Here is a 57671-nt window from a genome sequence, read left to right on the forward strand (position 1 = left end):
GTCACCTCCCGCAGCACGGCCGCCTCGACGCCCTTACCGAGCACCGGGCAGGAGAGGGAGAAGACGTCGACGGTCCAGCGGTCGACGGTCCGGTCCAGCGCGACGAGGCCCGAGGTGCCGTAGTCGCCGAGCCGGTCGCGTACCCGGATCGCCAGCAGGTCGGCGGCCCGCTCGGCCAGCGCGGCGGCCGGTGGGGCGGGGGCGAGGGCGAAGTCGTGCGCCCGTGCGGCGACCTCGGCGACCTCGGCGACGCTGTCGGCGGCCACCGGCCGGTAGTCGACGTGGACGTCCAGGCCGGCCACGAAGTCGTCCAGGGACAGCTCGGTGGGCGCGACGGCAGGCCGGGACGTGCCGCCGGTCCACCGTCGGGCCGGGAGCCGGTCGGTCAGTCCCGCCGCCCGCAGCTCGTCCGACCAGAGCGCGGGATCGGACCCGAGCGGGACGTGTCGCGGCGGCGCCTGCGTCGGGCCGGTACCCGCCAGCACGAGCTGGGCCAGCGCGACGTCCAGCTCGTCGGCGATCTCGGCGAGCTGGTCGGCCAGCGGCCGCTCGTCGGTGACCCAGCCGTCCAGCACCGCCAACAGGTCCGTCGCGTCGGCGCTCGACCACCAGTCGGCGCCGGTGGCCCGCAGCGCCACGCGTACGCCGGCGGCGCGCAGCTCGCGCAGCGCCGGCAGCAGGTGCGCCGCCCCGGTCAGCCCGTCGCCGTCGAGCACCAGCGCTCGGCAGCCCGCGCCGAACCCGGCGGCCACCAGCGCGGCGGCGGTGGCGCCGAGCCGCGCGAAGACCTCCTCGGTGTACGGCACCTTCGCGAAGCGGAACAGCGCCGGGTGATACGCCCGCTCGTCACCGACGGCCCGGACCGCCTCGTCGGCGTCGACGAGCAGCACCCACGGGTCGCCGGCCAGCCGGTCGCGCAGCCGTTGCCGGACGGCGGTGGCGCTGGCGGTCACCCCGTCGGCGTGCATCGCGTCGGCCGGCCCGTACGGGCGGGAGGCGGGGACGGCCGGCAGGACGTACACCAGCAGGGCCCGGTGCCGGCGCGCGGCGGTGACTGCCGCCTCGGCCCCGGCCAGCAGCTCCGCCGCCCACGCGTCGCCGCTCGGACCGGGGTCGCCGGCCTCTTCCAGGCGCTGCGCCACCACCAGCACGTCGGGTCGCGCCTCGGCGAGGAAGCCGTCGGTGGCGAGACACTGCTGCACGACCTGCTGGAACGGGCCGACGGCGAGCGTGGCCGGCAGCCCGGTGTCGTGCAGGGCCAGCCCCAGGTACGGCACCAGCGGATCCACCGTGTAGCTGGCCAGCAGCGCGACGCGCAGCGCCGGTGCCGGCCGCTGGCGGGTGAGCGCCTGCCAGCGGGTGCGTCGGGAGAACAGGTCGGCGCTCATCGGGTCTCCGTGCCCTTGGCGCGCAGCACGGTGCGCAGCTCGCCGACGCTGCGCACGTCGCGGATCTCCTCGAAGGCGAAGGACAGCCCGTAGACCTCCTCCAGGGTCACCACCAGTTGCAGGTGCCGCAGGCTGGTCCAGGTGCCGATGGTCTGCGGCCCGGACTCGTCGGTCACCTCGGCCGGGTCGACCTCCAGGACCCCGGCCACCACCTCGGTCAGCGTCACTTCGCCACCACCGCGCGGTCGTCGGTCAGCTCGTCGGTGCCGCTCGGCGATGGCAGCGGGGCCGGCGGGTCGGTCGGCTCGTCGTAGTCGGGCAGGTCGACCTCCATCCGGCGGATGCTCGGCGAGGCGAACCCGGCCGCCGCGACGCCGATGCCGAACAGGCCGACGATCACGAAGATCAGGCCCATCCCCGCGCCGGGTCCGCTGCCGACCAGCCACCCGAAGTACGGGACCCCGGGCCCGCCGTCGCGCATCATCGGCTCGAACCAGCGGTCCGCGGCGATACCGGCCAGGGCGGTGCCGCCGGGGTACGCGAGGTCCTCGATGAACTGGCGGGCGGCGAAGACGCGGCCCTGGTGCGACGGCTCGACCTTCTCCTGCCACACCGACTGGGCGTACCCGTCGATGAACGGGATGGACAGGTGCAGGAAGAGCAGGGCGACCGACCAGACGATGATGCTGTCCCCGACGCCGTAGACGATCCGGCCGAGGACGCTGAAGACCAGGATGGCGATGAGCATCCGGCGGATCTTGTGGCGGGTGTTGGGCAGCAGCCCGAGCAGGAGCGCGCCGGCCACACCGCCCACCGCGCCGATGGTCTGCACCAGGCCGACCGCGTTGGTGCTGCTGTCGGTGCGGGCCAGGATCTGCGGCACCAGCAGGGCGAAGCCGACCGCGGCGAGCACGTTGATGGCGAACATGATCGCTTCCAGCCCGGTGAACGCCCGACTGGCCAGGATGTAGCGGAAGCCGTAGATCGTGTCGTACCAGAAGCCGCCCTCGTTCTGCTGCGTCGAGCGGGGCCTGGGTGGGAGCTGCACCAGCAGCACCGCGCCGATCGCCACCAGGTAGGACAGCGCGTCGATGAGCAGGATGACCTTGATGTCCATCAGGCCGAGCAGCGCGGCGGCGAAGCCGGGGGCGAAGATCACCGGGATGGTCCGGACCGCGAACATCATCGCGTTGGCCCTCGGGTACTGGCCCTTCTCCATCATCACGGTGATGGTCGCCTGGTACGCCGGCAGCTGGAACGCGAGGAACGCGCCGGTGACCAGGTTGACCAGGTACAGGTGCCACACCTCGACCGAGCCGCTGAGGAACAGCAGCAGCACGACGGCGGTGGTGATCGCCGAGCCGACGTCACTGAGCACGATGGTCAGTCGTCGTCCCCACCGGTCGACCAGCGCGCCGGCGATCGGGCTGAAGATCACTGTCGCGCCGAACGCGAACGCCATCAGCATGGTCAGGTCGAAGGCCCGGCCGGTGGCGTCCCACACCCAGATGCTCAGGGCGAAGTTCGTCATCCGGGTGCCGAGCGCCGACAGCAGCTGGCCGAACCAGATCGTGGTGAACCCGGCGAACCGGGACGGGCGTCGGAACGCCATGGGGTCTCCTCCTACTGCCGTGGCGGTTGCCCGTGGTTCCCGACCAGGCGCAGGAGGCTGGTCCGGATGCCGTCGAGCAGGTTCTCAGCGGTCTCCGGCCGGAAGGCCGGAGTGGCGTAGCTCAGATCGACGCGCAGTGCGGGGCCGGTGAGCGACCCCGTCACGTCGAAGGGGAAGGGCCAGTGCCCGTCGGGGTCCTCGGTCGGCCCGAACGGCGCCGTGCAGACATCGAGGAGCTGGTTGGCCGGGGCGACGTCGTCGAAGCCGAAGCCGCCCATGTAGTTGACCGCGACCGGCGGCGGTGGCGTCGCGGCCAACCGGTCCCGTACGTCGTCGTCGGGGCAGAGGTGGCGCAGCAGCGAGTACCCGATGCCGTTGTCCGGGACCCGGCCGAGCTGGCGGATCACGGAGCGGACCGAGCGCGCCGCGTCGGTGGTGGCGGGCAGTTCCAGCCGTAGGGGATAGAGCACCTGGAACCATCCCGTGGTGCGACTGACGTCGACGTCGTCGAAGAGCGGTTCCCGGCCGTGGCCGGTCGTGGCGACGGTGACCGCGCCCCCGGTACGCCCCGCGACGGTGGCCACCACGGCCCACACGAGCAGGTCCCGCACGCTGGCGCGCAGCCGGCGGGCGGCGGCGTGCAGTCCCCGGGTCGCCGCCTCGTCCAGCGTCACGGTGGCCAGGCCCAGGTCACCGAGGCGGAACGGCGCGGCCCTCGGCTCGTCGGCCAGCTGGGCCAGCACACCCTCGTCGGCCTGCGCCAGCCAGAACGGCAACTGCTCGCGCAGCTGCGGCGAGCCCGCGTACTCGGCCAGCCGCCGCGCCCAGGCCCGGTACGACGTGGTCTTCGCGGGCAACGCCGGCTCGACCCCGCGTTCGAGCTGGTCGCAGAGCGTCTCCAGGTCGGCCAGGAGCACGCCCCGGGAGACCGCGTCGACGACGAGGTGGTGGTTGACGAGCAGCAGCCGATCGGGCAGCTCCGGGCCGAGCCGGAAATGCGCCACCCGGGCCAGCGGGCCGGCCGTGAGGTCCAGACCGGTCTGCGCCTCGGCGCAGCGGGCCTCGACGGCCGCCTCCCGCTCGTCGACGCCGAGCCCGGTCAGGTCGTGGCTGACGAACGGGACCGCGTCGGCGGGGTCGGCGTGGTGCTGACGCCAGCTCCCGTCCGGCTGGCGGGTCAGGCGAAGCCGCAGGGCGTCGTGCTGGGCCACCAGCCGGCGGACCGCCTCGCGGAGCAGGTCGGCCGGGAGCGGGCGGGCCAGCTGGAGGTAGTAGGGGTGGTTGAACAGGGCGGGCCGGCCCATGGTGGGGGCGACCAGGTCGGTGAACCAGCGCTGCGCGCCGGTCAGCGGGGCGTCGCCGTGCACCGCGCCCTGTTCGGCGTCCAGCGCCACAGTCGTCTCCCCGAGGCTGGCGGCCAGCTCGGCGACGGTGGGGTGGCGGACGAGCTGTCGCGGGGTGATGTGGATGCCGGCCGCCGCGCAGCGGGCGACGAGCTGCATCGCGAGCAGCGAGTCACCGCCGACGGCGAAGAAGTCGTCGTTGATGCCGAGCTGGTTGGTGCGCAGCAGCTCCGACCAGATCGCCACGAGCTGACGTTCCCGGTCGGTGCGCGGCGCGGCGGCGGCCCGGTCGGCCGAGCGCCGGTACCCGTCGGTGACCGCGCCGCGCAGCGCCGCCGCGTCGCTCAGCTCGGTGGCCACCTCGGCGAGCAGGCCGGCGGGAATCCGGTCGACCGGCGCGTCGGCGGCCCGGGAGACGTCCGCGTCGAGCGACCAGAGGCCACGCAGCACGTCCACCGGCCCGTTCGCCGGGTCGAAGGGCAGCGCCGGGGCGTCCGGCGGCGCGGGTTCGGTGGCCGGGTGCAGGACCAGCGTGGCCGCGTCGGTGGGCGGGGTCGGGGCGTACCCGATGATCCCGGCGGTGACCAGCGCGGACAGCTCCGCGCCCTGCGGCGTGGTGGTGAGCAGCACCTCGCGCCCGGACCGGGCCTGGGCCGCGAGCAGCCGGGCCAGCTCCGCCTGCCGGTGCGCCGGCCCGGCCGGTACGACCAGCCGGCTCAGGGCCGGGTGCCGGACCGCCCGCCGCACCACCAGGGTCGCGGCGACCGCCGCCAGCTCCGGCGACCAGGCGTCGCCGGCGAACAGCTCCGGCACCCGGTAGCGTCGCGCCCACGCCTCGACCGCGACGACGTCGACGTCGGGCCGGGCCTCGGCCAGCCGCGCGGTCAGCTCCGCGAAGACCGCGCTCCACGGCGACGTCCGGTACGGCGGCGACGGCGGGCACACCACGAGCGTCAGCGCCGCCGCGCTGTGCCCCCGGTGGACGTCCAGTGCCGCCAGCAGCTCGGTGTGGAAGTCGCGCAGCCCGACGATGCCCGCCCCCAGCGGACCGGGTGTCCGCCGGTCCTCCCAGCGCAGCACCAGCACGTTGTGGTCCCGTTGCCCGGTCGCCAGGCCGGCGGCCGGATCGCGCAGCAGCCGCAGCAGCGCGCCGGACGGCAGGTGTTCGAGGGCGTGCGGCAGGCCGAGCAGCCCCGTCCAGAAGCGGACGGTCGCCGCCAGCCCCGGCACCTCGACGGTGCCGCCGACGACCAGCCGGGGCGCCGGCGGCGCGAGGCGGCGGGGCGCCGACACGCGCCGTCCCCCGCCGAGCGGGGCGTCCGGCCGACGAACCCCCTCGTCGAGCACCTTCGCGAGCCCGGTCAGCAGCCGGACCATCCGCTCCGGCCCGAACAGGTCGGCCCGGTACGCCAGGTCGGCGTGCAGGTCGTCGCCCTGCCAGGTGACGCTGAGGAAGAGGTCGAAGTCGACACCGACGCTCGGCACCTCGACCGGCGTGGCGGCCAGCCCGGCGAACTCCGGCAGCTCGTCGGCGCCGTCGAGGACGTTGAGCACGCACTGGAACAGCGGGTGGTACGCGGCCTGCCGGGGCAGCCGCAGCGCCTCCACGATGGTCGCGAACGGCAGCCCCTGGTGCCGGTACGCCTCCCGTGCCGTCCGGTACGCCCGGGTCACGAGCTGCCGGAAGGTGGGCCGGCCGCCCACGTCCACGCGCAGCGGCAGCAGGTCGGCGAAGCAGCCGATCAGCGGGGCGAGTTCGGCGCGTTCCCGGCCGGCGGTGGGTACGCCGAACACCAGGTCCGGTTGCCCGCTCTCGGTGTGCAGGAGGGCGGCGAAGCCGGCCAGCAGCACAGCGAACGGGGTGACCCCCTCCGCCCGGGCCAGCTCCCGCACCGCCGCACCGAGCCCGGTGCCCAACCGCTGTGCCTGATAGCCGGCGACGTCCGAGCGCTCCGCGGGGCGGGGGTGGTCGGTGGGCAGGTCCAGCAGCGGCGGCGCGTCGGCCAGCCGCTCCCGCCAGTACGCCAGGTGCGGCTCGACGGCGGTGGACGCCAACCAGTCGCGTTGGTGTCGGGCGTAGTCGGCGAACTGCACCGGCAGCGGGGGAAGCGGCCGGTCGACGCCGGTGGCGTGGTGGGCGTACCGGGCGGCGAGGTCGTCGAGCAGGATGCTCCACGAGGTGTTGTCGCAGACGATGTGGTGCATGCCGAGCAGCAGGTGCCAGCGCTGCTCGGGCAGCCGCAGCAGGCGGGCCCGCACCAGCGGGCCGGCGGCCAGGTCGTACCGGTGCGCGGCCAGCTCGGCGGCCGCCCGGCGCAGCGCCCGGGCCTGCTTCGCCGCCGGCAGCCCGGTCAGGTCCAGCGTCTCCAGCCACGGGTCGACGTGCGGGCGTACCACGGGTTCCGGTTCGCCGCCCCGGTCGGAGAAGGTCGTCCGCAGCACCTCGTGCCGGGCCAGCACGTCGTCGAACGCCCGGCGCAGCGACGTCTTGTCGAGGTCGCCGCGCAGCTCGACGGCGGCGGTGGTGTTGTGCCGGACGACGTCGTCGCCGAGCTGGTCGAGGGCCCACAGCCGTACCTGCGCCGAGGAGGCCACCGCGGGCGTACCCGGCGGGGCGGGGGTGAGCGGGGCGAGCGCGGTGGCGTCCGGGTCGGCGTCCAGCACGGCGGCGAGCCCGGCCACGGTCGGGTTGGTGAACAGGGTGTAGAGCGACACCTCGCGACCGAACTCGGCCTGCACCTGCGACAGCAGACCGGTGGCGAGCAGCGAGTGCCCACCGAGGTGGAAGAAGTCGCTTGTCACACCGACCTGCTCGACACCGAGCGCGGCGGCCCACAGGCCGGCGAGCCGCTCCTCGGTCGGGGTGCGCGGCGCGACGATCTCGCCGTCGGCCGCCGCGACAACCGCCGGGGCCGGGCGGCTCCGGTCGGCGACCGCCGCGGCCGTACTCAACTCCTCGACGACGTACGCGGCCCGCTCCGACCCGATCGCCGTGCGCAGCCCACTCGCCCCGGTGGCCGGCACCGGCGCGGGCGGGTCCAGCGGCCAGACGTGGGCGAGCAGCCGGCGCAGCTCGTCCCACCCGGCGGGCACGGCCAGCGCCAGCACGCCCGGGTGCGCCTCGCGCAGCGCCGCGACGGCCTGCGGGTCGGTGTCGAGCACCACAGTGGTCGCCGGGTCGGCGTCGGCGAGCGCGGCGGCCGTGTACGCCCGTACCTCGTGACCGGGCAGCGCGCCGACGAGCCGGTCGACCGGCAGCCGTTCGGCGTCGACGAGCACCAGCCGGCGCGGCTGGCCGACGAGCCGCCGCAGCTCCCGCAGCACGATCGTGCCCAGCGCCGCGAAGTACTCGCCCGTGTACGGCACGTGGCCCAACTCGTCCGCGCGCTCGTCGCTCACCTCGCTCACCGGGTACGCGCCGGCGTGGTCGGCTGCCCAGACCGCGTGCACCCCCGGCGTACGGGCGGCCAACGCGGCCAGCCGGTCGTCGAGGCGGCCGGACCGCTCGCCGAGCCGGTCGGCGACGCGCGGCGACGCGGGGCACACCACCAGCAGCAGCGGGGCGTCGGTCCGCCGTCGGTACGCGGCCACCGCCGCGTCGAGGTCGTCCAACGCCGCGTCGAGGGCCGCCTCCGCGCCGGTGTCGTCCTGCCGGCGCAACCAGTCCTCCCACCGCAGCAGGCAGACCGTGGCGTCGGCCGCCGGCCCGGCCAGCAGGTGGGCCACCAGTTGGCCGTACCCGGCCAGCTCCACCGACGCGGGTACGCGCAAAAAGCGCAGCCAGAACTCCACCGGATCGCGCAGCGGGTCCACGGTGAAGGTGGCCGCCAGGGCGATGCGGTGGCGGCGCAGCCCGGTCACCTCCGACAGCGGCCGGCCCGGCGCGTCCGCCATGACGCGCAGCAGCTCCGGCAGCCGACCCACAGTCGCGGCGATCGTCTCGTCGAGGTACAGGTCGGCGTTGAAGTCGACCGCGCCGTCGATCCGGTCACCGTGCGCGGTCAGGCTGACGAACAGGTCGAAGTCGGTGAGGCCACTCTCGGCGGGCACCGGCCGGAAGGTGACTCCGGCGGCCTGCCGCTGCTCCACGCCGCCGTCGGTCATGGTGGCCAGCACCTGGAACAGCGGGTTCACGCTGGGATCGCGGACCGGGCGGACCTCCTCCACCACCCGTGCGTACGGGGCCTCCTGATGGGCGTACGCCTCGCTGACCGTGCGGTGCACCCGGCGGACGAGGTCGCGCACGCTCGGGTCGCCGCCGGTGTCCACCCGCAGCACCAGCATGGTGGCGAAGCAGCCGATCAGCGGTTCCAGGTCGGTGCTCGCCCGGCCGGCGGTGGGCATGCCGAGCAGCAGGTCGTCCTGGCCGGTGGCCTGTCGCAGCAGGGCGGTCAGCCCGGCGAGGACCACGGCGTTGACGGTGGCGCCCGCGCTGCGGGCCAGTCCGGCGAGGGCGGCGGCCACCTCGGCGTCGACGGTGAACGGCAGGCTCCGGCCCCGGTGGGTCTGCACCGGCGGCCGGGGGCGGTCCGGTGGCAGCGTCGAGCGGGCCGGCGCCGAGGCGAGCCGCTCCCGCCAGTGCGCCAGGTGACCGGCCAGCTCCCGCTCCGCCTCCGGCCGGCGGCGGGCGGCGACGTGCGCGACGAACCGGGTGGGCAGCGCGGGCAGCCCGGCCGGTACGCCGGCGGCGAACTCGCCGTACCAGCTCACCAACTCCTCGACGAACACGCCGGCCGACCAGGCGTCGAAGACGATGTGGTGCGCGGTCACCAGCAGCAGGTGCTCGTCGGCGGCGAGGGCGAGCAGCCGTACCGCGAGCAGCGGCCCGCTGGTGAGGTCGAAGGTGACGGCCGCGTGCGCGGCCACCTCCCGGTCGACCGCCGCCTGCCGCTCCGACTCCGGCAGCGCCGTCAGGTCGAGGACCGGAAGCGGCACCTCCAGGGCCTCCGACACCCGCTGGGTGACGACGCCGTCGACGCTCGCGAACACGATCCGCAGCGCGTCGTGCCGGGCCACCACCGCGTCGACCGCCCGGTGCACCGCCGTGACGTCGAGAGGGCCGGTGATCCGCTCGGCGAAGGGCACGTTGTAGACCGGCGTGCCGGGCTCCAGCCGGTCCAGGAACCAGAGCTGCTCCTGGGTGAAGGAGAGCGGATAGCTGGCCGGTACGCCGCCCGATCGGGGCGTCGGCACGGCGGTGTCGGGTCGGCTGGCGCGGGCCTCGCTGGCGCGGGCCTGGCTGGCACGGCCCTGGCGCAGCCGCAGGGCCAGCAGCTCCCGCTGCTCGGGGGTGAGGTCGGCGAGGTCCGGGTGCAGGTCCTGGGTCATCGGGTGGCCCCTTCGACGTACGCGCGGTCGGCGGCCGGCCCGCCGCCGAGCAGGCGGGACAGCGGGGGAGGGGAGTCGTGCAGGTAGAGGTGACCCCCGGGCACGACGGTCAGCGAGAAACCGGAGTCGGTGCAGGCCGCCCAGCCGGCCACCTCGTCCGGGCTGACCAGGGGGTCGTCGGCCGCCGCCACCGCGTCCACGGGCAGCGGCAGCGGCGGCACGGTCGCCGGCCGGTACGACGCGACGACTGTCAGGTCGGCCCGCACGGTGGGCAGGATCAGCTCCAGCAGGCCGGGGTCGTCGAGCACCTCGTCCGGGATCCCGCCCAGGTCGTGCAGCCACCGGGTCAGCGCCGCGTCGTCGAGGCGGTGCGCCGCGCCCAGCGGTGCCGCGTTGCGCGGCGGACGGGCCGCCGAGACCACCAGACGCTGCGGTACGTGGTCTCGCGCGACCAGGCGGGCGGCCACCTCGTACCCGATCAGGCCGCCCATGCTGTGGCCGAAGATCGCGAACGGCGCCGGCACCCGCTCGACGATCGCCTCGACCAGCGGGGGCACCAGTTCGTCCATCGTGCTCAGTGGCGGGTCGGCCAGCCGGCGCTCACGGCCGGGCAGCTGCGCGGTCCACACCTCCACGTCGTCGCCGAGCAGGGTGGTCCATGGCCGGTACGCGGCAGCTCCGGCACCGGCGTACGGCAGGCACACCAGCCGCAGCCGGGCGGCCGGGCGCGGCGCGACGCAGCTCAACCAGGCTGCGGCGCCGGCCGCTCGGGTGGCGGTCGTCGGCATGGATACGGGTGGTGTCGCCATGCCCGCACACGCTAGGAACGGGCCGTGACAGCGGTCTTAGCGTCGGCTGAGGGTTCGTCGCGGTGTCCGCTGCGCGCGGCCCGAGCGAGCGGTCCGCGCTCTCGGCGAGGACGGCCTCATCCAGCTCGAGCCCGCCGAGGCGACGAGCGGTGGGGATCCTAGAGTGGCCGGCGTGCCGATGAAAACCGCTGCCCTGACGACGACGCTGACGTTTCTCTTCGTCGCTGCGGTCGCCTGTGCGCCCTCGGCCCCTTCGCCGCAGCCCACGAGCGCTGATCTGACGGGAATGTGGTGCGGCTCCTCGGGCGACCGGATTGATCTGCGCGAGGACGGGTCGGCGCGGCTGGACGCGATCTCGGACGCCTACCTCTTTCACGTCGTCAGGGATCTCCGGGTCACGTGGAGCGACGAGTACATCTGGCGCACCTACTTCGACGGCCGCCGGCCTGCTTCGGCTCAGGGCACGTGGACCTTCAGCGAATACGAGGACGAATACGACGAGGACCACGACGACGGCGACCAGTGGGTGCGACTTGACCTCGGGGAACGCAAGGCCGCGCCCACGCGTGACCAGCAATCCCCGGAGCGCTACACATTCGGCGACGGGCTGCTGGTCAGCCATGACGGCAAGGGGTTCGAGCTGTTGGCCCTCGATGGGATGCCGGACGAGGGATGGTCGAGCCGCTTCACCCCCTGCGCCGAGCGGCCGGTCGGACGATGAAGCCGCCCGGCAGTGGCTGTCGCGGTGGCTCGTCGCCCTACTGCTCGGTGGCGACCGCCGCGATGGCGTAGTGCGGCCGATGGACGCCACTGTCGGGCCGCTCCAGGCGCTCGACCTCGGTGAAGCCGGCGCGCGCCAGCCGCTCGGAGATCTCGTCGACGGGCCACCGGTAGGCGGTCATGACCTTGTGGTCGAAGGCGTCGATCTCGTCGCCGGCGAAGAGGCCCAGCACCAACCTCCCGGACGGGGCCAGGGCACGCCGGAACGTGGTGAGCACGCCGTCGAGGCGCTGCGGCGGCAGGTGGATCAGCGAGTACCAGGCCAGGATGCCGGCGACCGAGTGGTCGGCGACGTCGAGGTCGTCCAGCGACCCGAGGCGGTAGCTGCCGCCGGGGTGGGTCGCCCGCGCGTGGGCGATGAACTCGGGCACCACGTCCACGCCCGTGGCGTCGACGCCCAGCGAACGAAGGTGGTCGGTGAGGTGACCCGGGCCGCAGCCCAGGTCGAGCACCGGACCGGGTCGGCCCCCCAGGTGCCGGCCGATGAGGGCGAGGTCGTCGGGGTCCACCCGCTCACGCGTGCCGAACAGTTCGATGTAGAGATCCGCGACCGCGGCGTACGCCTGCCGTACCTGTTCCGTGCCCACCGCCCGACTATAGGAGCGCCGGACCGGGTCGGCCCACCGCACGCAACCCCCCGTCCAAAAGATCGTTAATGCCCGGGGGTGTGTCCGGGATGTCGCACGCGTGGACGGGACGGCTGCTGCGGGATCCGGTGGCGGGCGCCGCCGAGGCGCTGTTCTTCTTCCTGCTGCTCTGGTTGATCTGGATGTTGGCGGCCTGGGTCACCAGCCTCTACGATCCGGCGCTGCCGTTCGTCCAGGCGCTGGTCATCGTGGTCATGTTCGGCGCGCTGGTGCTGGCCATCGGGATGCCCCACGTGTTCGGCGGCCGAGCCGTGGTGTTCGCGGGCACCTACGTCACCATCCAGCTCGGCCGGCCGCTCGCGCTCACCCTGGCGTTGCGCCGCCAACCACGACGGTTGGTGACCACCCGCATCACGATCTGGACGGCCGTCGTCGCAGTGCCCTGGCTCGTCGGCGCCGCCGTGAGCGAGCACGCCCGGCCCGCGGTCTGGGCCGGCGCCCTGGCCATCGAGTACGTGGGGTTCGCCACCGGCTGGCCGATACCCCGGCTCGGCGCCTCCCGGGTGAACCAGTGGGTGATCAACGGGGTCCACCTGGTGGAGCGCTACCAGCAGGTGTTCCTGATCGCACTCGGCGAGGCGATCCTGGTGATCGGCCTGGCCTCCAGCGCGGACCCGTTGACCCCCGCGGCGGTCGCCGCCTTCGTCATCGCGTTCGCCGTCACCGTGCTGTTCTGGCGGATCTACTTCCACCGTGCCGGACACCTGCTCCCCCCGGCGATCCGCGACTCCCGGTCCCCGGCGCGACTCGGTGAGAGGGCGACCTACATCCACCTGGTGACGGTGGCCAGCGTGCTGATCACCGCAGTCGGATTCGAGCTGGTCATCGCCCACCCCGCCGACGAGGGCGCGTTGCCGCCGGCGGTCATCATGCTCGGTGGTCCGGCGCTGTTCCTCCTCGCGCAGGCCTGGGCGGAGTACGAGGTCTTCAGGCGGCGCCCCGTCCACCGGCTGGCCGGGGCGTTGGTGCTGGCCGCGGCAGTCCCGGTCGGCGCCCTGCTGCCGGGCCTGGCGGTCCTGGTCATGGCCGCCGTGGTGCTCGTCCTCGTCGGCGGGGCCGACACGCTGGTCAGCCACCTGAAAGATGCCGATGATCTGCCCTCACCCGCGTGACGGGAATCAGGGTCGCTCGGTAAAAGACCTGAGGGGAAACCGGGGCCGCACCCCCGGCGGCTGCCGTGGTGGAGCGTCGCCGTGCTGCTCGTCGGCATCGTCCTGCCCTCCGTCGACGTCGGCCATCAGCGGGTCAGGTCGGCATAGACCGCGATCTGCCAGGCGAGCACGGCCGTGGCGGCGACCTCAATGAGAGATACGGCGACGAAGGCGACGCTCAGGGGCCCGTTCGCCCAGAAGACGATCAGAGCGGCGAGCGGCGGGACGACGAAGGTGCCAAGGTCGACGGCGAGTTGCAGATACTTCCTGGAGACGCGGCGGGCGTCCGAGCGGTGAGCCGTCTCCCAGCCGAAGGCGGCCTCACCTCCAGCGGTCAGCGCGACCAGGCGGGGGCCAAGGTCGGTGCGGACGTAGCGACCGATCGCGGAAATCTTTTCGTCGTTGATCAAATAAGTCCATCCGAGAACGACGCTTGCCACGGGCAGCAGGAGCAACAGGTTGGCGTGGCCCTTCACGGAGAGAGCGGCCGCGACAACCGCCGCCATCGAGCCGAGGGTGGCATAGATCAGATTGTCGCGGAACCCGATCCGGGTGCGCTGCTCCTGTTTCAGCTGCTCATACTCGGTGAGCAGCAAACCGCCGGTAGTGATCTCGCCGACCATGCACGTCCTCCCGGATCGACAGGTGATGCGCCCCATGATGCCCGAGGCCACCAAGGACGGGCGATCGGTGAATAAGTCGACAACCTTGGCCCGTCGGGCGGCGCAGACGAGCAGGTATCCAGCGATTACCCGGCATTGTTGTCGCCCTGTCGGTCGTGCTCCTTGGCCGAGCGTAGGTCTTCCCGTCAGTCGTCTGTCCATTGTCGGGTTTCGACACCGATGGACGGCACTTTCGCATCTTCACAGGCCGTGTTGGCGCTGCTAGGTTTGCCCAGGATCCGCCCCCGGCGCGTGTGGGGGAGCCGGGGGTTACACCCAATCGGACAAGGGCGGCTGTGCCTCACACCGTCCGCAACATGACTCGGGGCATCGATGACTGGTCGACAGGCGTCGATATCGGCGACGGTGTACCAGCCGACGTGGAACGAGCACCTGGCGTTGCACGTGTCCAAGCTGGTCGTGGGTTTGGCGACCAACCCGCTGAGCCGCACTGTCCAGGATGGACTTGATCGCTGGTTGGCGGCGAAGAGGTCGGCCGCCGAAGACGGCTACCGGGTCTCCGTCCCGGGTGACGCCACGATCGACCGCCTGTGGCACCGGTGGGGCGAGGTCGCCACCGGCTGGCCGAGTGAGCAGAGAGCCTGCCTCGACCTCACCAACTGCGCATTCTCCGATGTGGCAGGTCCTGCCTTTCTCATCTCGAAAATGGTCGAGCGGCACCGCCTCGGGCTGGTTACCAGAGTCCGACTTCCCGAGCAGCCAGAGATGATCAATTTCCTCCGGGAAATCAACTTCCTGGAGGCGATGACCGTCGCCACCGAGACTCCGCTGCCTCAATTGCTGACCACGCAGAGCGTGTACCGATTGACCCGGGTCGACTCCTATCCTCACCGCCGGACGGCGGCCAGACGCCCGACCCTGCCCTTCAACATCTTTCCCTTCAAGGTCCTGCCACTCGGGTCGAGCACTCGGCACGCACCGGCAGTGCGGTACGCGGCGGACTGGCTGTCGAAGCATGTGGTCGCGGCGCTCGATCGGGATCTGGACGGCCATGGCGCGCAGGTGGCCCGCCGGGTCATCCTGGAGACCCTGATCCGCGCGTCGATCGGCCACGAGAAGCGGACCGCGGTTGTCGCCGCGCACTACGGGATGCGACGTTCCGGTCGCGCCCACCTGCAGATCGCCTTCTGGTGGGACGGTGCCGACGATCGATCGACCCAGGTGGCAACGGCCGATCTGCTTGACCTGGTGTTCGAGGAGGCGCAGGAAACGCTCGCCACTGTGGCGCCCACGTCCACCGCGCTCCGAGACGCCTGGCAGCCGCCGAACAATCCCACCGTGCTCGCCAGCGCGGTGATCGACATTTTCGGCGGCCAGCTCGACGCCTACGGTGCCGACGTGCACCTCGCCGTGGCCCGTGACCGCAGTGACGGCAGCGACGTCCCAGCTCTGCCACCGACGATCACCTGCGATCAGTCGCACCGTGGGACAGTGCGTGGCGACCTCGTAGTCGTGACCCTTCCGCTCAGCGACTAGTTCGGCGTCTGGCCCGATGCTGGAACGTGAACAACAGACACCACCGACCACGTTCGACCTCGTTCGCTTCGGGCTGGGTCCGGGCGAGGAACCGAACGAGCAGCAGCGAGCCTTCTACGCCTACGTGGCCCGGATCGTCGCCGGCCACACGATGCGCTACGTAGGATCCGCCGCCGCCTTTCACACCATCGACACGGCGACGGCGCTCGTCGAAACCGAGTCCATCTACGAGCCGCTCTACCGGGCGTTGATGGAGCTTCCTGACCGGGCGGATATCGGGATTCTCGACCTCTCGGTAAGCACCCGAACGGTCAACACCGAGCTGTTCCTCCGCCCGGAGGCTCTGCTGCATCTCGCCTCGGCGGTCAGCGCCGCCTGCGGCAGCGAGCAATGGGCCGCCCGCACCCTGGTCATCCTGCTCCCGACCGAGCAGGCAGAGGACATCAGGCTCCGTGAACAACTGGACGCGCGCCTGGCCTCTGGTCAGATTCACCTTCTCTCCGACGGTGGCACCGCCTCCTGGCCGGGCACCGACGAGGACGACTACCGCAGTGCCCTGGCCCGTCTACAGACCGCGTCGATCGACCTGTTCGAACGCAAACTCATCACCCGGCTCGGCTGGTTTCGTCCGCACGGCCGGCAGGGCGAGCGGAAGGTGCTACGCCACTACTTCGACGCCAGCCGGGCACAGGACGAGCTCGGCCACCTGCTGGACGAGGCGATCGGCGCGGACCGCCCGGACCTGATCGTCTACCACGAGTCCGTCTCGGACTGGCTCGCCAATCCCCTGAAGGGTTCCTGCATCTCCGCCGGCTCGCTGCCGATCCGATCCTTCTCCGAAGCGATGGACACGACGCCGACGGAGGGCCCTCAACCCCGGTCGGTGCTGCTGGTCGTGCCCGTCGTCAACACCGGCGTCTCGCTGACCGAGCGGGTCACCACCCTCCATGCCCGGTTGCGTCCCGAACGACTGCGGGTCCTGTCCGTCCTCTGCGTCGGAGGCCCACAGCCACGGTTCGGTCGCCGCCGGATCGAGGGAAATGACGGCACGGAGCACGAGGTTGCATACTTCCTGTCAGTTGAACAGCGCACCGAGTCGGAAGCCGAGTGCCGCCTGGCTGTGGTGGGAGAGACCAGGCGGTACGAGGAGCGGACCAACACGCTGACCACCGCCGAGTTCTGGGATCTGGTACGAACATGCGGCGTCAAGCCTGAAGATGACGTCCCGGCTCCCCGCCGTCGCGGCTACGCCGTGGTCCCTGACGTCCCACAGATCCTCGAGCAGTACGGAAACTGGCTGGCCGACAAGCTGTGGATGTTCGTGCGTCGGTCAACCAGCACCGTGGGACAGGACATCCTGTTGGTCTGCCCCGAACGCGAACAGGGTTCCCGAAAATTGTCCAACAGCCTGTCCCTGCGTTCCGGCGCTCAGGTGGTACGAATCCCGCGCGAGGATATCGAACGGGTGGTCAAGGGCACCGCACCGGAACAGGTCTTCGATGCCAGGGCCCCTTGGTGCCAGGAACTGGATTCCGTCGCGACGAAGGAGGTGGTCCTCATCGACGAGTTCGTCGGTAGCGGCGACACGATCAGAGCGATGGAGCGCATCGCCCGGGCGAAGGGCCTGAACGTGAAGGCCGTTTGCACACTGCTCGACTTCTCGCCCGACGCGGCCGGGCAACGGCACTCGCTCTACGGCTGGAAGCCACCCGCCTCCCAGACGGACCTCCCCGCGCAGCGCCCGGATGCGGACGGGGCAGCGGTGCGCCGGCCATGACCCGACAGCCGACCGAGAACGATGTCCTCACCCTGCTCGCCCTGCTGCGGGCGGAAACCTCGGACGACGTTGCGTCGATCATGTTCGACGACCTTGTCTGGTCTGTCAGTCGCCTCGACGAGAGATTCCGGTCGAAAGTTCTCGTCCACGCCGCGGCAATCATGGGCTCCCGCTGGCTCGAGGCGGACCGCGTGCGGGACATTTACGAACAGCTTGACAGGTGGCAGGTTGCGCGCAGCGTCGATTTTGCGCTCGTGACGGTGAAGGAGCGCGAGTTCGACGCCGCGAAGGCCGCGCTGGGCGTCGACCTTCGACGTGAGCCCGACTACTCGGTCCGCGGCGCATACTTCTTCGACGTCGAAGTGGCGCGCGACGGCCAGCCGCCGTTGAAGGGGATCATCACCAAGTGCGGGACCGCCGGCAACAGTCGGATGGCGGCCTTCCTGCACACCGTGTTCTCCGCGTACGACGTCCGGCTGTGCTGCCTGGTCGGCATGGCGGCCGGTCACAAGAAGCAGGTCCAGGTGGGCGACGTCGTGTTCGGTGACAAGGTGATCGATACCGGTGGTGGGATCTCGACGGCCCGTGGCTACGTGCCCGACCCGACCCCACTGAATCCGGATCTCCGGATCGCGCGGGAGATGACCTCGTTTCGGCCGGAGCGGCTGGATTGGCACGAACTGATTGCCAAGCAGATCGCCGCCGCGACCGCCGACCTGGACGATCTGCAGGTCCCCGAACTCTTCGACCCGGCGACCTACCGTCCACGGCTCATCCCGAAGACGATCCTCGCGAAGGACGAGTTGATAGAGGACGGGAAGGTAGGGCGGCGGGCACGGCGGTTCGGCCCGGAGCGCCGCACCGGCGCCTTGGAGATGGAGGGCGCCGGATTCGCGGTGGCCTGCGTCGAGGAAGGTGTGCCCTGGATGGTGATGCGCGGGATCGCCGACCTGGGTGAGCCCGATCGCGTGAAGGATTGGCAGTTCGTCAGCACCGTCGCGGCGGCCACCGCGGTGCGGCTCTGGTTGAAGTCCTGCCGGTTCATGCAGGACCGGGCCTAGTACGGCGGGGAAACCGTAATCTGATCTTGCCCCCGAGAGTCGCCTTGAGCTGCGGAGATAACGCTCTCACGGATGGTGCGAGAACCCTTGACGGACCGGGTATCGAGCGGCAACGATGCATGCACACCACCACCCGGCGTGATCGGCGCACGTCGTCCCGCACCCGCGAAAGGACCTACCCGTGCGCAGATCCCTGAGAGCGTGGTTCGGCGCTGCGCTGAGCGCGATCCTCGTCCTGGGCGGCGTCGTCGCCACGCCGCCCGCGGCCAGCGCCGCGCCGTTCACCGTGCTGGTCTTCAGCAAGACCGCCGGATTCCGACACGGATCCATCACCCCCGGCATCACCGCGATCCAGCAGCTCGGTGCCGCCAACGGGTTCACCGTCGAGGCCACCGAGGACGCGGCCCAGTTCACCGACGCCAACCTGGACCGGTTCGCGGCGGTGATCTGGCTGTCCACCACCGGCGACGTGCTCAACGCCGCACAGCAGGCGGCGTTCGAGCGCTACATCACCGGCGGCGGCGGGTACGTGGGCGTGCACTCCGCCTCCGACACCGAGTACGACTGGCCCTGGTACGGCGGGCTCGTCGGCGCGTACTTCGCCTCGCACCCGGCCGAGCAGACCGCCACCGTGAAGGTCGCCGACCAGGTGCACCCGTCGACCAGGGCGCTGCCGCAGCGGTGGAGCCGGTTCGACGAGCTCTACAACTACCGCGCCAACCCCCGGGGCAACGTGCACGTGCTGGCCACCCTGGACGAGAGCACCTACACCGGCGGCAGCATGGGGTACGACCACCCGATCTCCTGGTGCCAGAACTACTCCGGAGGGCGGGCCTGGTACACGGGCCTCGGCCACACCGACGCCTCGTACACCGACACGGCCTTCCGCCAGCACCTGCTCGGCGGCATCCAGACCGCGGCCGGGGCGGTCACCGCCGACTGCGGCCCGACCGTGACCACCAACTTCCAGCAGGTGGAGCTGGCCAAGGGCGCGGCCGAGACCGGCGAGCCGATGAGTCTCACCGTTCTGCCCGACCGGGGGGTGCTGCACACCTCCCGCGACGGCGTGATCCGGCACACCGACGCGGCCGGCAACACCAAGATCGCCGCCACCCTGGCCGTCTACAGCGGCGACGAGGAGGGCCTGCAGGGCATCAAGGCCGACCCCAACTTCGCCACCAACCGCTGGGTGTACGCCTACTACGCGCCCCCGTTGAACACACCCGGCGGTGGCGCCCCGGCCACCGGCACGCCTGCCGACTTCGCCGCCTGGGACGGCGTCAACCGGTTGTCCCGCTTCACCGTGAACGCGGACAACACCATCAACCTGGCCAGCGAGACGCTGATCCTCAACGTGCCCACCAGCCGGGGCATGTGCTGCCACGTCGGCGGCGACATGGACTTCGACGCAGCCGGCAACCTGTACCTGTCCACCGGCGACGACACCAACCCGTTCGACTCGGCCGGGTTCACCCCGATCGACGAGCGAGCCGGCCGTAACCCGGCCTTCGACGCCCAGCGCACCGCGGCGAACAGCAACGACCTGCGCGGCAAGGTGCTGCGCATCAAGCCGGGCGCGGCGGGCGGTTACACCATCCCGGCCGGCAACATGTTCGCGCCCGGCACCGCGCGGACGCGCCCGGAAATCTACGCGATGGGGTTCCGCAACCCGTTCCGGATGAGCGTGGACAAGGCCACCGGCATCGTCTACCTCGGCGACTACGGCCCCGACGCGGGCACCGCAGACCCGAACCGGGGGCCGGCGGGCAATGTGGAGTTCGCCCGGATCGACCGGCCCGGCTTCTACGGCTGGCCGTACTGCACCGCCCGCAACGACGCCTACAACGACTACACGTTCCCGTCCGGGCCGTCCGGGCCGAAGTTCGACTGCGCGGGCGGGCCGGTCAACAACTCGCCCAACAACACCGGCATCACCCAGCTGCCGCCGGCCGTCCCGGCCTGGCTGCCGTACGGCGGTTCCGGCTCCCCGCCGGAGTTCACCGGCGGTGGGCTGTCGCCGATGGCCGGCCCGGTCTACCGGTACGACCCGAACAACACCTCCGCCGTGGCGTTCCCGCAGTACTACGACGGCACCTTCTTCGCCGGTGAGTTCGGCCGCCGCTGGATCAAGAACGTCAAGCTCGACGCGGCCGGCCAGCCCTTGAAGATCAACCCGTTCCCGTGGACCGGGACGCAGGTCATGGACATGGAGTTCGGCCCGGACGGCGCGCTCTACGTCCTCGACTACGGCACCGGTTGGTTCAACGGCGACGCCAACTCGGCGCTCTACCGCATCGAGTACGCCCGCGAGGGCAGAGCGCCCGTCGCCAAGGTCACCGCCACTCCGACCAGCGGCACCGCGCCGCTGACCGTCGCCTTCTCCTCGGCCGGCACCCTCGACCCGGACGGCGACCCGTTCACCTACGCCTGGGACTTCGACAACAACGGCACCACCGACTCGACCGCGGCGAACCCGAGCTTCACGTACACGACCAACGGGACCCGCAGTCCGACCCTGACGGTCCGGGACACCACCGGCAAGACCGCCACCGCGAGCGTGGTCGTCACCGTCGGCAACAGCGCCCCGGTCGTCACCGTGAACACCCCGTTGAACGGGCAGAACTTCGCCTTCGGGGACGCGGTGCCGTTCAGCGTCACCGTCACCGACGCCCAGGACGGCGCGATCAACTGCGCCCGGGTCAAGGTGAACTACGTCCTCGGCCACGACTCGCACGGCCACCAGCTCGGCAGCGTGCAGGGCTGCACCGGGGTCATCCAGACCTCGGCCGACGGCGAGCACGACACGGCGGCGAACATCTTCGGCATCATCGACGCCGAGTACACCGATCTGGGCGGGGGCGGCCAACCCGCGCTGACCACGCACACCCAGGCCGTGCTGCAACCGCGCGTGCGCCAGGCCGAGCACTTCGGCGACTCCTCGGGTGTCCAGATCGTCGCCGGGGCGGCCGGGCACGGCGGCGCCGCGGTCGGCTACATCGACAACAACGACTGGATCTCGTTCCGCCCCTACAACCTGACCGGCATCCAGTCGTTCAGCGCACGGGTCGGCGCCCCGGCCGGCGGCGGCGGGACGCTGGAACTGCGCGTCGACTCGCCCACCGGGCCGCTGGTCGGCTCGGCCACGGTAACGCCCACCGGCGGGTACGCCACCTTCGCCACGGTCACCGGTGGGGTCACCGCCCCGACCGGCACCCGCACCCTGTTCCTGGTCTTCAAGGGCACCGGCCCGTGGTTCGACATCGACGAGTTCACCCTCTCCACCAGTCCCGGCGGTCCCGGACCGGACCCGGATCCCGAGCCGGGCACCAACCTGGCCAAGGGCAAGCCGGCGCGAGCATCCAGCTACGAGGGCGCGTTCGTCGCGGCCAACGCGTTCGACGGCGTGGCCGGAACCCGCTGGGGCAGCGCCTTCGGCGACCCACAGTGGATCGACGTGGACCTGGGCGCCACGTACGCCCTCAGCCGGGTCAAGCTCACCTGGGAGGCGGCGTACGGCAGCGGGTACCAGATCCAGACCTCGACGGACGGGGTCACCTTCACCACGGTCCGGACGGTGACCGGCGGCGACGGCGGGGTGGACGACCTGACCGGGCTCACCGGCTCCGGCAGGTACGTCCGGCTCCTCGGCACCGCCCGCGGCACGGCCTGGGGCTACTCGCTCTACGAGTTCGAGGTGTACGGCGCCACCGGCGGCCCGACCGGCGGCAACCTGCTGCTCAACAAGCCGACGACGACGTCCAGCACCGAGGGGGCCGACGTGACCGGCGCCCAGGCGGTCGACGGCAGCCTCACCACCCGCTGGTCGAGCACCTTCTCCGACCCGCAGTGGATCCGCGTCGACCTCGGCGCCCCGACCGCCATCGGTCGGGTCAAGCTGAGCTGGGAGGCGGCGTACAGCAGCGCGTACCAGATCCAGACCTCCAACGACGGCACCACCTGGACCACAGTGAAGACGGTGACCGGCGCGGACGGCGGCGTGGACGAGCACAGCGGCCTCGGCGCGAACGGCCGCTACCTGCGCATCTACGGCACCGCCCGGGGCACCGGCTACGGCCACTCGCTCTGGGAGGTGGAGGCGTACAGCAGCTGAACCACCACCGATGACGTGGCCGGCGCGGTCCTCCCCGTGCCGGCCACGTCGCCGCTCAGCTGCTGGGCGTCGGCGCGGGCGTCCGGGTGAACGGCCACGGGGGATCGCCAAAGAGGTTGGTGCAGGCCGCGAGGAGTCCCTGCTGGGCGTCGGCCAGGCGAAGGTATGCCGGCCCCTTGTCGATCGTCGGGTCGTTCTTCACCCAGAGGTCGCCGGCCTGCTTGGCGGCCGCCCCCAGCCGCTGACCGGCCTCGCGGATGCCGGGATCGGTCGCCTCGACCGCACGACTGGCAACGCCAATGTCGTCCGGAGGGAAGGGCTCCTTCCTCTCCATGGAGAGGGTCAGACGGGTACACGCGGCCTCCGCGTACTTGTCCGGGGGTGCGGTGGGGCTGGCAGCGGGGGAGGACGCCTCGGTGGGAGAGCATCCGGCCAGCAGCAGGGCGGCGAGCGCAAGCGTGCGGATCACGGCAGGAGGCTAGCAATCTTGCGAAACGACCACACCTCCAATGCGACGTACCCTTGAATATGCCGATTACCGGTATATGCTTCTCGGCATGACCGACAGTCCACTTCGGGAGCCGACGTTCTTGGTGCTGACCGCTCTGGCCGAGTCACCCAAGCATGGCTACGCCGTCATCGAGGACGTGCTACGCATCTCCGACGGCCGGGTGCGCCTGCGCGCGGGCACCCTCTACGCCGTACTCGACCGGCTCCGCGCCGACGGTCTCATCGAAGTCGAGCGCGAAGAGGTGGTGCAGTCGCGACTGCGTCGCTACTACCAACTCACAACCCTGGGCGCGCGCCGACTCGCCGAGGAAGCGGCCCGCCTGCGACACAACGCGGACGCCGCTCGCGTGCGACTGCGCCGCGCCGGCCTCCTGACCCACGGAGGTGCGGCGTGAGCAGCGACGATCTGGAGCGCCGCTACCGGCGGCTGTTGGCCGTCTACCCGTGGGAGCACCGCCGGGCGTACGAGGACGAGATGGTGGCCGTGCTCGTCGCCGGCGCTCGGCCGGGCCAGCGGCGGCCCGCCGCGGGAGACGTGCTGAATCTGGTCGGTGCCGGGCTCCGGGCTCGGCTGCGGGTGGGCGCACGGGGGTTCACCGAGCCGACCTGGACGGACGCGGCGGCCGTGACGGGCCTGCTGGGCGCGCTCGTCCTACTCGCCCTCGCCGGGACGTCGTTGCTCGACCAGCTCATCTCCAATCCGGGTTTGCCGCCGGGGTTCGGGCCGAGCGGCCCGGACGTCGTCGACTGGCTACGGGTTGCCGGCTGGGCGGGCGTCTGTGTGGCCGTGCTGGTCGGGTGGCGCCGGGTGGCTGTCGGTCTGGCCTGGGCCGGTGTGCTCGGCTGGGGCGTGCTGGTCGCACCGCAGGCCGGCGACAACCCGGGGTACGTGGTGGAAACTCTGCCCCAGCTCGCGCTCGCGGTCGTGGCAGCCGCCGCGCTGACCGTGCCGGTGCCGCGGCGCCGGTTGCCTGCGCTGCTGGGTGTGCGCCGACTGCTGGCGCTGCTGCTCGCGCCGGTCGCGGCGGTCGCGCTGTTGGAGGTCAACCGGGTGACCAGTCCCACGTTCGCCCACAGCGACGAGGTTACCTACCAGGTCTTCTACGGCATCGAGGCCAGCAGTTCGCTGGTCGTCTGGCTCTATGTGGCCGGCCTGGGGGCCGCCGCGTTGATCGTGCTTGTCGCGCTGGTCACGCTCGACCCCGGAGTACGCCGGCGGATCGTCGTTATGCTCCTGCCGGTGGCGGCACTCGCCCTGGTGATCGACAACGCCCTTGCCGGCTGGGCCACCTCCACCATGTACCTGGGGCACACCATTCCGCTGGTGCCCGCGCAGTGGGCGATGCTGGTTCTTGTCCCACCGGTGACCTTACTGGCCGGAGCCCTGCTTGTCCGTCGTCGAGAGGAAACCCTGCGCATGGTCGCCCTCGGTCGGGCTGCGGACCGCGAGCAGCCGGCGGGCTAGACGCTTAGTCGTCGGCGACGGCCACCGGCTCCGCGCCGACGCAGCGGACCTTCAGCTCGTACTTGCCGCCCGAGCCCTCGAACGTGACCTCGACGTCGTCGTCCGGGCCCCGGTCCACGTCGTGGACCCGGTAGCCCTGCGCTGGCGCCCAGGAGACGAGGCGTACGCCACCGGGAGCGCACTCGGCCACGGCCGTGCCGCCGTCGGTGGCGAAACTGCGGCGGATCCCGGAGTTGGGGCTCGCCGTGCCGGGGCCGGGCGGCGCGACGCTTGTGGTGCCGGTGGGGATCGGCTCCGGCGAGGCGAGCGCCCGTTCGATCTCGGCCTCGCTGCGCACCCCGCCCGGGGTGCCGGTGATGCTCTCGCCGACCAGCCGGATCGCACCCAACCCGATCAGGGTGGCCACGGCGATGGTCGCCACCCACCCGACGGCGACGAGGATCGAACGACGGCTCATGCCCCGACTATCCCCGATCCGGGGTCGTCGCCCACACATCCCAACGCTAAAGCAGAGTTAAGACCGCCCTCGCTGCCCTGTGCTGAGCGGCGTTCGGTCAACGCCCGGCGCGGTGCCGGGTGGTGTCGCCGAGGTCGGCAGACGTCGACGGGTCGGGAACCCCGGCCACGACAGCCAGGCGCATGCTGGTCTCGTCGCTGGTGCCCGGAGCCGCGGTGAGGATCACGATCTTCAACTCGGCGTCGCCGTCGGTCAGAACGTCGCAGTCGACCGTGACGGCACCGACCGACGGATGTTCGACGATCTTGCGGTCTTCGCGGTGCGCGGCGACCGTCCCGGCCGCCCACAGCTCGGCGAACCGCTCGTTGCCCTCGGCGAGGTCGCGGATGAGCTTGGCCAGGCGACGGTCACGGGGAAACCGGCCGGTGGCGCGCCTGAGGTCGGACACGACCGCGGCGCTCGTGACTTCGTCGTCCAGTGCGAGCACGGGCCACTGCGACAGCCGTGGCTTGTCGGAGGTCACCGGGAAGGTGTCGCGAGCGAAGTTACGCAGGCCCGGCGGTGACGCCGACGGATCGCCCAGCAGCGCCGCCCAATTCCGGTTCCACCAGATCAACTGCCAGTCCGCGGCGAAGACGGCGACGGCGGCGTCACCGAGGCGCCCCACCACCCGCTGCACCCCGGGCGGAATGTGGTCGGAGATCTGGTCGTCCGTCGGGGCGGCCAGGTGGGCCAGCCGGAACAGGTGGTCGCGCTCGGCGGAGGTCAGCTGGAGGGCACGGGCGAGCGCGGAGGTGACCTGCGCCGAGGGTGTGGTCGCCCGGCCCTGCTCCAGTCGCACGATGTAGTCGACAGACACGCCGGCCAGCTCGGCCAGTTCCTCCCGTCGCAGTCCGGCGGCCCGGCGCCCACGGCGGGCGGGCAGACCCGTGGTGGCCGGCGACAGGCGGTCACGCCACGCGCGGATCGTCGCCCCCAACCCTGCGGCCTGCGTCATCACGCCTCGATTGTCACGCACACCCTGGCCGTGAGGGTGGTATCGCTTGTCCTACCGTTGTGACGTCTCTGGCACGTGGATGCGCCACGGCAAACGATGGACCGTATGACGATTACCTTCATCACCGGAGCCAACAAGGGCCTCGGCCGCGAGACCGCCCGCCGTCTCATCGGCCTGGGTCACACCGTTCTCGTCGGGGCGCGTGACCCTGACGCCGGCGCCGTGACGGCCGACGCCCTCGGCGCGCGGTTCGTGCAGATCGACGTCACCGACGAGGAATCCGTCGCCGCTGCCGCCGCCGATGTCGAGAGGCACGAGGGCCACATCGACGTACTGGTCAACAACGCTGGCGTCCACGGGCCGTTCGGCGACCCGAGCGACCTGACCGGCGACGACCTGCTCGACGTCCTCAACGTCAACCTCGTCGGCGTGGTGCGGACGACCACCGCCTTCCTGCCGCTGCTGCGCCGCTCGACCGACCCCGTGATCATCAATGTGAGCAGCGCGATGGGCTCCCTGTCGGCCACGCACGACCCGTCGCGGGCCGAGTCGGGCGTCATCGCCCCCGTCTACACGTCGTCGAAGGCGGCGCTGACCATGCTGACCACCCAGTACGCCAAGGCGCTGACGGACGTCCGCGTCAACGCCGCTGACCCCGGATACACCGCCACGGACCTCAACGGTCACAGCGGGCCGCAGACCGTCACCGAGGGCACGGACGCCATCGTCGCCCTCGCCACCGAAGGGCCGGGACATCGTTCGGGCCGCTTCGTCGACCGCCACGGCGAGATCGCGTGGTCCTGATGGCGAACCGTTAGCCTGCCAGGGTGGCCCGCCTGCTGCTCATCGAGGACGACCTGACGATCCGTACGCCGCTGATCCGAGCATTGCGGGAACGCGGCCACGCGGTCGCCGCGGCCTCGACCGCGATGGCCGGGCTGCGCGACGTGCTGGAGGACCGACCGGACCTGGTCGTCCTCGACCTGGGTCTGCCCGACCTGGACGGACGCGAGCTGCTGCGGATGCTGCGCGCGGTCAGCTCGGTGCCGGTCATCGTCGCCACCGCCCGCGACGACGAGACCGAGATCGTCCGGGTCCTCGACGCGGGCGCCGACGACTACGTGGTCAAGCCGTTCACCGCCGCGCAGCTCGACGCCCGCGCCCGAGCGGTGCTGCGGCGGGGCCCGGCCAGCGCCGACGCGCGGGAGGTGTCCCTCGTGGTGGGCGGGCTGCGCGTCGACCCCCGGTCCCGGCAGGTCACTCTGGACGGCACGCTGGTGGAGCTGACGCCGCGCGAGTTCGACCTGCTGCACCACCTGGCCGGCCGGCCCGGACAGGTGGTCACCAAACGCGAGCTGCTCACCGAGGTCTGGCAGATCCCGTACGGCGGCGCGGACAAGACGGTCGACGTGCACCTGTCCTGGCTGCGCCGCAAGCTGGGGGAGAGCGCCCAGCAGCCCCGCTACCTGCACACCGTGCGCGGCGTCGGGGTACGACTGGAGGCGCCGTGAGGGCGCGGCTCGCGCTGCTGGTCGCTGCGGTCAGCGTGCTCACGCTCGTCGCCTTCCTGGTGCCGCTGGCGCTGCTGGTCCGCACCGTCGCCCAGGACCGGGCCACCGTGCGGGCCACCGCCGACGCGCAGAGCCTCGTGCCGGTGGTCGGCACCGCCGACGCGCCGACCATCCGGCTCACCGTCGAGCAGCTCGCCGCGGAGTCCGGTCGACCGGTGAGCGTCTTCCTGCCCGACGGCACGGTGCTCGGCGCCCAGGCGCCCCGTACGTCCGCGGTGGCCCTGGCGGCGCGCGGCCAGAGCCTCACCGGGGAGTCGGCGGCCGGCCGGGAGGTGGTCATCGCCGTGCAGGGCCGGGCGGACGGCACCGGCGTGATCCGGATCGTGGTGCCGCGGCAGGAGCTGACCGCCGGGGTGACCCGGGCCTGGCTGGTGCTGGCGCTGCTGGGTGTGGTGCTGGTGCTGATCGGGCTGGCGGTCGCCGACCGGCTGGCGCGCACGCTGGTGCGGCCGATCAGCGAACTCTCCGCCGTGTCGCACCGCCTGGCGAACGCCGAACTGGACGCCCGGGTCACGCCCGCAGGCCCGGCGGAGCTGCGCGAGGTGGCCGGTGCTCTCAACCACCTGGCCGGCCGGATCCAGGTTCTCCTGCTGCAGGAGCGCGAGCAGGTCGCCGACCTGTCCCACCGACTGCGGACACCGTTGACGGCGCTGCGACTGGAGGCGGAGTCGCTGCGCGACCCGGACGACGCGGCCCGGATCGCCACCGCCGCCGACGGGCTCGAACGAGCGGTCACCGGTCTGATCCAGCAGGCCCGCTGGCGTCGCGCGCCGACGCCGGGGACGGCCGCGTCGGATGCCGCCGCGGTCGTCGCGGACCGGGTGGCGTTCTGGTCGGTGCTGGCCGAGGACACCGGTCGGGCCGTGCACCTCGACCTGGATCCCGGCCCGCTCACCGTCGGGGTGCCCGCCGACGACCTGACGGCCGCCGTGGACGCCCTGCTCGGCAACGTCTTCGCGCACACCCCCGACGGCACACCGTTCACCGTCCGGCTCGCGCGCGACGACGGGGAGGTGCTGCTCACCGTCGCCGACGAGGGACCGGGCATGCCGTCGGGCGCGGTCCGACGGGGTGCCAGCGCCGCCGGGTCGACCGGACTCGGCCTGGACATCGCCCGCCGCGCCGCGCAGGCCGGCGGCGGTCGGCTGGAGCTGCGGTCCGGTCCGCAGGGCGGGGCGCAGGTGCTGCTCCGGCTCGGTCCGTCGACGTCGCGGCGAGAGGCATAGCCGCTGCGGTGCCGGGTAGCTGCCACCCATGGCGCGGTATACGAAACCCGAGCTCAGAGAGCAGATCAAGGAAGAGATCAAGGCGTCCGACAAGGGCGGTCGGCCGGGTCAGTGGTCGGCACGCAAGTCACAGCTGGTCACCCAGGAGTACAAGAAGCGCGGCGGCGGTTTCCTGGGCGAAAAGGACGAGCGGCAGAAAGCGCTCCAGCGCTGGGGCAACGAGAAGTGGCAGACCAAAGAGGGCGACACCCGTGCGCGCAAGGACGGCACGACGAGCCGCTACCTGCCCAAGAAGGCCTGGGACGAGATGTCGGAGAGCCAGAAGCGCGCGACCGACACCAAGAAGCGGGAAGCCTCCCGAACCGGCAGGCAGTACGTCGCCAACACCGGGCCGGCCAAGAAGGCGCGTCGAGACGCCACCACCGCCGGTCGGATCTCGGAGATGTCAGTCGCCGAGGCCAGCAAGCTGGTCCGTGGCCTCGACACGCGGCAGCTCAGAACGGCCCTGCGCAACGAGCACGCCGGCAAGGACCGCAAGACGCTCGTCCAGCGGCTCGAAGCGGAACTCAACCGACGCGGCTGACGGACTTAACCCGGCCTTAGCGTCCGGACAGCGCGCCGCTATCCCGATCCGACCGATCCTCGGAGTCGACAACCGAGGAGAGGTGGACACCACGATGAAGCGCACCAATCTGCTTCTGGCGACGGTCGGCGGCTCGGCGGTGCTGGCGGTGGCCGGGGTCGCGCTGGGCGTCGCCGCCGCGAACGACACGCGGCGCGGCGACACGGCGCTCGCCGCGGCGACCATCGCCCCGACGGGCACGGACGCGCCGGACGACAGCGCCACCACCGTCGCGCCGGGGGCCAGCGGCACGCCGTCGGCGGGGACCCCGTCGGGTACGCCGTCGAGCGGCACGCCGTCCGCCGGCACCGCGCCGGCGGGCAGCGCGGTCGACGAGCAGCGCGCCGGTGAGATCGCGCTCGCCAGGGCCGGTGGCGGCCAGATCGTCGAGGTCGAGGCCGAGCAGGAGCACGGCCGGCCGGTGTGGAGCGTCGAGATCATCGCCGGCGACATCGAGCACGAGGTGGACGTCGACCGGGACAACGGCGCGGTGGTCAAGGCCGAACAGGAGCCGGTCGACGATGACGACAGCTCCGGCGACGACGACTGACGAAAGACCGGCGACCAGCGACGCCCCGACCGGATCCGGCACAGCGGTCGGGGCGTCGCCACGCGCCGGGCCGGCACCACGCCTGCCGGCGGATCAGCTCTTCGGACGAGATCGCTCACCACGGGTCACCACGGGTGTTCCGGTACCGTTGCCAGACGGTGTGCGGGCCAGGTCGAGGTCCTGGTCGAGTGGCGGGGTGGGTGGTGGCGGTGGGTGCGGTAGGTAAGGTCATCCGGTTCGACGAGGCCCGTGGTTACGGCTTCATCGCGCCGTCGAAGGGCGGCGAGGACATCTTCGTCCACGCGAACGATTTCGGCGAGCAGCGGCATCTCGTGCATCCCGGCATGCGTGTCGAGTACGAGGTGGAGGCCGGTGAGCGTGGTCTGAAGGTGGCGTCCCTGCGGATCGTCGAGCCGGTCGCTGTCTCCCGGCCGGAACGGGCGCCGACCATCACGTCGAGCCGGACCGCGCTGGCCGGCGAGGACGACGGGATGTGCGACGTCCTGTCGCCGCGCGAGTTCACGTACGAGGTGACGGAGTTGCTGATCGAGCGGGTGCCGACGCTGACCGCGGCCCAGCTCTCCGCGATCCGGCAGTCTCTGGTCGACCACGCCAGATCACACGGCTGGGTCGAGAGCAGAGCCTGACCCTGCCCGCCGGTCAGAGGCCCGCGTGCAGGGTCAGGCTCTGCCGCAGGTGGAGTTTCGGCCGGGACCCGACGACCGAGCCGACGACCTCGCCTTGACGGAACACCAGCAGCGTCGGCAGGGACATGACTCCGTAGCGCCGCGTGGCCTGCGGGTTGTCGTCGGAGTTGAGCTTGGCGATGGTCATGCGGTCGCCGAACTCCTGGGCCAGCTCGACGAGGCTCTTCTCGATCATCTTGCAGGGCGGGCACCACTCTGCCCAGAAGTCGACCACGACGGGCCGGTCGCTGGCCAACACCAGCTCGGCGAACGTGGCGTCGGTGACGGTGATCAGGGGGCGGACGGTCGTTTCCTGGGGCATGTTTCCTCCCGGTGCGCGATGGCGTGGGTGAGCTGGGTGCGCAACTGCTGACGGACCGCGGTGAGCCGGTCGAGGTAGTCGTCGACCTCGGCGAGCTTGCGCCGCAGCACCAGCACCGAATCCGGGCAGACATCGCCGGACGCGTTGCCCGCTCGCAGGCAGGCGACGAACGGTCGGACGTCGTCGAGGCCGAAGCCGACGTCGAGCAGTGCCCGGATCTCCCGGACGACCCGCAGCTCCGCCTCGTCGTAGACGCGGTAGCCGTTGGCCGAGCGCTGCGGGCGTACCAACCCGTGGGCCTCGTAGTAGCGCAGCGTCCGGGTGCTCGTGCCGGCCCGTTCAGCCAGCTCGCCGATCAGCATCAGACCTCCTCGACCAGCCCGTCGTGACCAGGCTAAACCTTGTCGTCAGCGTCAAGGCAAGGTCGCTCCCGGGGACGGCTCAGGGCGCCGCGAGGCGGCGCCCTGAGCGTCGGTGCGTGCCGGAGAGGGTTCTAGCCGATGCGGAACTGCTCGCCGTAGACGGCGAACGTCAGCGGCGTGTTCAGGTTGACGTTGCCGTTGTTGAGGAACACCCGCTGGGCCGTGTCGACGCGGGACGTGTCCGAGTGGGCTTCTTCCTTGCGCATCTCGATGACCCGCTCGTCGAGGAACGCGTTGAGCCAGGTCCGCTCGTCGCCACCCTGGGCCGGCGGCTTGGCACGGGCGAGGGCGCGGCTGCGGGTCTGGCGCATTCCCTCGTACCCGTGCATGACCGCCGCGTCGTAGTAGGCGAACTGGCCGAGTGCCCGTACCCCGTCGTTCTTGCCGTCACGGACCGACGGGTTGAAGTAGACCCGGTCCCGCTCGGCCTCCTGCGCGGCCCGGAACACCGAGTCGTTGGCCGCGGTGCGCCAGTCGCGGGGGAAGTTGGGGTCGAGGCCGGCGTGCGACGCGGTGCCGTTGACGGCGCGCAGCGCCGGCAGGTATCCGGCCAGCACGTTGCCGGGCTTGGTGTTCGTGTACGCCTGGACCAGTTCGAGCATGTCGCTGGTGCCGGAGCAGAAGCCGATGATGCCAGCGGTGTAGCCGCGACCGTCGCCGATGTCCTCGATGTAGGAGAACTGCGCGCGCCAGTCGAGCGAGGAGTTCTCCGCCGCCGACACGAGCTGCATGGCGACGTCCTTCTTCGCCGGGTCGTCCAGGTTGGTGCCGGCCGGGACGGTGGCGGTCGGCGTGGGGGTGGGGTTGCCGCCGCCGGGAAGGGTCCACTGCTGGTTGGTGGTGCGGCCGCAGGTCCAGATCTGCAACCGGGCGCCGTTGGCGGTGCTCCGGTCGGTCACGTCGAGGCATTTGCCCGAGGTGGTGTTGACCAGGGCGCCACCGCTGGCGGCGGTCCACTTCTGGGCGCCGGTGTTGTTGCAGTCGTACAGCTGGATCTTGGCGCCGTTGGTGGTCGACGCGGCGGTGACGTCGAGGCACTTGCCGAGCGCGCGGATCGAGCTGTCGGTGTTGCCGACCGTCCACGTCTGGGCCGCGCTGCCGTTGCAGTCGTAGAGCTGCACCGCCGTGCCGTTGGCCGGATTGGCGCCGGCGACGTCGACGCACTTGCCACCGAGGCCGGTGATCGGGCCGGCGGTCGCGGCGCTGGCCGACGGGAGGCCGTAGCTGACCGCCGCGACGCCGATCAGCAGGGTGCCCACGACGTAGGCGGCTGTTCTCTTGCGGACCATGGGTGTTCCTCGGGGAAGGGGCGGCGTGCCGCCGGCCGGTCGGTGCCCGGCGCGGCGATCGGCCCCGGCGGGCACCGCGAGCTTCAGGAAACAGTATTAACAGATAGTGGTACGTCGATCAACTGCCACATCGGCGACGATCAGGATCAATCGAGGAAGGCGGTTGTGGCGCTGCGCAGCGCGGAGACGCACGCGACCACCGCGGGGTGGCCACCCGCGCCCCTGCGGTAGGCGACGCGCGTGCGGCGGCGCATGGCCAGCGGCAGGAGCTGGACCTGCGGGGAGGGCTGCGCGATGGCGAGCTGTGGAATGAGAGCGACGCCCTGACCGGCGGCGACGAGAGCGAGCATGGCGGTGAAATCGTCGGCGTGATGCCGCACCGCCGGAGTGAAGCCGGCCAGCTGGCAGGCGTGCAGGGCGACCGAGTGGCAGAGCGTGCCGGGACTGCCGAGGATCCACTGGGCGTCGCGTGCTGCGCTGATCGGCTCGGCGGCGGTGTTGTCGGCGGTGTTGCCGGGCACGGCGAGGAAGACGGTCTCCTCCAGCAGGGCGATCGAGTCCACCGTCGGGTCGGGTGGGGTCGGCGCGATGTCGTAGTCGTGCAGCAGGGCGACGTCGAGCCGTCGGCTCCGCAGGGCGGCCGGCATGTCGACCGGGTCCAGCTCGCTGATCATGAGGTCGAGCGCGGGATGGTCGCGGGCCAGGGTGGCCAGGGCTGCCGGCAGCAGGGTGCGTACGGCGCTGGGGAAGGCCCCGATGCGGACGCTCGCGCGCAGACCGGTTCGGGCGGCCGCCAGGGTGGCGTCGGCGGCTTCCAGCGCGGCGAGAACGACCTCGGTGTGCTGCACGAGCGCGGTGGCGGTCGACGTGAGGCTGACCCGGCGTCCGGTGCGCTCCAGCAACCGGGTGCCCGCCTCCCGTTGCAGGGCGGCCAGTTGCTGCGAGACGGCGGACGGCGTGTAGGCGTGCGCCTGGGCGACCGCGGCGATGGTGCCGAGGCGGGCCAGGTCCCGCAGCAGGACCAGGCGACGGACGTCAAGCATCAGCTCAGCTTACGGATAGGCGGAGCAATCGGAACTGGACCTTCCCGGTCGGTCAGCCGAGAGTGGAGGCATGACCCTGACCGGCCTGTACGTTCCGCTCATCACGCCGTTCGACCTCGCGGGGGACATCGCCGTCGACGCGCTGACGGCCCTCGCGAACGATGCCCTGGACGCCGGCGCGGCCGGTGTGGTCGCGCTCGGCACGACGGGGGAGCCGGCCGCCCTCAGCGACGACGAGCGCGGCACGGTGCTCGACGTCCTGTCCGCGGTCTGCCGTGCGCGCCGCTCGCACCTGCTCGTCGGCGCCAACAGCGTCGAGGCGTTGCGCGCCCTGGCCGACCGGCCCGAGGTGACAGCGGCGCTCTGCCTGGTGCCCCCGTTCCTGCGGCCGGGCGGCGCGGGAGTGCTCGCCCACTTCGCCCACCTCGCCCAGGCCAGCCCGGTGCCGCTGGTCGTCTACCACGTCCCGTACCGCACGGGGCAGCAGCTCGGCCCGGACGACCTTCGACAGCTCGCCGGCCTGCCCGGCGTCATCGGCATCAAGTACGCCACCGGGGGGATCGACGGGGACACCGTCGACTTCCTCGCCGACATCCGGCCCGGCTTCGCCGTACTCGGTGGGGAGGACCCGCTCATCTCGCCGCTGCTCGCCCTCGGCGCGCACGGCGCGATCGCGGCCTCGGCCCAGGTCGCCGCCGCGGACTTCGTCCAGCTGGTCGCGCACTGGCAGGCCGGGGACCTCGTGCGGGGGCGGGCGCTCGGCCATCGGCTCGCGGGCCTGTCCGCGGCGCTGTTCGCCGAGCCCAACCCGACAGTGATCAAGTCGGTGCTCCACGCGCGGGGTCGCATCCCGACGGCCGCCGTACGGCTGCCGCTGCTGCCCGCCGGTCCGGACGCCGCGCGGCGGGCGCTCCGGCGCCTGGACGAGCTGACGAGCGCGTCGAGGTGACCGGACGGCGCCCGCCGCGCCGCGTCCGCGTGGTCAGTGCTCCCGGTAGGTGGCCCGGTCGAAGTCGGCGTACACCCCGTCGCCGCCGAGATCCTGCACCCACAGGCCGACGAACGCCCCGGTGAAGCCCCACGCGGCCGGCTCCCCGTCGATGATCAGGGCGGCGTGCTCGTCGGACAGGATGGTCGCGTCCAAGTCGATGGGCAGCCGCTGCCAGCCCGCGCCGAGGTCGTAGTCGAAGCGCACCACGGGCCCGTCGAACACCGCCCGCAGACCGACCCGGTCGACACCGCTGGCATCGACGGTCAGCTCGGGGTACGGGGTGCGCCGCCCGTTGTCCGAGCTGAGCAGCTCCAGCACCGTACGCCCGTCGTCGGCCCGGGTCAGGTAGAGGTGATGCCAGTTGAGGGTGTTGTAGTACGCGGTGATCCCGGCGAGCTGACGGTGGTCGACCGGGTCGAACTCGACCACGGTCTCCAGCGAGCAGTGCGTCGCCCCGACCCGTCGCGCGACCAGGCTCGGCGCCTGTCGACCCACCGGCGACTGCCCACCGTGGACCCGCAGGTGCGAGGGGCGGGACGTCAGGTCGACCCAGTCCGCAGTGGCCGGCCGGCGCAGCGTCGACCAGCAGGAACCCAGCTCGGCGGCGTCGAAGTCGTCGGTGGCGGGCTCCTGGGGCCACGGATGCGGGGACAGGTCGGGAGCGGCGACCTCCTCGGCGGGCACCCCTCCGGAAATCCGGGGCCAACCGCCCGACGGCCACTCGACCCGCTGGATCGCCGTCTCCCGGCCCAGCACACAGTTGCCCAGCGGGGAGTAGGGACGGCCGACCAGGTGGGCCAGATACCACCCGCCGTCCGGGGTCTGGACCAGGCTGCCGTGACCGGCCTTCTGCAACCGCAGGTCCGGCCGACCGACGGAGGTGAGCAACGGCCCCTCCGGGTCCACTTCGTACGGACCGAACAACTCCCGCGAGCGTGCCACGGTGACCTGGTGCTCCCAGCTCGTGCCGCCCTCGGCGGTGATCAACCAGTACCAGCCGTCGTGGCGGTACAGGTGCGGGCCCTCGGTGACCCCGACCGGTGTGCCGGTGAAGAGCATGCGGGGCCGGTCGACGAGACGACGCGCCGCTCGGTCGTACTGCTGGATCTCGATGCCACCGAAGCGGTCGCGGCCGGGTCGCCAGTCGGCGCTCATGCTCAGCAGCCAGCTGGTGCCGTCGTCGTCGTGGAACAGGGAGGCGTCGAAGCCGCGCCCGTGCAGTTTCACCGGATCCGACCAGGGGCCGGCGATGTCGGGCGCGGTGATCAGGAAGTTCTGCGGATCCCAGTAGCCGCTGGCGAAGCTGGCGACGTCGCTGTAGACGAGGTGGAACTCCCCATCCTGGTACGTCAGGTCGGGCGCCCACACACCGTTGGAGTCGCCGCAGCCACGAAGGTCGAGCAGGCGGCGGTCGGTGATGATCCCGCCCAACGGGCGCCAGTTGACGAGGTCGCGGGAGTGGTGCACGCGAACCCCCGGATACCACTCGAACGTCGAGGTGGCCAGGTAGAAGTCGTCGCCGACGCGCAGGATCGACGGATCCGGGTGGAACCCGGCGAGGACGGGGTTGCGGATCGACCAGGCAGCGGTCGCCACGTCAGCGGTGTCGGTCGACACGGGGGCTCCTCTGTGCGGCTATGAAACTTCCGGAAACTTGCGGGGACCAGATCACTGGAAGCCCCTCGTACGGTAGCCGGTCTTATCGCGATAGGACAGGGGTCTTGACCGCTGGGGGAACTGCTCGTAGCGTCCCGGCCATCGATCGGTAATACCGACGAAGCAATGAAAGTTCCGGAGATCCAGGTTCGAACCCTTGCCGGCTCGGCCGGCGTCCGAGCACCCCGTGAGTCCCCCGAAGGGATGGATCATGACAGCGCACCTTTCCCGCCGATCGCTGCTCGGCCTGGCCGGCGCCGGCGCCGGCGCCTACCTGCTGAGCGCCTGTAGTGGCGACGAGAAGTCCAGCGACCCGAACGCCCCGCAGACCATCAACTGGTGGCACATCCAGAACACCGAGCCGATGCTGCCGGTGTGGGCCGCGATGGCCAACGAGTACAAGACCGCGCACAGCAACGTCACGTTCACCATCCAGCCGCTGGAGAACGAGGCGTTCAAGGCCAAGCTGACCACCGCCACCCAGGCCGGCGACCCGCCGGACCTCTTCCAGTCCTGGGGCGGCGGCGTGCTCAAGCAGCAGGTCGACGCGGGCCTGGTCAAGGACCTCACCGACGACGTGAAGGATCTGGTCAGCGGCATCCTGCCCGCCGCCATGCAGCCGTACACGATCGACGGCAAGATCTACGGCATCCCGTTCGACATCGGGATGGTCGGGTTCTGGTACAACAAGGACCTCTTCGCCCGCGCCGGCATCACCGAGCCGCCCACCACCTGGACGGGCGTGCTCGACGCGGTCCGCAAGCTCAAGACCGCCGGCATCACCCCGGTCGCCATCGCCGGCAAGGACAAGTGGCCGGCCCACTTCTACTGGTCCTACCTGGCCATGCGCATCGGCGGCGTCGGCGCGCTGCAGAAGGCCGTCGATGACAAGAACTTCGACACCCCAGACCTCGTCGCCGCGGGAGAGCGGCTCAAGGAACTCGTCGACCTGCAGCCCTTCCAGAAGGGTTTCCTCGGCGCCGAGTACGGCTCCCCGGACGGGCAGGCCGCCACGATGGGCAACGGCGGTGCGGCCATGGAGCTGATGGGGCAGTGGGCGCCGGCGGTGCAGGCGTCCAGCTCCACCAGCAAGAAGGGCCTCGGCGACAAGCTGGGCTTCTTCCCGTTCCCGGCCGTGGACGGCGGCAAGGGCACCGCCACCGAGGTCTTCGGCGGTGGCAACGGCTTCGCCGTCGGCAAGGACGCGCCGGCCGCCACCATCGACTTCCTGAAGTTCCTGCTGAGCGTCGACAACCAGCGTCGTTCCGCGAAGACCGGCGCGGTGCTGCCCACGGTGAAGGACGCCACCGACGCCATCACCGACGCCAACAACAAGGTCGTCGCGGAGACCCTGGCCAAGAACACCGGTTTCCAGCTCTACCTCGACCAGGCGTACGCGCCCGCGCTCGGGCAGCAGATCAACGACAGCGTCGCCGAGATCATCGCCGGCAAGAAGCAGCCCGCGGCGATCCTCAAGGACATCACGCAGGTGGCGAAGACCGTCTGACCGTGACCCCGTATCCATCCGTAGCCGGCGATAGAACCCGAGTGGAGCAGGCATGACCAGGCCATCGACCGTGTCGGACACGAGGCGCGGCGACACGGCGACCGATCCGCCGGCACCGGGGCCGGGCACCACGCGACAGCGTGGCCGCCAGCCCCGGCCGGGGCGGGGTGGCGTCCTCGCCGTCTTCCTGGCGCCCGCCCTGGCGCTGTTCCTGCTGCTGGTGATCGCGCCGATCCTGGTGGCCGGCTACGCCAGCCTCTACAAGTGGAACGGCTTCGGGCTGCCGGAGAACTTCGTCGGGCTGGACAACTACACCCGAGCCTTCGGCGATCCGACCTTCCGGGGCGACCTGTGGCGTGGCCTCGTGCTCGTGCTGCTCTCCCTCGCCGTGCAACTGCCCGCGGCGCTGGCCCTGGCCATGCTCCTCAACCAGCCGTTGCGCGGCCGGGCCGCGTACCGGCTGATCTTCTTCGCCCCGTACGTGCTCTCCGAGGTCACCACGGCCGTCCTGTTCACCCTGGTGTTCTCGCCGAACCGGGGCCTGGGGGAGTCGGTCTCGCGCTGGTTGGGCGCCGACGCGGGCGCCGTCTTCGCCGACCCCGACACCGTGCTGTTCGCCGTCTTCCTGGTGGTGTCCTGGAAGTACTTCGGCCTCTACATGATGCTCTTCCTGGCCGCCCGTCAGGGCATCCCGAAGGAGCTGTCCGAGGCCGCGGTCACCGACGGCGCCACCGCCTGGCAGGCATTCCGGCACGTCACCCTGCCCCTGCTCGGCCCGACGATCCGCATCAGCATCTTCCTGTCGGTCATCGGCACCATCCAACTGTTCGACATGGTCTGGGTGCTGACCGGCGGCGGCCCGATCCACACCTCGGAGACCATGGCCGTCACGATGTACCAGTACGGCTTCCGCCGCTTCGAGGTCGGCTACGCCAGCGCGATCAGCATCGTCATGTTCCTGCTGAGCCTCGTCTTCGCCCTGTTCTACCAGCGCATCGTCCTGCGTCGGGACACCGCGGGTGCGATCACCAACCAGGGAGGCCAGCGATGACCGCCACGACCAGTCGCGCCCAGCGGACCCGCAGCCTCGTCCTGCACCTCATCTGCATCGGCGTCGGCGCGCTCATCGTCGTGCCGGTCTGGTTCGGTGTGATCGGCGGCTTCAAGGACAACGGTCAGCTGTCGACGAACCCACTGGGCCTGCCCGACCCGTGGGTGCCGTCGAACTACACCGACCTCTTCGCCTCCGGCGTGTTCTGGCGACAGCTCGGCAACAGCCTGCTCATCGCCGTCAGCAGCACCGTCATCGTGGTCGGCGCGGCGGCGATGGCGGCGTTCGTCTTCGCCCGCTACGCCTTCCGGGGCCGCGAGTTCCTGGTCACCCTGTTCGCGATCGGCCTGATGTTCCCGTTCGCGGTGGCGATCCTGCCGCTGTTCGTCCTGCTCCGCGGCCTGGGCCTGCTGGACAACCCCCTCGGTGTCATCCTGCCCCAAGCCGCGTTCGGGCTGCCGATCACCATCATCATCCTGCGCCAGTTCTTCCGGACCATTCCCGCCGAGGTGGAGGAGGCCGCCGTCCTCGACGGCTGCGGCTCCTTCGGGTTCTTCTGGCGGGTCCTGCTGCCGATGGCCCGTCCCGCCCTGGCCACCGTCTCGGTGCTGGCGGTCGTGACGAGCTGGAACAACTTCATGCTCCCGCTGGTCGTCTTCAGCGACCAGAGTTGGTGGACGCTCCCCGTCGGGGTCCAGGCGTTCCAGGGCCAGTACGCCGACGACACCGCCCGGGTGCTCGCCTACGTCGTCCTGTCCATGATTCCGGCCCTGGGCTTCTACGCCGTGGCCGAACGCCAACTCATCGGCGGCCTGACCGGCAGCGTCAAGGGGTGACGACACCGGATCGCCAACCCAGCTGAAGCGTCCCGCAGAACAAAGGAGCGGACCGTGGGCTCCGACAACGGCCGAAACGTCACCATCGCGATGATCGCGCGACTGGCCGGTGTGTCCGTGCCCACGGTCTCCCGGGTCATCAACGGTCGCTCCGACGTCGCTCCCGAGACCCGGGAGCGCGTCGAGCGGCTGCTCAACCACCACGGTTACCGCCGTCGCACCCAGGCCCGGCGGACCGAGGCCGCACTGATCGACCTGGTCTTCAACGACCTGGACAGCCCATGGGCCGTGGAGATCATCCGTGGGGTGGAGGACGTCGCCCGTGCCAGTGGCGTCGGCACCGTCGTCTCCGCCATCCACTGGCGCATCTCCTCGGCCAAGCAGTGGCTGGACAACATGCGTACCCGATCCACCGAGGGCGTCATCTTCGTGACCTCGATGGTGAACCCACCGCTGCAGGCGGAGCTGCGCCGGCTGCACCTGCCAGTGGTCATCATCGACCCCGCCGGTGTCGACCCGCAGGAGTCGCCCACCATCGGCGCCACCAACTGGGCGGGCAGCCTGAGCGCCAACCAGTACCTGCTCGGCCTCGGCCACCGCCGCATCGGCTTCATCGCCGGACCACCACACCTGATGTGCAGCCGGGCCCGGATGGACGGGTACCGCGCGGCGCTCGGCGCCGCCGGCATCGCCGTTGACGACGCCCTCATCAGGCCCGGCAACTTCTACCACGAGGCCGGCTTCACCTCGGGTACGCAACTACTGGCCCTGCCCGACCCACCCACCGCCATCTTCGCCTCCAGCGACCAGATGGCGCTCGGCGTCTACGAGGCCGTCCGCAAAAGCGGCCTGCGGGTGCCCGACGACATCAGCGTGGTCGGCTTCGACGACCTACCGGAGGTCCGCTGGTGCTCCCCACCGCTGACCACGGTCCGCCAGCCACTGGCCGAGATGGGCATGCTGGCCGCCCGAACCGTGCTGCGCCTTGCCGGAGGCGAGAAGACCGAGAGCCCGCGCATCGAACTCGCCACCGAACTCGTCGTGCGCGACAGCGCCAGCCCGCCCCGCTGACCTTGCCGGGCCCGCGCGACCGTCGCGGTTCTTTTTCGGTACGCCTCCTGCGCTCAGGCGTCGCGCAGGGCGTCGTCGACACCGGTCTCGCGGCGACCGAGGTGAGCGGGCTCCCGGCCGGACAACACGTCCACCGCGGCCTTCAGGCAGGCGCCGTTCTCGCGCAGGGAACCGAACCGCCACGTCCGGGAATACCGCTTCGCGCTGTCGTCGCCCACCCCCTGAGCGTCGATGCCGAGGCGCCGACACAACGCCACGGCCCGGGGCAGATGGAACGACTGGGTCACGACCGTCGCCCGTTGCACGCCGAAGATCTGCCGGGCCCGCGCGCAGGAGTCGTACGTGTCGAAGCCGGCGTAGTCCAGCACGACCTTGCGTGCCGGCACACCCCGGTCGACCAACCAGCGCAGCATCGCTTCCGGCTCGTTGTAGTCGGCGTTCATGTTGTCGCCGGACACCAGGATCGCGGTCACCTTGCCCCGGTCGATGAGCCGCCGCGCGATCTCCAGACGGGCCGCGAGAAAGGGTGACGGCGTACCGTCGGCGTCCACCTTGGTGCCGAGGACCAGGGCGACCGGCGCCGCCGGCACCTGGGCCTCGTCGTAGAGGTGGCCGTCCGCGGCGCCGCGGACCCACGTCACGCTGGCGACCGTGCCGCCGGTCAGCAGCACCGCGCCCACCACCAACCCGAAGAGGGTACGACGGACGAACCGTCGATGCTCCGTGCACCACCGCCTGGCCGCTCCGAGTCGTCCCCGCATGCCGCGAGAGTATTCGGGCTTCGCTCATGGCGGTCGGGTCGGGGCGGTCACCTTCAGCCGAGGTCGTGCTCCTCGACGTGCTGCTCCGACTACGCGAGCATCCGATGTGCCGCAGCTGAGCTTGCAACCTGCTCGCGAGCGTGCGTTGCCGTGCCGACCATCGGTGACGTCGTGCCGCGTGCGCGTTCCACCCGCTCCAGAGTGGCAACGAAGTCACGGCGCCACGTAGGCGCATTCCAGTCATAGCTGAACGCCCAGGGAGCAACCCCGCGCAGTTCGACTCCTGGCGGGGGGTGAGAGACCATCGGTGCGCCGCGGACCATCTCCAGCATGTTCAACGAGCAGTCGACCCGGTCAGCGGGCGCCGCCGCCTGTAGGCGGAGCAACCACGCCAGTTGTGCCTGCGCCTCCTGCTCCTGCTCTCCTGGAAAGCCAAAGATCAAGTTCGTCACGACGGTGATACCCGCCTCCGCCAGCGCCAGGATCAGTTCCTCAAGCATCGCGGGATCGGCTCGCTTGTCGAACAGCCGCTGACCAGCCGGGCTGATCGTCTCCACGCCGATCTCCAGCGTGGCGAGTCCGGAGTCGGCCAGGAATGAGGCCAGCGGAAGCAGCGCTCGACTGGCCTTCGTCGTTGCGCTCCATCGCAGTCCAGTCACCGGCTCGTGGCGCAACGCCTCGGCCAGGGTGCGCAGCATCGGCGCTGTGAACAGAGAGTCCTTCAAGGAGAAGCGGCGGACGTCGTGGGCCCGGACGAGCGCGCTGATCGTCCGCGCCGCGGCATCTGGGGCGAGGGCGGTGACCTGCCGTTCGACGACCGGGTAGGTGCAGAAGGTGCATCGCCCGTAGGAACACCCTCGTGAGAACTGGACCGGCAGCGTCAGCGAACGGCGGTCGTAGAGAGCGAGCTGGCGGGCGTGGAACGTGGGTAGATACTCGAACGGAGCGTCTGCTGGAGTTTGCGCTGGTAGCAGCGGTCGCCGGATGCCGCGAGGGCTGAGTCGGACCAGAGTCGCCACGAACTCGTCTTCACAGTGACCGGCCAGCACAAGGTCGACCAGGTCCCGGATGCCGTTGTCACGGTGAATCCGATCTCCCAACAGGGTTACGTGACTGCCACCGAGCATGGTCGTCGTGCCGGGCCAGATCTCCTTGACCACCCGCAGTACGAGCAGACCGACGAAAACCTGGGACGGCCCCATCAGGGACACGCCCACCACCGCGGGTGGGGTGTCGCACGAAGCTTGGAGCTGCTGTTCGAGCCACGTCCGCCACGGCTCCGGCTCGGCGGCGGCGGCCGTCACGGCGGCCGTGATCGCATCGGTTGGGTAGTGCATCCCCGCCACTGGATCGGCGGTGTCGGGCAGATGCAGCGGAGGCGTACCACGCAGACCCGTGTGGGCGAAGAGCCATCGCGCGGCGGCCGCCACGCTCGACCGGTCCTTGCCGTGGTCGCCCAGTGTGCTGCGGAGGGTGCCAGCCTGATTGCCGAACCGGTTGAGTAAGAGAATGTTGAGGTCCAGGACCTCCACGTTAAAGCCGTGACGTGCGGCGACGGTCGCGAGGATCGCCGGGCCCAGCGGAGGGTTGGTGTCCGATGGAGACGGTGGCGGTACGACGATCAACGCGTCGCAGAACGGTGGTGGCGTGTGGGATGAAGACGACCGGACAACTCGAGGTGATGCCATTGGCGACCTCGCACTCCGTGAGGCATTGATTGCTCACAGTTTAGGCAGTGCGATTGGAGGTGGTCTATATGCGATGGAGAACCTCGCGAAGGTCCCTGATTCGGAAGTCCGCGCTGCAGTTGCGAAATGCAAAGTCGGGATGGGCGAAGAGGTAGGTCGTCCCCCCGGCCACCTCTGCCAATCGCATGTCGCTCGCCGAGTCTCCGATGATCACGATCTCCTCGAAGGCCTGTTGGCCGACGAGGTACCCGGCGAGAACATCCCTCTTGGTGGTCTTCACGTCCAGGACATGCTGGTCCACAGCGAACGCCCGCCCCGGCAGGAAATAGTCCGCGAGTTCCAGCAGTTTGAGGAACATGTCGAGGGTGCCGGGGCGGGTGTTGGAGATGACGATCTGCTGGTGCTGGATGGCTATGGCGTCCAGTACGTCGGTGACATGTGGAGTCGGTTTCATCCAGTGATACTGCAGGTCAGGCCGCTCCTCGGAGAGGGTGAAGCACGCGTCCTGCAGCTCCAGGTGCCGGTGGTGCGTCTCGTTGGGCAGGAGGAAGTCAAAGTATTCGTACCACTTGTGGCCGTACAGGCGGCGGCCGTCCTCGTACCCGAATCTTTGCTCGTATCCGAAGGTGGCGAGCACCTCGTTGGAGATGTCGATCACGGCTCGATCGTTGCCCTGCTCCAGTACGCCGTGCAGATCCCAGACAAAGAGTTTCACGAGTTCGCCCTTCCCGTGGTCGCGTAGTGTCATCTGCTCATCCCGCAAACGACGTCGAGCTTCCGTCCGCAATGGGCCGACGGGAGATCGCCTGCAACATCTCGGACAGCTTCTCTTCCATCGCCGACGTCAGCCCTTGGCCGGACAACGCAGTGGTGGCCGCGCGGAGCGTCGACAGGGAACGGCCACCGATACTCTCATGCCGCACCAGATAGATGTCCATGAAGGTGTACAGGTCGACGTAGCGGCGTTGCGGGGGGATTGCCTGGAAGGTGGTGCTCTCGAACATCGCCAACACTCGGGTCGTCGTGCGTTCGTGCGGCGGGTAGGGCGGCAGATCCAGGAAGGGTGGGCGGCCTGCCCTCACGTCGCCGTAGTAGTAGAGGACGTAGCCGCGGCTGCAGGCCCGGAACGCCGAGTCGTACTGCAGCAGGTAGAAGAACCGTGACAGCGCCGAGTCCGACTCGTGGTGGCACAACGCCCACAGAATCGAGCTCAACAGGAACTCGTCTCGCTCTCGCTGCAGCAATGCGGTCAGCTGCTCAGGAGCCGCCGGACTGGTCCGCGAGATCAAGTAGACCAGCAGGTTGCAAACCGTCAGCCGGTCACCCGTGTCGAGACCTGGTTCATCACGCAGATGCCGGTACAGCTGGGAAAGCCGTTCGCCGAGCCGGTGGTCGGCCAGCTCCTGCAGCTGACCGATCAAGTGGTGGCGGACCTCTCTCGTCAGGTCGCGACGCAGCAACGTCACAGCCTGCTCGGGGGAGAGCACGGCGAGCAGCCGGTCGCGAATGTGCCGGGCCAGCAGGTATTCGTAGAACGAGTAGTGCAGGAACTCGCCGACTTCGGTGCCGTGGAGAGTGCGCCGGTCGATCACCTGGTCGAGTGCTCTGATTTCGGCCCCGCGTCCGCGGCTGGTTGCGAGAGCGGCGTGCAGGTCGGCCATCGGTATGGCGTCCGCCGGCAGTTCGCGTGCGTGCACGAGCCAGGCCGCCGTCTGCCAGACCGACAGCGACTGGCCGGCCCAAGCGGGATGGGTGCTGCGCACCGCGAAGTCGGTTGTACGGCTCAGCCGGTTGAGATACTCGCCGTAGAGGTTACTTGCACTGCTGATCCGCGTTGCGGCGTCATGGCCGATGAAGGTGAGCATCCGGGCGTAGAGCGGACGCTCTACGAGTCTCGTCAACCGTTCCGAGTCGACCACGGTCCGGTAGAGATCGGGATCGGCGATCAGCCCCTGCCGTTGCAGCCGGATCAGATAGTCCGCGAACTCGGTCTCCGCCGACCAGCCCTTGAGCACGAACACCTCGTCGAAGCTGATCGCGGTGGTCTCGAAGGCGATCCATTCCTCGTATTCCCTGGTGCGGGAGGTGACAAGCGCCGGGGCGTGTTGGAGCAGTTGCAGCAGTGCGACGGTGAGCGGCCCGTCGCCGGCCAATTCACTCGCCTCGTCCAGGCCATCGACAAGCACCACGGCGTCCGTCGCTGCCGTCGGGTCGAGTCCTGCCTGCTGCAAACGGTCGAGGACCTCCACAGCGTCAAGCGCGCGCAGCGGAATGGGTATCAGGCCGGCTTGTTGTAGTTCGAGCGCCGCGCCGTAGAGCGAGAGGCTCTTTCCGGACCCGGGCTCGCCGAGCAGAAGCACCGACTCGCCCTGATGGAGAGGGGCCATCAGTGCCGCCACGGCATGCTCGCCCACTTCTGGGCCTCGCTCGTGATACCGGGTCATTCGGCCGGGCACGAACAGGTCCAACCGATGCAGCTCGGCGAGGCTCAGATCAAGGGGGTATGCGGTCCTTCTCCGACCGAGACGGCTGACCAGTCCCGTCGAGAGGCGTCTCAGTCGGATCCGTTGTTCCTCGCGTCGGTCGTCTACCGGCGCTTCCTGTTCAGCGGACTCGACAACTGTGGACGGCGGCGGTGCCGGTGGCGCGGTCTCGGCGTCCGCCAGGTCCGGGTGACTCGGGGTTTTCGTTCCGCCGTCCGGCAACACCGTCAGGACGACAGTTAGCCCGACCAAGAGCAGTGCCAGTACGCCGAGTGAGTGCCACGGGTGGGTGCGGACCAACTCCAGCCAGCCGGGCCACCGCTGCTGGGCCGACGCCTCGTTGGTGATCAGCCCGGTGAGCACTGTCGCGGCTGAGAGGACGCCGGTGACCGCGATTGCCACCACCATCCGCGGCGTCCTCATCATGCGCATCCCTCATCACCAGTCGGTGGTGGTCGGATGTTCGGCGCGGCCGCCAACCGTTTCCCGCTTGTTGACGGACCGTGACCATGGCCTGACTCCAGGCTAACGCCCGTCTTCCAAGCTGGCTGCCCAGCGATCCGTGGAGAGCCACGACGGGGCCGAGCCCCACTGGCTGGCCGTCTGGAGCGGAATCGCGGCCCGGCTCCGGAAGATCCCGGGCCGGGCCGCATCGTCGCCGGTAGCACCGACCGATCGGGCTACCGCATCAGCTTCTGGTCCACCTCTGGCTGGTCCCGCCGTTGCAGGTCGAGAGGACCACCGGGCTGCCGTTGGCGGTGCCAGCGGAGTTCGGGGTGAGGCACAGACCCGACTGGACTCCGGTGACCGTGCCGTCGGTTCCGAGGTTCCACTGCTGGTTGGCACCGCCGTTGCAGTCCCAGATGATCACCCGAGTCCCGGAGGACGTCCCGGCGCCCTCGGCGTCCAGGCACTTGGTGCCGTACACCTGGAGTTGCCTGCCGGTCGTCGACGTCCACTGCTGGTTGGTGCCGCCGTTGCAGTCCCACAACGCCACCTGGGTGCCGTTCGTCTGCGACCGGGACGGGACGTCCAGGCACCGGCCGGCGTTGACGTTGCGCAGCGGCGCCGCCGTGCCGCCCGGCGGCGGGGTGGTGGGGTTGGGGTTGGTGGTGTCGAAGCCGAGGAAGCGGATGGCCTGGGCGGCGTCGAACGGGATCGAGTGGCCGTAGCCCTGGAAGCTGATCGCCTCGACCGGGGCGGTGGGGCCGGTGCCTCCGTAGCGGGTGCGGGTGGCGCTCGTCTGGGGGTAGTCGGTGTAGCTGGGGGTCTGCGAGACGCCCAGCACGTTGGTCCACTGTTTGATCTGCTCGCCGAAGTTGACGTAGCTCAGCGTGGTGTCCGTGGTGCCGTGCCAGATCTGGACGCGGGGGCGGGCGCCGGTGTAGCCGGGGTAGGCGTTGCGCACGAGGTCGCCCCACTGCTGCGGGGTTTTGGTGATGCGTCCGCCGGAGCATTCGCTGTTCCACTCGGCGCCGTTGGTGGTGGCGAAGCAGCCGAACGGGACTCCGGAGGAGCTGAAGCCGGCGTTGAACACGTCCGGGTAGAGGCCGAGCATGACGTTGGTCATCATGGCGCCGGAGGAGAAACCGCCCACGGCGATCCGGGTCGGGTCGACCGGGTAGCGGCTGCGGACGTAGTCCAGCATGGACTTCAGGCCGACGGGGTCGCTGCCGCCGTCGCGGCGCAGGGCCTGCGGGGAGGAGACGTCCCAGCATTTGCTGCTGCGGGTGACCGACGGGTAGATCACGATGAAGCCGTAGCGGTCGGCCAGGGAGCTGAGGCCGAAACCGGTGTGCACGGCCGGGCCGCTGCCCGTGCAGTAGTGCAGCGCGAGGAGCAGCGCCGGGCGGGCCGCGACCCGGTCCGGCACGTACAGGTGCATCTGCAGGTTCGTCGGGTTGGTGCCGAAGTTGCTCACCTGGGTGAGCGTCGCGGCCGACGCCGGGGTGGCGAGCGTGACCACGGCCGTCATCGTCGCCAGAGCCGTCGCCAGCCCGGCGGCCAGCAGCGCGAGCCTTGTTCTCATCGGCGGTTCCTCCACAGTGGGTGCAGCGGTGGCGGTGGGGGTGTGCGGGGAGAAGGCCCGGACCGGTCATCGGCACGACGAACCACGCGGGCGCGCGGAGTCCACCGCGCGTCACCCGCGGGCTGTTGACCGGTCCGGTCGCGACGCCCGCCTGCCGGCGGGCGTCCTGACCAGCGACGGCTCTCCCGGTGAGCCGTTGACGCTGGGCGTCTCGCATCGACTGTGAGCGATAACATGTCGTTCGTCAAGACGTAACGTATGACGTCATTTCAGTCGTGGGAGCGCCTGCTTCGGGCGGGTCCCCTTGAGATCCCCGATTCGACCATGACATTCTTGGCCGTCGATAACCTGCTGCGCGCGGGGCTGACGCCCGTCCACTGGGCAGCCGGGACCGGACCACGGATCCCGGAGGACGGGGATTGAGTGATGGGGCGCCGGGGCCTGTCCGTCCACGAGTCCGCCCGCCGCCGCGCCGCTTTCTGCCGGCCGGGTGACTCACCGTCGTTTCCCGAAGGAACCCAGCCATGCAGATACCGAACCGCCGCGCGGCGCTCCTGGCGGGCGTGCTGCTCGCCGCGAGCGCACTCTCCGGCATCCACCCTCCGACAGCGATGGCGGCGGCCGACCCCGGCGCCGTCGCCGTGACCGTGAACGCCCGCGCCGGACTGGCGCGGGTGTCCGACACCGCCTTGGGCGTCAACCACGCCATCTGGGACCAGAACCTGGGCACCGCCGAGACGTCGGACCTGCTGCGCGACGCCGGCGTGCAGATGATGCGCTATCCCGGCGGCTCGTACGCCGACATCTACCACTGGAAGGACCACACCGCGCCCGGCGGGTACGTCGCCCCGAACACCGACTTCGACACGTTCATGGCGGCGGTCAGGCGGGTCGGTGCCCAACCGATGATCATCGCGAACTACGGCACCGGTACGCCGTCCGAGGCCGCCGACTGGGTGCGCTACGCCAACGTGACCAAGGGTTACGGGGCGAGGTACTGGACGATCGGCAACGAGAACTACGGCAACGGGCTCTACGGGTCGGCGTGGGAGGCGGACGACCACCCGGACAAGAGCGCCAGCCAGTACGCGCGGCTGGTGATCGAGTACGCCGACGCGATGAAGGCGGTCGACCCGAGCATCAGGGTCGGCGCGGTGCTGACCATGCCGGGCAACTGGCCGGACGGCATCACCGCCGGCGGCGACCCCGGCCCCTGGAACCAGACCGTGCTCTCCCTCGCCGGCCCGAAGATCGATTTCGTGGACGTGCACTGGTACCCCGGTGGCAGCGCCGCCGAGTCGCTGACCCGCACCAACCAGCTCCCCGACGCGACGTACCTGCTCCGGCAGCAGCTCAGCCGGTACGCGGGCCCGAACGCCGACCGGATCGGCATCAGCTTCACCGAGCTGAACGTCGGCGCCGGCCAGAACACCCAGCCCGGGGCGCTGTTCCTCGCCGACGCGTACAGCGGGCTGCTGGAGAACGGCGTCTTCACCGCCCAGTGGTGGAACGTCCACAACGGCATCGGCACCGTGAGCGAGGTGGCGGGCCAGACCGACTACGGCGACTTCGGCATGCTGTCCAGCGGCGGCTGCACGGCGGACGGCTCGGTGTGCGAGCCGCCGTTGAACACGCCGTTCGCGCCGTACCACGCTCTGACGATGATGAAGCTCTTCGCGAAGACCGGCGACCAGTTCATCCGTGCCGGCACCGACGAGCCGCTGGTCAGCGCGCACGCCGTCCGCCGGACCAACGGGGACCTGGCCGTGCTGCTGATCAACAAGGACCCGGACGCGGCCCACGACGTCGCCATCGACTACGCCGGGTTCACGCCGTCGACAGCCGCGCCGACGGTGTCCACCCTCACCAACGGCGCGACGGGCATCGCCACCGGCCAGTCCGGCTCGGCGATCAGCCGGACGCTGCCGCCGTACTCGTTGACGACGCTCGTGCTGCGCCCGGCCGGCGCGACCGCCGGGCGGCCGTCGGCCCCGGGCCAGCCCACCGCCAGCGGCGTCACCGACCGGGGCGCGACGATCACCTGGCCGGCGGCCACCGCCGGCAGCAGCCCGATCGCCAAGTACGAGGTGTACCGGCAGAACGGCGCGGTCAGCGAGCAGTTCGGCGAGACGGCGACGACGTCGTTCACGGTCGGCAACCTGGTGCCGGGCAGCAGGTACACAGTCAACGTGCTGGCCCGTGACACGGCCGGCCGGGTGTCGTGGGCCTCACCGCCGTTGACGTTCGCCACCGGCAGCCCGGCGACCAGCGCGTGCACGGTCCGCTTCACCGCCAGCAACGACTGGGGCAACGGCTACATCGGGGGCGTCGAGATCACCAACAACGGGACGAAACCCATCACCGGCTGGACGCTAACCTGGACCTGGCCGACCGGGTGGCAGCAGGTGAGCAGTGGCTGGAGCGCCACCTGGGAGCAGGTCGGCAGGGCCGTGCGCGTCACCCCGACCGACGACAACCGGCAGATCGCCGCCGGCGCCACCGTCAGCGCCGGGTTCGTCGGCGCGTACAGCGGGCCGAACGTGCTCCCCACCGCGTTCACCCTCAACGGCACCGTCTGCACGACCGGCTGACCGCGCCCGTCGACGATCGTGATGCCTGTGAGTTGTCCAGATGACCCACAGGCATCACGCTCGTGCCGACTCCGGGGGTCCGTGATCGACCATCGTGGACGGTATGCTGCGGGCTCGGCGGGGAGAGGTGGTCGGCCATGACGCAGTCGGAGCCCAGGCTGAGCCTGCAGACCGACCGGCCGAACGCGGCGCGGATGTTCGACTACTACCTCGGCGGCAAGGACAACTTCGCCGCCGACCGGGCCGCCGCCGAGATGGTGTTGCAGGTCGCGCCGTGGATGCCCGAGGCCGCCCGGCAGGGCCGCGACCTGATCGCCCGTACGGTCCGCCACCTCGTCGAGGAGAAGGGCGTCCGGCAGATCCTGGACCTCGGTTCCGGGCTGCCGACCCGGGACAACGTGCACGAGATCGCCCACCGCATCGACCCGGGCGTACGCGTCGTCTACGTCGACAACGACCCGGTGGTGTGCGCCCACGGGCGTGCCCTGCTCGCCGACGCGGCGACGGTGTCGGTCGTGGAGGCCGACCTGTGCCGACCCGCCGAGGTGCTTTCCCATCCGGAGGTCGCCGCCGCCATCGACTTCGACAGCCCGGTCGCGGTCCTCATGATGTTCGTGCTGCACCTGGTGCCCGACGAGCAGGTCCCGCACCACATCGTGGCGACCTACCGCGACGCGCTCGCCCCCGGCAGCTACCTGGCGCTGTCCCACGCCAGCACCGACGTGCACCCCGACCTGATGGCCCGCATCTCGGCGATCTACGCCCGCGCGAACACGCCGTTCGTACCGCGCGGCCACGCCGACGTCACCCGGTTCTTCGGCGACTTCGTCCTCGATTCGCCCGGTCTGGTCAACATGTGGCCGTACCCCGAGCCGCCCGCCACCGTCGACGCCGAGGTCGCTCGTACCGGCTACAGCGGCGTGGCCCGCAAACCGTAGGCATCATCGGGCTTGTTCCGGCGACCGTCGCGCCGCGCCGGTCGGGCTCCAGCCGGCCGCGACCAGCGCCCGTCGAACGGTGTCGGCGACCTCGTCGGGGCGGGCGCGGACCAGCCAGGCGGGGAAGCGCAGGATACGGTCACCGCTGGTCCATACGTCGTTCTGCCGGCGCATGTCCGCCGCCCACTGCCGGGCGTCCATGTGGTGCGCGCCGTCGATCTCCACCTGCACCCGCCACTCGTGCCAGTACGCGTCCAACCAGCGGTTGCGGCCCGCCGCGTCGACGCGGTGTCGTTGCAGGTCCGGCGCGGGCAGCCGGTGCCGCCGGCACAGCCGTACAAAATTGATCTCGGAGAGCGCCTGCGCACCGCCGGCGATGTCGGCGACGGCCTGCCGGATCAGCCGTCGGCGAGGTGCCCGGGGCAGGACGTCGAGCACGGCATCCAGTTCCTCGGGTAGCACGCGACGCTGCTGGCATCCGGCGGCCAACAACCCCTGCGCCTCGTCCACGCCGCCCGCCCATCCGGCCGCGTCCACCAGGGAGCGGGCCGTCGTCGTGCGTGGCGGACGGGCGAGCTGAACATGCCCGTCCGGCAGCACCGACGTGCGATGGACCAGCACCGCGGGCATGTCGATGGGCAGCCGACGCAGGGCGGTCCGCGCGGCGCGACGCTCGGCCGGCACCAGCACGTGCAGTGGTTCGCGCCGCAGTCCCCGTACGCCCGCCTCGGCAGCCGCGGTCACCCCGGCCAGGACCGCTCCCGGACCGGCCGCAAGCACCGCCACCCACAGTTGCTGGTCGCGGGTGAGTCGACCATTACCGGCCAGCACGATCCCCTGACAGACCGACCGCCAGCGTCCGGAGCGAATCCGGCCCCGGACCGTCCCCTCGGTGACGAGCCCGGAGAGCTGCGCGGTCGTCAGCACACCCGCCTGCTCGAAGGCGAGCCAGTCGAGTGCGTCGGCGTCATCAGGAGGCAACATCCCGTCGAGCCTTCCCACCTGGTTGGTGCCGCGCCATCACATGGCGGACAGTTCTGCCGCTGGCGTACAGCCCTCGTTGCTGCCGCTGCCGCTTGCTGCTGCCGCCGCCGCTGCTGCCGCTGCCGCTGCTGTCGTTGCGGCGTTGCGGCGTTGCGGCGTTGCCGCGTTGCCGTGCTGCCGCTCCGCGCTGCCGTTCGGCGTCCGCCGCGTGTCGCGTGTCGTGCGCCGTGCGCCGTGCGGCGTGGCCGCGTTGCCGTTCGGCGTCCGTCGCGTGTCGTGCGCCGTCCGCCGCGTGTCGCGTGTCGCGTGCCGTGCGGCCCTGCGCCGTGCGGCCGTGCGCGGCGTTGCCGCGCGCTCCGTTGCTGTCGCCCGTGCAGATCTTGGACAGTTTCCGTTAGCAGCTAACGGAAACTGTCCAAGATCTGCAGGGATTCGGGCATGAGTGGGTGTGTGGCTAGCGGGGGGAGGCCCAGGTGGTGAAGCGGTCGGTCAGGTTTGGGGGTGGTTTATCCGGATTGAGGGCAGTGAGGTGGGCGGCGGCCTCCGCCTGAAGCGCCGCCAGGTGGGCCAGCAGGGCCGGGCGATCAAGCCGGTAGGTCGCGAGGAGGCGGAGCTTGGCGGCCGAGCAGGGCCAGGCGATTCCGCAGGTGCCGCAGCGCCACGTCGGGCGGGCCGGCTGATGGTCGTGAGCACGCCGGGGCATCAGCCGACCCGCGCCGGACCGCGCATTGCCGGGCGCCGAGCAGCACGACGCGGCGGTGCCGTGGGCCGGGACGGTGTGGTGGTCGGGCGCGGCGGTGCGGTGACGGGTACCGCAATGGGCTTGGGCGGCGCGGCGGTCCGGGGTGGGGTGGCGGTCCGGGATGGCGCGGGCGTCGGGGATGGGGTGGCGGTCCGGGGTGGAGTGCCGGTCCGGGGTGGGGTGGCGGTCCGCGGTGGGGTGGCGGTCGGGGGTGGCGCGGTCGTTCGGGGTGGGGTGGCAGGTGGGGAGGGGAGCCAGCGCGCGCCGGAGGGCATCAGGTAAAGCTCGCGGCGGGCGACGGCGTCGCCGCTCGGGCCGAGTTGGTAGGCGTCGATCCACAACCAACCGTGGTACGTGTGGCGGCCGGTCAGGGCGCGGATCACGCGGACGGTGATGGGGCGGGCAAACTGCGGGCTTGCGGCACGGGTCAGGTACAGCAGGTCGCCGGAGCGTACCTGCGGTGGTTGGTCGATGGGCATGGTGATCTCCGCTGGCAGTCGTTGGGAGGGGCCGCCCCGTGAGTGCTCGCCCAGAGGGCGGCCCGGTACGAACGCGTCCGCCGGGTCTCGGGTCCTCCACCGGCCGCGCCGCTGGTGACACTCTGCTGTGGAGTCCACTACGCTCGGAAGGTGGTTCGCCGGTTCGGGCTGAGCTGGCGAAACGTTCCACGCCGGGCAGTGGCGTGAGTAATTGATCTTCCGGCTTGGGGAGCTTTGAATGGCTGATCTGCCGCACCCGCTCGCCGCGTTCATCGTGGGCGAGATTCGTCGCGCCCGAGGGGCCGCCGGGATGACGCAGGAGGCGTTCGGCCGGGGTGCCGGCTTCAGCGCCTCCCACGTCAGCGCCGTGGAGGGCGAGACGCGGGCGCTCACGATGGACTTCATCAAGGGCGCCGACCGGGCACTCAACAACGGCGGCCTGTTCGAACGCATGGTCGCGAAGCTCGGGGCGCCGTCCTGGTTCCTGCCCTGGTTGGACGCCGAACGCGTCGCGACTCAGCTCCGGTCCTGGCAGCCATCCCTGGTACCCGGCCTGCTTCAGACCGAGCAGTACGCCCGAGCGGTCATTCGCTGCGACGACACACTCAGCGATGAGGAGGTCGACAAGCGGCTTGCTGCTCGGCTCGACCGGCAATCGATCCTCACTCAGCCGAAGGCGCCGCAATTTGTCGCGGTCATCGGGGAGGAGGTGCTGCGGCGTGCGGGCGAGGACTTTCGAGGAATCATGGCAGGGCAGATCACGCACCTGGCGGCCATGGCGGAACGCCCAAACGTCAGTGTCCACATCGTGCCGGTCGACGTGAGCATGCACGCCGGGCTGACCGGCCCGTTCATCCTGGCTCGGGCGGCGGACGGCAAATGGGTCGGCCAGCTGGAGAATCAGCTTGGCGGGCTGGTCATCAGCAACGACGATGACGTGGCTACGCTTCTGTCGAAGTGGGAGACCGTGCGGAACGAGGCTCTACCTCGGCGGCAGTCAACCGACCTGATGAAGGAAGTGGTGACGTCATGGACCTGATTGGCGCTACGTGGCGCAAGTCCACTCGCAGCGGCTCCAGCGGGGGCGACTGCGTCGAGGTTGCGGACAATCTGCCGGGCATCGTCGGTGTGCGGGACTCCAAGGACCCCGATGGGCCGGCCCTGGTCTTCGGGCCGGCGTCCTGGCGGGCGTTCGTCGCCGAGGTCGCCCAGCGGTCGTAATCCACCCTCGAAACGCGCGGAAGCGCCCGCCCCCGAGAACCCGGGGACGGGCGCTTCGCTGTGCAGGGGACCGGTCAGGCGACCACCGACCGTAGTGGCACTCCGGCGGCGCGCAGCGCGCGTACCAGATCGGCCGTGAACGGGTGCTCGTCGGCCTGGAGGCCCTGCGGGTTGGGGATCACGACGTACGCCGAGGTGCCCTTCGCGGACGTCCGGGCGTCGGTGGTGAAGCGTTCGACGATGGCCCGCGTGCGAGCCAGGTCCGTCGCCGCGACCTCGATGGTGGTCGGCCGCCATCCGCCGCCCAGGTCCGCCGCGACCGGCACCGACGCGGCGCTGGCGCGCGCCGCGTCGGTGCCCGGCGTGCGTCGGGCGTCGGGTGCGCCCGGCGGGTAGAGCAGCGCGTTGGCCACCAGGTGCAGACCATTCTCGTTGTACGCGCGAAAGAGCGGGTTGAACGCGAACAGCACCGACCTGCCGGCGCCGGTCGGCTCGTCGACGACGGCGGCCGTGCCCTTCAGTGTGTCCGCGCCGACGGTGTAGCCGTTGGCCCAGAACGTGTCGTCGGTCGGGTAGGTGAGCACGTTCGTCCCGGTGGTGCTGGGGTTGAGGATCGGGTCGCTGTTGTTGAACTCGAAGTCCTCGGCGGGGCGGCCGAGGGCGACCGGGTTGTCGGTGTCGACGTCGACCCGCAGGTGCGAGCCGATCACCAGGTAGTCGGCCGGTTTGGTCTTCTCTGTGGTGGAGGTGAGCCCGGCGGCGCGGGCCAGCCGGGTGCCCTCGTTGCGCAGCCCGACGTAGGTGTGGCCCTGGGCGATCCAGTCGCGCAGGTTGGCCTGCCCGGCGGCGGTCAGGCCGCCGGTCGGGCTGCTGCCGTCGGGGACCAGCAGCACCGTACGCCCGGTGAACGCCGCGGTGTTGTCGTTGATGTCGGCAGTGGTGACCGGCTTGAGGGCGAGGCCCCACCGCTTGCCGAGCACGTACCGGGCCTCGCCGTGGGAGCCGGACGTGGTGGAGATGCCGGTGCCCTGGAACAGCCCGACGTCGGGCAGGTCGAGGCGGGTCCCGGTGGGGCGTCCGCCGGGGGTGAGGGTGACCCCGGCGGCCTCGGCCAGGTCGTCGACCGTACGGCTCAGCCGGGTCGCCGGGATCGCGACGCGGTTGGTGTCGAGGTCCCGCACGAGCGGCACGCCGCGGCCGAGCAGGGTGAAGGTGAGCTCCGCGGCGGCGGCCGAGTCCAGCGGGTACGTGTAGGAGCCCCACGGCCAGGCCAGCCCGCTGCGGCCGCCGGAGATCCCCCGGACCGGCTGGGCCTGCGGGCGGACGTTGTCTCCCGTGTAGATCGTGGACACGCCCATCAGCAGCGGATTGCTCCAGGAGGACACGTCGTAGAAGTACGGGAACGGGACGTACGGGTCCTCGCCCATGATCGCCTGGATCCAGTGTTTCTGCGGCTGGTCCATCGGGATCCAGTACGCGCCCTTGGGCACCGTGACGTTGGTGGCGCTGCGACCGCCGAAGACCCGCGCGGTGGGCACGCGGGTGGGCTTCTGCACCTCGTACACCTCGACGTCCATGCGGCGCAGCCGCTCGACGAGGCGGCGGACGTCGGCGAGCTGCCGGTCGGGCAGCAGGAAGTACGAGCGGACCGTGACGGCCGGCACCGGGAACTGGACCTCGTTGGTGGGCTGCACCACCTCGTTCGGCTCCAGGGCGCCCGTCCGGCCCTCGGCGAGCGCGTCGGTCCAGATGTCGAAGTAGCCGTCCAGCACCTCGCGCTTGTTGGCGGCGGCCCAGCCGAGCGTCGACCACTGGGTGTGGAACTGCTGCTGCACCCGGTCGGCGACGGCCGAGGCGCTGCCCTTCTCGTACGTCATGCCGGCCGCGCCGAAGCCGGTGGTCGGCACGGTGTCGCCGTAGCCCATGAAGAACATGTCGTACGTGTCGTAGTTGAAGTAGCACTCGGTGGTGACCGTGTCGTCGCAGGCGCCGTTGTAGCCGAAGCCGGCCTTGTTGGCCTCGCCGATCCGGTTGATCCAGTCCACCGCCTCGCCGGCGATCTCGTGGTGGATCGGGTCGGCGTTGGGCGGGAAGAAGTACTGCCGGCCGCCCATCTCGTGGGCGTCGATGAAGACCTGCGGCGGGTAGCGGCGCAGCAGTTCGAGCTTGCCGTCCGTCTCCTGCTGGGTGCGGGCGAACCAGTCCCGGTTCAGGTCGAAGCCGAACTCGTTCTGCCGCCGGGTGGCGTCGCGGCCGTCCGGGTTCTGCGTCGGGACGATGATGGTGACCAGGTTGTCGTTGCGCCGCGCGACCTCGCAGGACAGGCCGGCCGCCAACTCGTACAGCGTCTTGAGCGCCGCGTCGGTGCCACTCTTCTCGCCGCCGTGCACGTTCGCGGTGACCCAGACGATGGCCGGGCCGTCCTTCGCCGTCCGGGCGGCCGTCCGCGCGCTCGTCCGGCGGGGGTCACGCAGGTCCCGTACGTCGTCGGCGATCTTCCGCAGGGCGGACGGCCGCACGTGGCGCTCGTTGGACACCACCGCGTACGGCAGGGGCTGGCCGAGCACGCTGGTGGCCGTCACACCCGTGACGACCCGGTCGGAGGCGCTGTCCACGGCCCCGAGGTAGGTGCGGACCTCGTCGTTGGTGACGACCCGCTCCTGGCCCGCGCCGAGGGGGAAGCCGAGCACGGCCTCCGGGGCGGGCACGCTGGCCAGCCGTGCGCTCGGGTCGGTGCTGCATCTCGACGGTGGGGCGCCGCTCGCGGCCGGAGTGCCGCCGAGCAGGGGAGTCAGACCGAGCAGGAGCGCGACGGCGGCGGCACCCGCCAGTCGCTTCGGGGGGACCATCCGGATCGGACGCGACGATGGGGCCATGTCTCGGGTTCCCTTCTTGGGGGAAAGCCTCGCAGTGGCCGGAGCCTATGAACCGGCCGACACGGCGGTCAAGGGCTGATCGACATCGGTGAGTGCGCGGGATGCCGGGGCCGGGTCCGGCTGGCAGGATGGCGGGTGGCCTGTCGTCGTCTGGAAAGGGGAGACCGTGCCGGAGACGATCACGCTCTCGGTCCATCCGGATGTTCCGTCCGCCGATGCGCGGCGCTCTCTGGCGTCCTGGCTGCGCGCCGAGGACCGGCTGCGGGACGGGGTGACCACGACACCGTCCGACGTCCTGGGTGTGGTGGTCGACGACGCCGGCGCCGTCATGGTGCTGGTCCAGGCGATCGCTGGCTGGCTCACTCACCGCCGGGAGGACGTGACGGTCCAGCTCGACCACCCGGGGTGGTCAGCCGAGGTGGACGTGCGCCGTGCGCGGGA

At 71.0% G+C, this 57671-nt stretch carries 46 protein-coding genes (2 of these 46 running past the window's edge); 24 read left to right on the plus strand and 22 right to left on the minus strand.

The features are described 5' to 3' along the window. The 5 genes in view from ACFYPR_RS20270 to ACFYPR_RS20290 are tightly spaced (at most 11 nt apart) and all read right to left on the minus strand, a layout consistent with a single transcriptional unit that may run on beyond the window. Positions 1-1388, minus strand: partial view of a hypothetical protein gene (locus tag ACFYPR_RS20270; protein WP_387261563.1) — the 5' portion only. Its footprint begins 241 nt before the window's first position; the window shows 1388 of its 1629 coding nt (coding positions 1-1388); it begins with the start codon at positions 1386-1388; its stop codon lies off the left edge, out of view. Then, the gene (locus tag ACFYPR_RS20275; RefSeq protein ID WP_234591281.1) at positions 1385-1615 is read right to left on the minus strand and encodes an acyl carrier protein; all 231 of its coding nucleotides are present in this window, start codon (positions 1613-1615) and stop codon (positions 1385-1387) included. The genes ACFYPR_RS20270 and ACFYPR_RS20275 overlap by 4 nt, the downstream gene beginning before the upstream one ends. Beyond that, positions 1612-3000 (minus strand): MFS transporter, encoded by a 1389-nt coding sequence (locus ACFYPR_RS20280; RefSeq protein ID WP_355066399.1) that lies wholly within the window; start codon positions 2998-3000, stop codon positions 1612-1614. Before ACFYPR_RS20280 ends, ACFYPR_RS20275 begins: the two co-directional genes overlap by 4 nt. 11 nt (positions 3001-3011) lie before the next feature. Continuing rightward, positions 3012-9671 (minus strand): condensation domain-containing protein, encoded by a 6660-nt coding sequence (locus ACFYPR_RS20285; RefSeq protein ID WP_387261565.1) that lies wholly within the window; start codon positions 9669-9671, stop codon positions 3012-3014. Then, positions 9668-10480, minus strand: coding sequence for a thioesterase II family protein (locus ACFYPR_RS20290; RefSeq protein WP_387261568.1), 813 nt, complete (start codon positions 10478-10480; stop codon positions 9668-9670). Before ACFYPR_RS20290 ends, ACFYPR_RS20285 begins: the two co-directional genes overlap by 4 nt. A gap of 172 nt (positions 10481-10652) precedes the next feature. Here ACFYPR_RS20290 and ACFYPR_RS20295 point away from each other — a divergent pair, with 172 nt between their 5' ends. Continuing rightward, a complete protein-coding gene (locus tag ACFYPR_RS20295) occupies positions 10653-11201 on the plus strand; it encodes a hypothetical protein (protein ID WP_387261570.1) in 549 nt (182 codons plus the stop codon). Between the two features lie 37 nt (positions 11202-11238). Here ACFYPR_RS20295 and ACFYPR_RS20300 read toward each other — a convergent pair whose 3' ends face one another. Then, complete coding sequence (locus tag ACFYPR_RS20300) at positions 11239-11847, minus strand: class I SAM-dependent methyltransferase (RefSeq protein ID WP_355066391.1); 609 nt, start codon at positions 11845-11847, stop codon at positions 11239-11241. 89 nt (positions 11848-11936) lie between these two features. Between ACFYPR_RS20300 and ACFYPR_RS20305 the strand changes: the two genes are divergently transcribed. Continuing rightward, the gene (locus tag ACFYPR_RS20305; RefSeq protein ID WP_355066389.1) at positions 11937-13019 is read left to right on the plus strand and encodes a low temperature requirement protein A; all 1083 of its coding nucleotides are present in this window, start codon (positions 11937-11939) and stop codon (positions 13017-13019) included. 125 nt (positions 13020-13144) lie between these two features. Here ACFYPR_RS20305 and ACFYPR_RS20310 read toward each other — a convergent pair whose 3' ends face one another. Then, a complete protein-coding gene (locus ACFYPR_RS20310; protein WP_355066388.1) occupies positions 13145-13681 on the minus strand; it encodes a hypothetical protein in 537 nt (178 codons plus the stop codon). Positions 13682-14125: 444 nt separating this feature from the next. On the opposite strand from ACFYPR_RS20310, the gene ACFYPR_RS20315 reads away from it, so the two are divergent. From ACFYPR_RS20315 to ACFYPR_RS20330, 4 genes are all read left to right on the plus strand, one after another. Further along, positions 14126-15217 (plus strand): hypothetical protein, encoded by a 1092-nt coding sequence (locus ACFYPR_RS20315; protein ID WP_355066386.1) that lies wholly within the window; start codon positions 14126-14128, stop codon positions 15215-15217. A 16-nt stretch (positions 15218-15233) separates the two neighbouring features. After that, complete coding sequence (locus ACFYPR_RS20320; protein WP_354855720.1) at positions 15234-16994, plus strand: phosphoribosyltransferase; 1761 nt, start codon at positions 15234-15236, stop codon at positions 16992-16994. Further along, positions 16991-18055 (plus strand): hypothetical protein, encoded by a 1065-nt coding sequence (locus ACFYPR_RS20325; RefSeq protein ID WP_354855719.1) that lies wholly within the window; start codon positions 16991-16993, stop codon positions 18053-18055. The genes ACFYPR_RS20320 and ACFYPR_RS20325 overlap by 4 nt, the downstream gene beginning before the upstream one ends. 181 nt (positions 18056-18236) lie before the next feature. Next, the gene (locus tag ACFYPR_RS20330) at positions 18237-22166 is read left to right on the plus strand and encodes a ThuA domain-containing protein (RefSeq protein WP_387261574.1); all 3930 of its coding nucleotides are present in this window, start codon (positions 18237-18239) and stop codon (positions 22164-22166) included. Between the two features lie 55 nt (positions 22167-22221). On the opposite strand, the gene ACFYPR_RS20335 is transcribed toward ACFYPR_RS20330, so the two are convergent. After that, positions 22222-22635, minus strand: coding sequence for a hypothetical protein (locus ACFYPR_RS20335; RefSeq protein ID WP_387183631.1), 414 nt, complete (start codon positions 22633-22635; stop codon positions 22222-22224). 88 nt (positions 22636-22723) lie between these two features. Here ACFYPR_RS20335 and ACFYPR_RS20340 point away from each other — a divergent pair, with 88 nt between their 5' ends. Next, the gene (locus tag ACFYPR_RS20340) at positions 22724-23071 is read left to right on the plus strand and encodes a PadR family transcriptional regulator (RefSeq protein ID WP_387183634.1); all 348 of its coding nucleotides are present in this window, start codon (positions 22724-22726) and stop codon (positions 23069-23071) included. Continuing rightward, positions 23068-24141: a hypothetical protein gene (locus ACFYPR_RS20345; protein WP_387183637.1), complete on the plus strand. Its 1074-nt coding sequence runs from the start codon at positions 23068-23070 to the stop codon at positions 24139-24141. Before ACFYPR_RS20340 ends, ACFYPR_RS20345 begins: the two co-directional genes overlap by 4 nt. Positions 24142-24145: 4 nt before the next feature. On the opposite strand, the gene ACFYPR_RS20350 is transcribed toward ACFYPR_RS20345, so the two are convergent. Then, positions 24146-24598 carry a septum formation initiator gene (locus ACFYPR_RS20350; RefSeq protein WP_387183639.1) on the minus strand — a complete coding sequence of 151 codons (453 nt, stop codon included), beginning with the start codon at positions 24596-24598 and terminating at the stop codon, positions 24146-24148. 97 nt (positions 24599-24695) lie between these two features. After that, positions 24696-25595 (minus strand): helix-turn-helix transcriptional regulator, encoded by a 900-nt coding sequence (locus ACFYPR_RS20355; protein WP_387261576.1) that lies wholly within the window; start codon positions 25593-25595, stop codon positions 24696-24698. A gap of 105 nt (positions 25596-25700) precedes the next feature. Between ACFYPR_RS20355 and ACFYPR_RS20360 the strand changes: the two genes are divergently transcribed. The 6 genes from ACFYPR_RS20360 to ACFYPR_RS20385 all read left to right on the plus strand — a co-directional run bounded on the left by ACFYPR_RS20360 (position 25701) and on the right by ACFYPR_RS20385 (position 30211). Next, positions 25701-26399 (plus strand): SDR family NAD(P)-dependent oxidoreductase, encoded by a 699-nt coding sequence (locus tag ACFYPR_RS20360; protein WP_387261580.1) that lies wholly within the window; start codon positions 25701-25703, stop codon positions 26397-26399. A gap of 23 nt (positions 26400-26422) precedes the next feature. After that, positions 26423-27106: a response regulator transcription factor gene (locus ACFYPR_RS20365; protein WP_354855715.1), complete on the plus strand. Its 684-nt coding sequence runs from the start codon at positions 26423-26425 to the stop codon at positions 27104-27106. Next, on the plus strand, positions 27103-28392 hold the full coding sequence (locus ACFYPR_RS20370) for an ATP-binding protein (RefSeq protein WP_387261583.1): 1290 nt from the start codon (positions 27103-27105) through the stop codon (positions 28390-28392). The genes ACFYPR_RS20365 and ACFYPR_RS20370 overlap by 4 nt, the downstream gene beginning before the upstream one ends. Positions 28393-28420: 28 nt before the next feature. Further along, entirely contained in the window at positions 28421-28975 is a 555-nt protein-coding gene (locus ACFYPR_RS20375) for a DUF5872 domain-containing protein (protein ID WP_354855713.1), read from the plus strand. A gap of 94 nt (positions 28976-29069) precedes the next feature. Beyond that, on the plus strand, positions 29070-29564 hold the full coding sequence (locus ACFYPR_RS20380; protein WP_355066374.1) for a PepSY domain-containing protein: 495 nt from the start codon (positions 29070-29072) through the stop codon (positions 29562-29564). A 209-nt stretch (positions 29565-29773) separates the two neighbouring features. Then, on the plus strand, positions 29774-30211 hold the full coding sequence (locus ACFYPR_RS20385; protein WP_387261586.1) for a cold-shock protein: 438 nt from the start codon (positions 29774-29776) through the stop codon (positions 30209-30211). Positions 30212-30224: 13 nt separating this feature from the next. On the opposite strand, the gene trxA is transcribed toward ACFYPR_RS20385, so the two are convergent. From trxA to ACFYPR_RS20405, 4 genes are all read right to left on the minus strand, one after another. After that, positions 30225-30572, minus strand: a complete 348-nt coding sequence (gene trxA / locus ACFYPR_RS20390) for a thioredoxin (protein ID WP_354855710.1) — start codon at positions 30570-30572, stop codon at positions 30225-30227. Continuing rightward, on the minus strand, positions 30542-30934 hold the full coding sequence (locus ACFYPR_RS20395) for a MerR family transcriptional regulator (protein WP_355066371.1): 393 nt from the start codon (positions 30932-30934) through the stop codon (positions 30542-30544). The genes trxA and ACFYPR_RS20395 overlap by 31 nt, the downstream gene beginning before the upstream one ends. A gap of 131 nt (positions 30935-31065) precedes the next feature. Beyond that, positions 31066-32283, minus strand: coding sequence for a chitosanase (locus tag ACFYPR_RS20400; protein ID WP_387261589.1), 1218 nt, complete (start codon positions 32281-32283; stop codon positions 31066-31068). Between the two features lie 146 nt (positions 32284-32429). Then, positions 32430-33326: a LysR family transcriptional regulator gene (locus ACFYPR_RS20405; protein WP_387261592.1), complete on the minus strand. Its 897-nt coding sequence runs from the start codon at positions 33324-33326 to the stop codon at positions 32430-32432. Positions 33327-33396: 70 nt separating this feature from the next. Between ACFYPR_RS20405 and ACFYPR_RS20410 the strand changes: the two genes are divergently transcribed. After that, the gene (locus ACFYPR_RS20410) at positions 33397-34275 is read left to right on the plus strand and encodes a dihydrodipicolinate synthase family protein (RefSeq protein ID WP_354855706.1); all 879 of its coding nucleotides are present in this window, start codon (positions 33397-33399) and stop codon (positions 34273-34275) included. Positions 34276-34308: 33 nt separating this feature from the next. Here the strand turns inward: ACFYPR_RS20410 and ACFYPR_RS20415 are convergent, their stop codons facing one another. Next, the gene (locus tag ACFYPR_RS20415) at positions 34309-35934 is read right to left on the minus strand and encodes a glycoside hydrolase family 43 protein (protein WP_355066363.1); all 1626 of its coding nucleotides are present in this window, start codon (positions 35932-35934) and stop codon (positions 34309-34311) included. A 250-nt stretch (positions 35935-36184) separates the two neighbouring features. Here ACFYPR_RS20415 and ACFYPR_RS20420 point away from each other — a divergent pair, with 250 nt between their 5' ends. The 4 genes from ACFYPR_RS20420 (at position 36185) to ACFYPR_RS20435 (ending at position 40438) form a co-directional block, all read left to right on the plus strand. Next, complete coding sequence (locus ACFYPR_RS20420; protein WP_355066361.1) at positions 36185-37480, plus strand: extracellular solute-binding protein; 1296 nt, start codon at positions 36185-36187, stop codon at positions 37478-37480. 52 nt (positions 37481-37532) lie between these two features. After that, the gene (locus ACFYPR_RS20425; protein WP_354855703.1) at positions 37533-38531 is read left to right on the plus strand and encodes a sugar ABC transporter permease; all 999 of its coding nucleotides are present in this window, start codon (positions 37533-37535) and stop codon (positions 38529-38531) included. Continuing rightward, a complete protein-coding gene (locus tag ACFYPR_RS20430) occupies positions 38528-39367 on the plus strand; it encodes a carbohydrate ABC transporter permease (protein ID WP_387261595.1) in 840 nt (279 codons plus the stop codon). Before ACFYPR_RS20425 ends, ACFYPR_RS20430 begins: the two co-directional genes overlap by 4 nt. A gap of 90 nt (positions 39368-39457) precedes the next feature. Continuing rightward, complete coding sequence (locus ACFYPR_RS20435) at positions 39458-40438, plus strand: LacI family DNA-binding transcriptional regulator (RefSeq protein ID WP_387183796.1); 981 nt, start codon at positions 39458-39460, stop codon at positions 40436-40438. Between the two features lie 53 nt (positions 40439-40491). On the opposite strand, the gene ACFYPR_RS20440 is transcribed toward ACFYPR_RS20435, so the two are convergent. The 5 genes from ACFYPR_RS20440 to ACFYPR_RS20460 all read right to left on the minus strand — a co-directional run bounded on the left by ACFYPR_RS20440 (position 40492) and on the right by ACFYPR_RS20460 (position 47399). Further along, the gene (locus ACFYPR_RS20440; protein WP_387261598.1) at positions 40492-41199 is read right to left on the minus strand and encodes a vancomycin high temperature exclusion protein; all 708 of its coding nucleotides are present in this window, start codon (positions 41197-41199) and stop codon (positions 40492-40494) included. 89 nt (positions 41200-41288) lie between these two features. Next, the gene (locus ACFYPR_RS20445) at positions 41289-42731 is read right to left on the minus strand and encodes a B12-binding domain-containing radical SAM protein (protein WP_354855699.1); all 1443 of its coding nucleotides are present in this window, start codon (positions 42729-42731) and stop codon (positions 41289-41291) included. 220 nt (positions 42732-42951) lie between these two features. Continuing rightward, positions 42952-43635, minus strand: coding sequence for an HAD hydrolase-like protein (locus ACFYPR_RS20450; RefSeq protein ID WP_355066352.1), 684 nt, complete (start codon positions 43633-43635; stop codon positions 42952-42954). 4 nt (positions 43636-43639) lie between these two features. After that, positions 43640-45778, minus strand: coding sequence for a hypothetical protein (locus tag ACFYPR_RS20455; protein WP_355066350.1), 2139 nt, complete (start codon positions 45776-45778; stop codon positions 43640-43642). Positions 45779-46058: 280 nt separating this feature from the next. Beyond that, entirely contained in the window at positions 46059-47399 is a 1341-nt protein-coding gene (locus ACFYPR_RS20460) for a PHB depolymerase family esterase (protein WP_355066349.1), read from the minus strand. Positions 47400-47923: 524 nt separating this feature from the next. On the opposite strand from ACFYPR_RS20460, the gene ACFYPR_RS20465 reads away from it, so the two are divergent. Both ACFYPR_RS20465 and ACFYPR_RS20470 read left to right on the plus strand, forming a co-directional pair. Further along, positions 47924-49990, plus strand: coding sequence for a cellulose binding domain-containing protein (locus ACFYPR_RS20465; protein ID WP_387183667.1), 2067 nt, complete (start codon positions 47924-47926; stop codon positions 49988-49990). A gap of 137 nt (positions 49991-50127) precedes the next feature. Further along, the gene (locus ACFYPR_RS20470) at positions 50128-50928 is read left to right on the plus strand and encodes an SAM-dependent methyltransferase (protein WP_387183670.1); all 801 of its coding nucleotides are present in this window, start codon (positions 50128-50130) and stop codon (positions 50926-50928) included. Between the two features lie 3 nt (positions 50929-50931). Here the strand turns inward: ACFYPR_RS20470 and ACFYPR_RS20475 are convergent, their stop codons facing one another. Continuing rightward, positions 50932-51912 carry a DUF559 domain-containing protein gene (locus ACFYPR_RS20475; protein ID WP_363941208.1) on the minus strand — a complete coding sequence of 327 codons (981 nt, stop codon included), beginning with the start codon at positions 51910-51912 and terminating at the stop codon, positions 50932-50934. A 1459-nt stretch (positions 51913-53371) separates the two neighbouring features. Between ACFYPR_RS20475 and ACFYPR_RS20480 the strand changes: the two genes are divergently transcribed. Beyond that, positions 53372-54172, plus strand: coding sequence for a helix-turn-helix transcriptional regulator (locus ACFYPR_RS20480; protein ID WP_387261601.1), 801 nt, complete (start codon positions 53372-53374; stop codon positions 54170-54172). Continuing rightward, on the plus strand, positions 54163-54354 hold the full coding sequence (locus ACFYPR_RS20485; RefSeq protein WP_354862322.1) for a DUF397 domain-containing protein: 192 nt from the start codon (positions 54163-54165) through the stop codon (positions 54352-54354). Before ACFYPR_RS20480 ends, ACFYPR_RS20485 begins: the two co-directional genes overlap by 10 nt. Before the next feature lie 74 nt (positions 54355-54428). On the opposite strand, the gene ACFYPR_RS20490 is transcribed toward ACFYPR_RS20485, so the two are convergent. Continuing rightward, positions 54429-57203, minus strand: a complete 2775-nt coding sequence (locus ACFYPR_RS20490; protein WP_387261604.1) for a M14 family zinc carboxypeptidase — start codon at positions 57201-57203, stop codon at positions 54429-54431. A gap of 193 nt (positions 57204-57396) precedes the next feature. Here ACFYPR_RS20490 and ACFYPR_RS20495 point away from each other — a divergent pair, with 193 nt between their 5' ends. Then, positions 57397-57671: the 5' portion of a hypothetical protein gene (locus ACFYPR_RS20495; RefSeq protein WP_354862326.1), read on the plus strand. It continues 70 nt past the right edge of the window; 275 of the gene's 345 nt are visible here — the first part of the coding sequence; it begins with the start codon at positions 57397-57399; its stop codon lies off the right edge, out of view.

The organism is Micromonospora sp. NPDC005254 (assembly GCF_042872525.1).
GTDB lineage: Bacteria > Actinomycetota > Actinomycetes > Mycobacteriales > Micromonosporaceae > Micromonospora.

Bases quoted from the DNA above. Each gene is read 5' to 3' on its own strand.
- ACFYPR_RS20280 (WP_355066399.1), bottom strand. From the start codon at position 3,000: ATGGCGTTCCGACGCCCGTCCCGGTTCGCCGGGTTCACCACGATCTGG.
- ACFYPR_RS20285 (WP_387261565.1), bottom strand. From the start codon at position 9,671: ATGACCCAGGACCTGCACCCGGACCTCGCCGACCTCACCCCCGAGCAG.
- ACFYPR_RS20290 (WP_387261568.1), bottom strand. From the start codon at position 10,480: ATGGCGACACCACCCGTATCCATGCCGACGACCGCCACCCGAGCGGCC.
- ACFYPR_RS20305 (WP_355066389.1), top strand. From the start codon at position 11,937: ATGTCGCACGCGTGGACGGGACGGCTGCTGCGGGATCCGGTGGCGGGC.
- ACFYPR_RS20310 (WP_355066388.1), bottom strand. From the start codon at position 13,681: ATGGTCGGCGAGATCACTACCGGCGGTTTGCTGCTCACCGAGTATGAG.
- ACFYPR_RS20320 (WP_354855720.1), top strand. From the start codon at position 15,234: ATGCTGGAACGTGAACAACAGACACCACCGACCACGTTCGACCTCGTT.
- ACFYPR_RS20325 (WP_354855719.1), top strand. From the start codon at position 16,991: ATGACCCGACAGCCGACCGAGAACGATGTCCTCACCCTGCTCGCCCTG.
- ACFYPR_RS20340 (WP_387183634.1), top strand. From the start codon at position 22,724: ATGACCGACAGTCCACTTCGGGAGCCGACGTTCTTGGTGCTGACCGCT.
- ACFYPR_RS20350 (WP_387183639.1), bottom strand. From the start codon at position 24,598: ATGAGCCGTCGTTCGATCCTCGTCGCCGTCGGGTGGGTGGCGACCATC.
- ACFYPR_RS20355 (WP_387261576.1), bottom strand. From the start codon at position 25,595: ATGACGCAGGCCGCAGGGTTGGGGGCGACGATCCGCGCGTGGCGTGAC.
- ACFYPR_RS20360 (WP_387261580.1), top strand. From the start codon at position 25,701: ATGACGATTACCTTCATCACCGGAGCCAACAAGGGCCTCGGCCGCGAG.
- ACFYPR_RS20375 (WP_354855713.1), top strand. From the start codon at position 28,421: ATGGCGCGGTATACGAAACCCGAGCTCAGAGAGCAGATCAAGGAAGAG.
- ACFYPR_RS20380 (WP_355066374.1), top strand. From the start codon at position 29,070: ATGAAGCGCACCAATCTGCTTCTGGCGACGGTCGGCGGCTCGGCGGTG.
- trxA (WP_354855710.1), bottom strand. From the start codon at position 30,572: ATGCCCCAGGAAACGACCGTCCGCCCCCTGATCACCGTCACCGACGCC.
- ACFYPR_RS20395 (WP_355066371.1), bottom strand. From the start codon at position 30,934: ATGCTGATCGGCGAGCTGGCTGAACGGGCCGGCACGAGCACCCGGACG.
- ACFYPR_RS20400 (WP_387261589.1), bottom strand. From the start codon at position 32,283: ATGGTCCGCAAGAGAACAGCCGCCTACGTCGTGGGCACCCTGCTGATC.
- ACFYPR_RS20405 (WP_387261592.1), bottom strand. From the start codon at position 33,326: ATGCTTGACGTCCGTCGCCTGGTCCTGCTGCGGGACCTGGCCCGCCTC.
- ACFYPR_RS20410 (WP_354855706.1), top strand. From the start codon at position 33,397: ATGACCCTGACCGGCCTGTACGTTCCGCTCATCACGCCGTTCGACCTC.
- ACFYPR_RS20420 (WP_355066361.1), top strand. From the start codon at position 36,185: ATGACAGCGCACCTTTCCCGCCGATCGCTGCTCGGCCTGGCCGGCGCC.
- ACFYPR_RS20425 (WP_354855703.1), top strand. From the start codon at position 37,533: ATGACCAGGCCATCGACCGTGTCGGACACGAGGCGCGGCGACACGGCG.
- ACFYPR_RS20430 (WP_387261595.1), top strand. From the start codon at position 38,528: ATGACCGCCACGACCAGTCGCGCCCAGCGGACCCGCAGCCTCGTCCTG.
- ACFYPR_RS20435 (WP_387183796.1), top strand. From the start codon at position 39,458: ATGATCGCGCGACTGGCCGGTGTGTCCGTGCCCACGGTCTCCCGGGTC.
- ACFYPR_RS20440 (WP_387261598.1), bottom strand. From the start codon at position 41,199: ATGCGGGGACGACTCGGAGCGGCCAGGCGGTGGTGCACGGAGCATCGA.
- ACFYPR_RS20450 (WP_355066352.1), bottom strand. From the start codon at position 43,635: ATGACACTACGCGACCACGGGAAGGGCGAACTCGTGAAACTCTTTGTC.
- ACFYPR_RS20455 (WP_355066350.1), bottom strand. From the start codon at position 45,778: ATGGTGGTGGCAATCGCGGTCACCGGCGTCCTCTCAGCCGCGACAGTG.
- ACFYPR_RS20460 (WP_355066349.1), bottom strand. From the start codon at position 47,399: ATGAGAACAAGGCTCGCGCTGCTGGCCGCCGGGCTGGCGACGGCTCTG.
- ACFYPR_RS20465 (WP_387183667.1), top strand. From the start codon at position 47,924: ATGCAGATACCGAACCGCCGCGCGGCGCTCCTGGCGGGCGTGCTGCTC.
- ACFYPR_RS20470 (WP_387183670.1), top strand. From the start codon at position 50,128: ATGACGCAGTCGGAGCCCAGGCTGAGCCTGCAGACCGACCGGCCGAAC.
- ACFYPR_RS20475 (WP_363941208.1), bottom strand. From the start codon at position 51,912: ATGTTGCCTCCTGATGACGCCGACGCACTCGACTGGCTCGCCTTCGAG.
- ACFYPR_RS20480 (WP_387261601.1), top strand. From the start codon at position 53,372: ATGGCTGATCTGCCGCACCCGCTCGCCGCGTTCATCGTGGGCGAGATT.
- ACFYPR_RS20485 (WP_354862322.1), top strand. From the start codon at position 54,163: ATGGACCTGATTGGCGCTACGTGGCGCAAGTCCACTCGCAGCGGCTCC.
- ACFYPR_RS20490 (WP_387261604.1), bottom strand. From the start codon at position 57,203: ATGGTCCCCCCGAAGCGACTGGCGGGTGCCGCCGCCGTCGCGCTCCTG.